The sequence below is a fragment of the Geodermatophilus sp. SYSU D00710 genome, from assembly GCF_054050195.1.
This window is the reverse complement of the sequence record NZ_JBJGYX010000030.1, coordinates 1-56,215: the sequence shown is the minus strand read 5'-3', so window position 1 is coordinate 56,215 and position 56,215 is coordinate 1. Positions and strand designations below refer to the sequence as shown.

The 56,215-nt window shown below is 77.4% G+C and carries 49 protein-coding genes and 1 riboswitch; of the genes, 28 read left to right on the top strand and 21 right to left on the bottom strand.

Translation table 11 applies throughout. From position 1 onward, the window contains the following. Nucleotides 1-138: 138 nt before the first annotated feature. The 3 genes from ACI78U_RS14915 to ACI78U_RS14905 all read right to left on the bottom strand — a co-directional run bounded on the left by ACI78U_RS14915 (nucleotide 139) and on the right by ACI78U_RS14905 (nucleotide 4,680). Nucleotides 139-1,020 carry a deoxyribonuclease IV gene (locus ACI78U_RS14915; RefSeq protein ID WP_456876113.1) on the bottom strand — a complete coding sequence of 294 codons (882 nt, stop codon included), beginning with the start codon at nucleotides 1,018-1,020 and terminating at the stop codon, nucleotides 139-141. Then, nucleotides 1,017-3,017 carry a Stk1 family PASTA domain-containing Ser/Thr kinase gene (gene pknB, locus ACI78U_RS14910; RefSeq protein WP_456876112.1) on the bottom strand — a complete coding sequence of 667 codons (2,001 nt, stop codon included), beginning with the start codon at nucleotides 3,015-3,017 and terminating at the stop codon, nucleotides 1,017-1,019. Before pknB ends, ACI78U_RS14915 begins: the two co-directional genes overlap by 4 nt. A 205-nt stretch (nucleotides 3,018-3,222) precedes the next feature. Further along, nucleotides 3,223-4,680 (bottom strand): glycine hydroxymethyltransferase, encoded by a 1,458-nt coding sequence (locus ACI78U_RS14905; RefSeq protein WP_456876111.1) that lies wholly within the window; start codon nucleotides 4,678-4,680, stop codon nucleotides 3,223-3,225. A 26-nt stretch (nucleotides 4,681-4,706) separates the two neighbouring features. Continuing rightward, nucleotides 4,707-4,791, bottom strand: a riboswitch (ZMP/ZTP riboswitch). Between the two features lie 52 nt (nucleotides 4,792-4,843). Here ACI78U_RS14905 and ACI78U_RS14900 point away from each other — a divergent pair. Beyond that, nucleotides 4,844-5,182 (top strand): Rv2175c family DNA-binding protein, encoded by a 339-nt coding sequence (locus tag ACI78U_RS14900; RefSeq protein ID WP_456876110.1) that lies wholly within the window; start codon nucleotides 4,844-4,846, stop codon nucleotides 5,180-5,182. A 78-nt stretch (nucleotides 5,183-5,260) separates the two neighbouring features. On the opposite strand, the gene ACI78U_RS14895 is transcribed toward ACI78U_RS14900, so the two are convergent. The 3 genes from ACI78U_RS14895 to ACI78U_RS14885 are packed head-to-tail and all read right to left on the bottom strand — an operon-like array spanning nucleotide 5,261 to nucleotide 8,783. Then, nucleotides 5,261-6,190, bottom strand: a complete 930-nt coding sequence (locus ACI78U_RS14895) for a phytoene/squalene synthase family protein (RefSeq protein WP_456876109.1) — start codon at nucleotides 6,188-6,190, stop codon at nucleotides 5,261-5,263. Continuing rightward, a complete protein-coding gene (gene crtI, locus ACI78U_RS14890; protein ID WP_456876108.1) occupies nucleotides 6,187-7,677 on the bottom strand; it encodes a phytoene desaturase family protein in 1,491 nt (496 codons plus the stop codon). Before crtI ends, ACI78U_RS14895 begins: the two co-directional genes overlap by 4 nt. A gap of 2 nt (nucleotides 7,678-7,679) precedes the next feature. Continuing rightward, nucleotides 7,680-8,783, bottom strand: a complete 1,104-nt coding sequence (locus ACI78U_RS14885) for a polyprenyl synthetase family protein (RefSeq protein ID WP_456876107.1) — start codon at nucleotides 8,781-8,783, stop codon at nucleotides 7,680-7,682. A gap of 188 nt (nucleotides 8,784-8,971) precedes the next feature. On the opposite strand from ACI78U_RS14885, the gene metF reads away from it, so the two are divergent. After that, nucleotides 8,972-9,904 carry a methylenetetrahydrofolate reductase [NAD(P)H] gene (gene metF / locus ACI78U_RS14880; RefSeq protein ID WP_456876106.1) on the top strand — a complete coding sequence of 311 codons (933 nt, stop codon included), beginning with the start codon at nucleotides 8,972-8,974 and terminating at the stop codon, nucleotides 9,902-9,904. Between the two features lie 9 nt (nucleotides 9,905-9,913). Here the strand turns inward: metF and ACI78U_RS14875 are convergent, their stop codons facing one another. Further along, a complete protein-coding gene (locus tag ACI78U_RS14875; RefSeq protein WP_456876105.1) occupies nucleotides 9,914-10,555 on the bottom strand; it encodes a hypothetical protein in 642 nt (213 codons plus the stop codon). A gap of 109 nt (nucleotides 10,556-10,664) precedes the next feature. On the opposite strand from ACI78U_RS14875, the gene ACI78U_RS14870 reads away from it, so the two are divergent. The 3 genes from ACI78U_RS14870 to ACI78U_RS14860 are packed head-to-tail and all read left to right on the top strand — an operon-like array spanning nucleotide 10,665 to nucleotide 13,485. Further along, a complete protein-coding gene (locus tag ACI78U_RS14870; protein WP_456876104.1) occupies nucleotides 10,665-11,765 on the top strand; it encodes a transcriptional regulator in 1,101 nt (366 codons plus the stop codon). Beyond that, nucleotides 11,762-12,679: an ABC transporter ATP-binding protein gene (locus tag ACI78U_RS14865; RefSeq protein WP_456876103.1), complete on the top strand. Its 918-nt coding sequence runs from the start codon at nucleotides 11,762-11,764 to the stop codon at nucleotides 12,677-12,679. The genes ACI78U_RS14870 and ACI78U_RS14865 overlap by 4 nt, the downstream gene beginning before the upstream one ends. Beyond that, the gene (locus ACI78U_RS14860) at nucleotides 12,676-13,485 is read left to right on the top strand and encodes an ABC transporter permease (protein ID WP_456876102.1); all 810 of its coding nucleotides are present in this window, start codon (nucleotides 12,676-12,678) and stop codon (nucleotides 13,483-13,485) included. Before ACI78U_RS14865 ends, ACI78U_RS14860 begins: the two co-directional genes overlap by 4 nt. Here the strand turns inward: ACI78U_RS14860 and ACI78U_RS14855 are convergent. Beyond that, a complete protein-coding gene (locus ACI78U_RS14855) occupies nucleotides 13,475-14,311 on the bottom strand; it encodes a 4-hydroxy-tetrahydrodipicolinate synthase family protein (RefSeq protein WP_456876101.1) in 837 nt (278 codons plus the stop codon). The genes ACI78U_RS14860 and ACI78U_RS14855 overlap by 11 nt on opposite strands. Nucleotides 14,312-14,419: 108 nt before the next feature. Then, nucleotides 14,420-15,229 carry a lipase family alpha/beta hydrolase gene (locus ACI78U_RS14850; protein WP_456876100.1) on the bottom strand — a complete coding sequence of 270 codons (810 nt, stop codon included), beginning with the start codon at nucleotides 15,227-15,229 and terminating at the stop codon, nucleotides 14,420-14,422. 56 nt (nucleotides 15,230-15,285) lie between these two features. On the opposite strand from ACI78U_RS14850, the gene ACI78U_RS14845 reads away from it, so the two are divergent. Both ACI78U_RS14845 and ACI78U_RS14840 read left to right on the top strand, forming a co-directional pair. Beyond that, nucleotides 15,286-15,969, top strand: coding sequence for a CDP-alcohol phosphatidyltransferase family protein (locus ACI78U_RS14845; protein WP_456876099.1), 684 nt, complete (start codon nucleotides 15,286-15,288; stop codon nucleotides 15,967-15,969). A gap of 81 nt (nucleotides 15,970-16,050) precedes the next feature. Then, nucleotides 16,051-17,025, top strand: coding sequence for a carbohydrate kinase family protein (locus ACI78U_RS14840; RefSeq protein WP_456876098.1), 975 nt, complete (start codon nucleotides 16,051-16,053; stop codon nucleotides 17,023-17,025). Between the two features lie 138 nt (nucleotides 17,026-17,163). Here ACI78U_RS14840 and ACI78U_RS14835 read toward each other — a convergent pair whose 3' ends face one another. The 6 genes from ACI78U_RS14835 to ACI78U_RS14810 are packed head-to-tail and all read right to left on the bottom strand — an operon-like array spanning nucleotide 17,164 to nucleotide 22,520. After that, nucleotides 17,164-17,823 (bottom strand): flavin reductase family protein, encoded by a 660-nt coding sequence (locus ACI78U_RS14835; protein ID WP_456876097.1) that lies wholly within the window; start codon nucleotides 17,821-17,823, stop codon nucleotides 17,164-17,166. Between the two features lie 19 nt (nucleotides 17,824-17,842). Next, nucleotides 17,843-18,943 (bottom strand): glycosyltransferase, encoded by a 1,101-nt coding sequence (locus ACI78U_RS14830; RefSeq protein ID WP_456876096.1) that lies wholly within the window; start codon nucleotides 18,941-18,943, stop codon nucleotides 17,843-17,845. After that, nucleotides 18,940-19,746, bottom strand: coding sequence for a carotenoid biosynthesis protein (locus tag ACI78U_RS14825; protein ID WP_456876095.1), 807 nt, complete (start codon nucleotides 19,744-19,746; stop codon nucleotides 18,940-18,942). The genes ACI78U_RS14830 and ACI78U_RS14825 overlap by 4 nt, the downstream gene beginning before the upstream one ends. Further along, nucleotides 19,743-21,386 carry a phytoene desaturase family protein gene (locus ACI78U_RS14820; RefSeq protein ID WP_456876094.1) on the bottom strand — a complete coding sequence of 548 codons (1,644 nt, stop codon included), beginning with the start codon at nucleotides 21,384-21,386 and terminating at the stop codon, nucleotides 19,743-19,745. Before ACI78U_RS14820 ends, ACI78U_RS14825 begins: the two co-directional genes overlap by 4 nt. Before the next feature lie 2 nt (nucleotides 21,387-21,388). Next, nucleotides 21,389-21,970 (bottom strand): GNAT family N-acetyltransferase, encoded by a 582-nt coding sequence (locus tag ACI78U_RS14815; RefSeq protein WP_456876093.1) that lies wholly within the window; start codon nucleotides 21,968-21,970, stop codon nucleotides 21,389-21,391. Nucleotides 21,971-21,983: 13 nt separating this feature from the next. Then, nucleotides 21,984-22,520, bottom strand: coding sequence for a YbaK/EbsC family protein (locus tag ACI78U_RS14810; RefSeq protein WP_456876092.1), 537 nt, complete (start codon nucleotides 22,518-22,520; stop codon nucleotides 21,984-21,986). A 216-nt stretch (nucleotides 22,521-22,736) separates the two neighbouring features. Between ACI78U_RS14810 and ACI78U_RS14805 the strand changes: the two genes are divergently transcribed. The 6 genes from ACI78U_RS14805 to ACI78U_RS14780 all read left to right on the top strand — a co-directional run bounded on the left by ACI78U_RS14805 (nucleotide 22,737) and on the right by ACI78U_RS14780 (nucleotide 29,956). After that, nucleotides 22,737-23,063 carry a DUF6504 family protein gene (locus ACI78U_RS14805; RefSeq protein ID WP_456876091.1) on the top strand — a complete coding sequence of 109 codons (327 nt, stop codon included), beginning with the start codon at nucleotides 22,737-22,739 and terminating at the stop codon, nucleotides 23,061-23,063. Continuing rightward, a complete protein-coding gene (locus tag ACI78U_RS14800) occupies nucleotides 23,063-23,554 on the top strand; it encodes an SAV_6107 family HEPN domain-containing protein (protein ID WP_456876090.1) in 492 nt (163 codons plus the stop codon). Before ACI78U_RS14805 ends, ACI78U_RS14800 begins: the two co-directional genes overlap by 1 nt. Continuing rightward, nucleotides 23,551-27,327 (top strand): DNA polymerase III subunit alpha, encoded by a 3,777-nt coding sequence (locus tag ACI78U_RS14795; RefSeq protein WP_456876088.1) that lies wholly within the window; start codon nucleotides 23,551-23,553, stop codon nucleotides 27,325-27,327. Before ACI78U_RS14800 ends, ACI78U_RS14795 begins: the two co-directional genes overlap by 4 nt. Nucleotides 27,328-27,479: 152 nt before the next feature. After that, nucleotides 27,480-27,962 carry a VOC family protein gene (locus ACI78U_RS14790; RefSeq protein ID WP_456876087.1) on the top strand — a complete coding sequence of 161 codons (483 nt, stop codon included), beginning with the start codon at nucleotides 27,480-27,482 and terminating at the stop codon, nucleotides 27,960-27,962. A 69-nt stretch (nucleotides 27,963-28,031) separates the two neighbouring features. Next, a complete protein-coding gene (locus ACI78U_RS14785; protein ID WP_456876086.1) occupies nucleotides 28,032-28,775 on the top strand; it encodes a class I SAM-dependent methyltransferase in 744 nt (247 codons plus the stop codon). Then, nucleotides 28,772-29,956 (top strand): alkaline phosphatase family protein, encoded by a 1,185-nt coding sequence (locus ACI78U_RS14780; protein WP_456876085.1) that lies wholly within the window; start codon nucleotides 28,772-28,774, stop codon nucleotides 29,954-29,956. The genes ACI78U_RS14785 and ACI78U_RS14780 overlap by 4 nt, the downstream gene beginning before the upstream one ends. Here the strand turns inward: ACI78U_RS14780 and ACI78U_RS14775 are convergent. The 3 genes from ACI78U_RS14775 to ACI78U_RS14765 all read right to left on the bottom strand — a co-directional run bounded on the left by ACI78U_RS14775 (nucleotide 29,953) and on the right by ACI78U_RS14765 (nucleotide 32,640). Further along, on the bottom strand, nucleotides 29,953-30,924 hold the full coding sequence (locus ACI78U_RS14775; RefSeq protein ID WP_456876084.1) for a sucrase ferredoxin: 972 nt from the start codon (nucleotides 30,922-30,924) through the stop codon (nucleotides 29,953-29,955). The genes ACI78U_RS14780 and ACI78U_RS14775 overlap by 4 nt on opposite strands. 19 nt (nucleotides 30,925-30,943) lie before the next feature. After that, on the bottom strand, nucleotides 30,944-32,101 hold the full coding sequence (locus ACI78U_RS14770) for a cupin domain-containing protein (RefSeq protein ID WP_456876083.1): 1,158 nt from the start codon (nucleotides 32,099-32,101) through the stop codon (nucleotides 30,944-30,946). Nucleotides 32,102-32,340: 239 nt separating this feature from the next. Continuing rightward, the gene (locus tag ACI78U_RS14765; protein ID WP_456876082.1) at nucleotides 32,341-32,640 is read right to left on the bottom strand and encodes a BatC protein; all 300 of its coding nucleotides are present in this window, start codon (nucleotides 32,638-32,640) and stop codon (nucleotides 32,341-32,343) included. Nucleotides 32,641-32,857: 217 nt separating this feature from the next. Between ACI78U_RS14765 and dinB the strand changes: the two genes are divergently transcribed. Together dinB and ACI78U_RS14755 are read left to right on the top strand one after the other, a co-directional pair. After that, complete coding sequence (gene dinB / locus ACI78U_RS14760) at nucleotides 32,858-34,069, top strand: DNA polymerase IV (protein WP_456876081.1); 1,212 nt, start codon at nucleotides 32,858-32,860, stop codon at nucleotides 34,067-34,069. A 129-nt stretch (nucleotides 34,070-34,198) separates the two neighbouring features. Then, complete coding sequence (locus ACI78U_RS14755; protein WP_456876080.1) at nucleotides 34,199-34,600, top strand: DUF3040 domain-containing protein; 402 nt, start codon at nucleotides 34,199-34,201, stop codon at nucleotides 34,598-34,600. Between the two features lie 145 nt (nucleotides 34,601-34,745). On the opposite strand, the gene ACI78U_RS14750 is transcribed toward ACI78U_RS14755, so the two are convergent. From ACI78U_RS14750 to ACI78U_RS14740, 3 genes are read right to left on the bottom strand one after another with little or no spacing between them, the layout of a single operon-like run. Then, nucleotides 34,746-37,199, bottom strand: a complete 2,454-nt coding sequence (locus tag ACI78U_RS14750) for a transglutaminase TgpA family protein (RefSeq protein WP_456876079.1) — start codon at nucleotides 37,197-37,199, stop codon at nucleotides 34,746-34,748. Beyond that, complete coding sequence (locus ACI78U_RS14745) at nucleotides 37,196-38,587, bottom strand: DUF58 domain-containing protein (protein ID WP_456876078.1); 1,392 nt, start codon at nucleotides 38,585-38,587, stop codon at nucleotides 37,196-37,198. Before ACI78U_RS14745 ends, ACI78U_RS14750 begins: the two co-directional genes overlap by 4 nt. 3 nt (nucleotides 38,588-38,590) lie before the next feature. Further along, nucleotides 38,591-39,574, bottom strand: coding sequence for an AAA family ATPase (locus ACI78U_RS14740; protein WP_456876077.1), 984 nt, complete (start codon nucleotides 39,572-39,574; stop codon nucleotides 38,591-38,593). A 348-nt stretch (nucleotides 39,575-39,922) separates the two neighbouring features. Here ACI78U_RS14740 and mraZ point away from each other — a divergent pair, with 348 nt between their 5' ends. The 13 genes from mraZ (at nucleotide 39,923) to pgeF (ending at nucleotide 56,000) form a co-directional block, all read left to right on the top strand. Beyond that, nucleotides 39,923-40,357 (top strand): division/cell wall cluster transcriptional repressor MraZ, encoded by a 435-nt coding sequence (gene mraZ / locus ACI78U_RS14735; RefSeq protein ID WP_456876076.1) that lies wholly within the window; start codon nucleotides 39,923-39,925, stop codon nucleotides 40,355-40,357. Nucleotides 40,358-40,846: 489 nt separating this feature from the next. Then, nucleotides 40,847-41,824, top strand: a complete 978-nt coding sequence (gene rsmH / locus ACI78U_RS14730) for a 16S rRNA (cytosine(1402)-N(4))-methyltransferase RsmH (RefSeq protein ID WP_456876075.1) — start codon at nucleotides 40,847-40,849, stop codon at nucleotides 41,822-41,824. Continuing rightward, nucleotides 41,821-42,456, top strand: a complete 636-nt coding sequence (locus tag ACI78U_RS14725; protein ID WP_456876074.1) for a hypothetical protein — start codon at nucleotides 41,821-41,823, stop codon at nucleotides 42,454-42,456. Before rsmH ends, ACI78U_RS14725 begins: the two co-directional genes overlap by 4 nt. Nucleotides 42,457-42,458: 2 nt before the next feature. Continuing rightward, a complete protein-coding gene (locus ACI78U_RS14720; RefSeq protein ID WP_456876073.1) occupies nucleotides 42,459-44,444 on the top strand; it encodes a peptidoglycan D,D-transpeptidase FtsI family protein in 1,986 nt (661 codons plus the stop codon). A 105-nt stretch (nucleotides 44,445-44,549) separates the two neighbouring features. Then, entirely contained in the window at nucleotides 44,550-46,115 is a 1,566-nt protein-coding gene (locus tag ACI78U_RS14715; protein ID WP_456876072.1) for a UDP-N-acetylmuramoyl-L-alanyl-D-glutamate--2,6-diaminopimelate ligase, read from the top strand. Beyond that, entirely contained in the window at nucleotides 46,112-47,518 is a 1,407-nt protein-coding gene (locus ACI78U_RS14710; RefSeq protein ID WP_456876071.1) for a UDP-N-acetylmuramoyl-tripeptide--D-alanyl-D-alanine ligase, read from the top strand. Before ACI78U_RS14715 ends, ACI78U_RS14710 begins: the two co-directional genes overlap by 4 nt. Further along, entirely contained in the window at nucleotides 47,515-48,594 is a 1,080-nt protein-coding gene (mraY, locus tag ACI78U_RS14705; protein ID WP_456876070.1) for a phospho-N-acetylmuramoyl-pentapeptide-transferase, read from the top strand. The genes ACI78U_RS14710 and mraY overlap by 4 nt, the downstream gene beginning before the upstream one ends. 95 nt (nucleotides 48,595-48,689) lie before the next feature. Further along, on the top strand, nucleotides 48,690-50,168 hold the full coding sequence (gene ftsW / locus ACI78U_RS14700) for a putative lipid II flippase FtsW (RefSeq protein ID WP_456876069.1): 1,479 nt from the start codon (nucleotides 48,690-48,692) through the stop codon (nucleotides 50,166-50,168). After that, complete coding sequence (murG, locus tag ACI78U_RS14695) at nucleotides 50,165-51,277, top strand: undecaprenyldiphospho-muramoylpentapeptide beta-N-acetylglucosaminyltransferase (protein ID WP_456876068.1); 1,113 nt, start codon at nucleotides 50,165-50,167, stop codon at nucleotides 51,275-51,277. The genes ftsW and murG overlap by 4 nt, the downstream gene beginning before the upstream one ends. Continuing rightward, nucleotides 51,267-52,718 (top strand): UDP-N-acetylmuramate--L-alanine ligase, encoded by a 1,452-nt coding sequence (murC, locus tag ACI78U_RS14690; protein WP_456876066.1) that lies wholly within the window; start codon nucleotides 51,267-51,269, stop codon nucleotides 52,716-52,718. Before murG ends, murC begins: the two co-directional genes overlap by 11 nt. Next, a complete protein-coding gene (locus ACI78U_RS14685; RefSeq protein ID WP_456876065.1) occupies nucleotides 52,715-53,509 on the top strand; it encodes a cell division protein FtsQ/DivIB in 795 nt (264 codons plus the stop codon). The genes murC and ACI78U_RS14685 overlap by 4 nt, the downstream gene beginning before the upstream one ends. A gap of 428 nt (nucleotides 53,510-53,937) precedes the next feature. Then, nucleotides 53,938-55,209: a cell division protein FtsZ gene (ftsZ, locus tag ACI78U_RS14680; protein ID WP_456876064.1), complete on the top strand. Its 1,272-nt coding sequence runs from the start codon at nucleotides 53,938-53,940 to the stop codon at nucleotides 55,207-55,209. 86 nt (nucleotides 55,210-55,295) lie between these two features. Then, nucleotides 55,296-56,000: a peptidoglycan editing factor PgeF gene (gene pgeF, locus ACI78U_RS14675; protein WP_456876063.1), complete on the top strand. Its 705-nt coding sequence runs from the start codon at nucleotides 55,296-55,298 to the stop codon at nucleotides 55,998-56,000. Nucleotides 56,001-56,215 lie beyond the last annotated feature (215 nt).

Below are 56,215 nucleotides of genomic sequence, written 5' to 3'. Positions count from 1 at the left end.
CCCCCCCCCCCCCCCCCCCCCCCCCCCCCCCCCCCCCCCCCCCCCCCCCCCCCCCCCCCCCCCCCCCCCCCCCCCCCCCCCCCCCCCCCCCCCCCCCCCCCCCCCCCCCCCCCCCCCCGGGAGGGGCGGCCCGCGGGCTCAGGCGGCGGTGGCCTCGGGCACGGCGCGGCCGTCGCGCAGGGCGCGCAGCAGGGCGATGTCGCGGGCATGGCCGCGGTCGGCGCTGGGGGTCTCGACCACCACCGGCACGCCGGCCATCGACGGGTGGGTCATGAGCTCGGCGAACGCGGCCACCCCGATCGAGCCCTCGCCGATCGTGGTGTGCCGGTCGCGCTTGGAGCCGCACTCGTCGAGGGAGTCGTTGGCGTGCACCAGGCCCAGCCGGCCGGGGCCCACGGTGGCCTCCAGCGCGTCGAGCACCGCCGTCGTCCCACCGGGGGTTGCCAGGTCGTGGCCGGCGGCCCACGCGTGGCAGGTGTCCAGGCAGACGCCGACCCGCGGGTGCATGTCCAGCGCCGCGAGGTACGGGCCGAGGTCCTCGACGGTGGCCGCCAGCGACCGGCCGCCGCCCGCGGTGGGCTCGACCAGCAGCCGCGGGCCGTCGTCGGGGAGCGCGTCGAGCACCGGCAGCAGCCGCTCCCGCAGCTGCCGCAGCGCCGCCTCGTAGCGGTCCTCGTCGACGGCCGACCCGGCGTGCACGACGACGCCGCGCGCGCCGAGCTGCACGCCGCGGGCGAGGTCGGCGGCGATCACCTCGACGGAGCGGTCGACGGTGGCCGGGGTCGGGGAGCCGACGTTGACCAGGAACGGCGTGTGCACGAACGCCGGCACACCGCGCTCGGCCAGCCCCGCGACGAAGGCCGCGTCCTGCGCGGGGTCACCGGCGCTGCGCCGCCAGCCGCGGGGATTGCCGACGAACACCTGCACCGCCTGCGCACCGACGTCGTCGGTGTAGCGCAGCCCGCCGGTGGCCAGGCCCCCGGCCACCTGGATGTGCGCCCCGACGGGGGTCGCGCTCACCCGAAGCTGAGCAGCAGGCTGACCTCGCTGCCCTGGTCGACGACGGTGCCCCCGGCGGGGCTCTGCCGGTACACCCGGTCGCCGGTGATGAAGGTCGACGTGGTGACCTGCAGGCCCGCCGCCTCGAGCGCGGCGGTGGCGTCGGCCGCCCGCTGCCCGGTCACGTCGGGGACGGTGACCTGCGGGACGCCGATCGACACCTGGATGGTGACCTCGCTGCCGTAGGGGGCCTCCTGCCCCGGCGCCGGGCTCACCGCCATGACCGCGTCGGTGGCGACGTCGGCGCTGCGGCCCTCGGTGCGCACCACGGTGAAGCCGAGGTCCTCCAGGTTGGCCTGCGCGGCGTCCGCGCCCTGGCCGACCACGTTCGGCACGCCGACCGGCGCCCGGCCGAGGCTGACCGAGACCGTGACCGGCTGGTCGCGGCGCAGGTCGGTGCCCGGCTCGGGGTCGAAGCCGGTGACCGCGCCGGCCGGCACCTCCTCGTCGTACACCTCGGTCTCGGTGAGGACGATCGGGACGCCCCGCAGCCGGTCCCGGACGGTCTCGATCGGCTGGCCGACCAGCGCGGGGTCGACGGTGAAGCGCTCGGGACCCTTGGACACGACCAGCTCGACGTCGGTGCCGCGGATGGCCTCGCCGCCCTCGGGGTCGGCGGAGATGACCACGCCCTCGGGCACGTCCTCGCTGAACTGGTCCTCGGCGAACACCGGGTCCAGGTTGGCGCCCTGCAGCAGGTCGACGGCGGCCGCGCGGTCGCTGCCCACGATCTCGGGCACCTGCGTCCAGCGGCCCGAGCCCATCCACCAGCCGACCGCGCCGACGGTGACGGCGAGGAGCAGCACGACGGCCAGCGCCAGCCGCGCCCGGCGGCGGCGCAGGTGCGGCGCCAGACCCGGCCGCAGCGCCGGCGCGGGACGGCGGCCGCCGACGTCGGCGGTGGGGCCGGCGCCCATGCCGGGCAGCATGCTGGTGCGCCCGCCGCGCCCGCCCGCCGTCGATCCGGACCGGCCGCTGCCGAGCACCTCGGTGCCGGGCTCGTCGGACGCCGGCTCGCTCGGGTGCCGCCGGGCAGGCCGGTTGGTCGGGCGGATGGTGGCCGGGCCCGCCGAGCTGCGGCCCGTGGGCACCGGCACGCGGGCCAGGCCCAGATCGGTGCGCACGTCCTCGAGGTCGGCGAGGAACGACCCGGCGTCCAGCGGCCGGACGGCCGGCTCGCGGCGGGTGGTGCGCTTGACCAGCTCGTCGACCTGCCACGGGACCGCCGGCACCTCCGAGGAGGGCAGCGGGACGTCGTGGTGCACGTGCTGGTAGGCCACCGCCAGCGGGGTGTCGCCGCCGTAGGGCGGGTGACCGGTGAGCATCTCGAACAGCACCAGCCCGGCGGCGTAGACGTCGCTGCGGGCGTCGGCGCGGCCGCGCTCGAGCTGCTCGGGGGAGAGGTAGGCGACGGTGCCGATGAGCACCCCGCCGGTGTGGCTGGTCTGGCCGGTGCCGGTGAGCGCGCGGGCCAGGCCGAAGTCGGCCACCTTGACCGTGCCGTCGTGGCCGATGAGCACGTTCTCGGGCTTGACGTCGCGGTGCACGATCCCGGCGCGGTGCGCCGCGGCCAGCCCGGCGAGCACCGGCTCGAGGACGGCGAACGCCTCGGCCACGGTGAGCCGGCCGCGGGCCTGCAGCAGGTCGCGCAGCGTGCGGCCGCGGACCAGCTCCATGACGAGGAACACCAGGCCCTGGTCGCTGCCCTGGTCGCTGACCGAGACGACGTTGGGGTGGCTGAGCATCGCCGCGGCGCGCGCCTCGCGGGTGAACCGGCCGACGAAGGTCGGGTCGTGCGCCAGGTGCTCGGCCATGACCTTGACCGCGACGGTGCGGTGCAGCCGCAGGTCGGTGGCGGCGTAGACGGTGGACATGCCGCCGCGCGCGAGTCGCTCCTCGAGGCGGTAGCGCCCCTCGAGGACGAGGCCGACCACGGGGTCGGTCACGGCGGTGTCCACGCGACGAGTCTAGGAGCGACCGCCGCGGAAGCCGTCCGCACACGCGGACCGCCGTGCCGGTGGGCACCCTCCCGTCACACCGGTCACGGCAGGGCCCGCGGGGATCAGGGTCCCTGATCGTGCGGCGTCCTCCCTCACGGTGGGACGTGAGGGAGGACGCCCGACGATCAGGTCACCTGATCGTCGGGCGGGCGGGGTCGACGCCTCAGTCGAGCGTCAGACCGGGGTAGAGCGGGTGGGCGGCGACCAGCTCGGCGGCGGCCGCGCGGGTCTTGTCGGCCAGGCCCGCGTCGACGGCGTACTTCGCCTTCGAGGGCGAGCCGTCGCGTGTCGCCGTCGGGCTGGTGTGGGACAGCACGTCGACGACGAGCTCGGCGGTGCGGTCGAACTCGGCGGCGCCGAAGCCGCGGGTGGTCAGCGCCGGGGTGCCCAGCCGGACGCCGGAGGTGTACCAGGCGCCGTTGGGGTCGGCCGGGATCGCGTTGCGGTTGGTGACGATGCCGGCGTCGAGCAGCGCGGACTCGGCCTGGCGGCCGGTGAGCCCGAAGGTCGACACGTCGAGCAGCACGATGTGGTTCTCGGTGCCGCCGGTGACCAGCCGGGCGCCGCGGCGGGACAGGCCCTCGGCCAGGGCGACGGCGTTGTCGACGACGGCCTGCGCGTAGCCGGCGAACTGCGGGCGGCGGGCCTCGGCGAAGGCGACCGCCTTGGCGGCCATGACGTGCGGCAGCGGCCCGCCGAGCACCATCGGGCAGCCGCGGTCGACCGAGTCGGAGTACTCGGGCTGGGCCAGCACGAACCCGCCGCGCGGGCCGCGCAGCGACTTGTGGCTGGTGCTGGTGACCACGTGGGCGTGCGGCACCGGGTCGAAGTCGCCGGTGAACACCTTCCCGGCGACCAGGCCGGCGAAGTGCGACATGTCGACGACCAGCGTCGCGCCCACCTCGTCGGCGATCTCGCGCATCCGGGCGAAGTCGACCTTGCGCGGGTAGGCGGAGTAGCCGGCCATGAGGATCAGCGGGCGGAACTCGCGGGCCCGGGCGGCCACGGCGTCGTAGTCGAGCAGTCCGGTCGCGGGGTCGGTGCCGTAGGAGGACTGGGCGAACATCTTGCCGCTGATGTTCGGGCGGAAGCCGTGGGTGAGGTGACCGCCGGCGTCCAGGCTCATGCCGAGCATCCGCTGGTCGCCGAGGGCGTGCCGCAGGGTGGCCCAGTCCTCGTCGGTGAGGTCGTTGACGTGCCGGACGCCGGCCCGCTCGAGCGCCGGGGACTCGATCCGCTGGGCCAGCACCGCCCAGAACGCGACCAGGTTGGCGTCGATGCCCGAGTGCGGCTGGACGTAGGCGTAGGGGGCGCCGAACAGCTCCCGGGCGTGCTCGGCGGCCAGCGCCTCGACGGTGTCGACGTTCTGGCAGCCGGCGTAGAAGCGGTGGCCGACGGTGCCCTCGGCGTACTTGTCCGACAGCCAGTTGCCCATGGTCAGCAGCACCGCGGGCGAGGCGTAGTTCTCGCTGGCGATGAGCTTGAGCGAGGCGCGCTGGTCGGCCAGCTCGGCGCCGATCGCGTCGGCGACCCGCGGCTCGACCTCGGCGATGACCGACAGCGCGCTGCGGTAGGCGGTCGAGGCGGCGGTGGCGTCGAAGGCGGGGGTCACGTCGGTCATGGGAGGGCTCCTGCGCGGTCGGTGGTCGGCTCTGCCCAGGCGCCCGGCGGGGGAGGTGCAGGCCGCTCCCCGGTGGTGCCCCACCTCGATGCGCCAGTCACGGCCCGCCGCCGATCCTAGCCCGCGACGGCCCCGCGGCCGGGCTGCGTCCTAGGCTCGGACCGTGCCGTCCGACCAGATGCAGACGATGACACCGGCCGAGGTGGCCGACGTCCTGGGGGTCTCGCCCAACAAGGTCCGCCAGCTCGTGCGGGAGGGCAAGCTGCTGGCCGTGCCCGGCAGCGGCAACAGCCGCATCCCCGCGGACTTCCTGCAGGACGGCGCGGTGCTGCGGCACCTGCCCGGGCTGATCACCGTCCTGCGCGACGGCGGGTACAGCGACGCCGAGGTGTTCGAGTGGCTCTTCCGCGCCGACGAGTCGCTGCCGGGGACGCCCGTCGAGGCGCTCCGCGGCGACCGGCACACCGAGGTCACCCGGCGCGCGCAGGCCCTGGCCTTCTGAGGGACGAGGCACCTTTTGAAGGACGAGGCATAGGAAGCTCTCCGCACGCATCGGCGACCGATACGTGCGGAGAGCTTCCTATGCCTGGCGGCGCCGCGTCCTGAGCCGCACGGCCTGGGCGCTCGCGAGCCGGCGGGCGAAGACGCCGAGCCGCCGCGGCTTGGACACGGTCACCCGCCGGTCGAGCACCCGGTAGTCGGCGCGCTCGATCTCGGTGAGGATGCCGCCGTAGAGCGCGGTGGCCGCCCGCACGCAGTCGCGGGACTCCGGCGCGAGCATCGGCGTCCCGGGAGCGGCGTCGTCGTAGCGGCGGCGCACGATCGCGACCATCTCCTGCATCAGCGCCCGGAACCGGGCGTCGTACCGCTTGCCCTCGAGCTGCTCGCGGGTCACGCCGTGCGCGGCCATGACGTCGGCGGGCAGGTAGACCCGGCCGCGGTCGGCGTCCTCGGCGACGTCGCGCAGGAAGTTGGTCAGCTGGAAGGCCTCGCCCAGCGCGATGGCGTGCGGGGCGGCCTCCTCGCGGGTCACGCCGGGCGCGGTGCCCAGGACGGGGAGCACCTGCAGGCCGATCACCGCCGCCGAGCCCCACATGTACCGGTCGAGCGCGGCGATGTCGGCGTAACCGGTGACCGTGAGGTCGCTGGTCATCGCGGCGAGGAAGTCGACGAGGTGCTCGACCGGGATGGCGTACCGGCGGTAGGTGTGCACCGTGGCGAGGCGCACCGGGTCGTCGGACCAGCCGGCCTCCAGCTCGGCCAGCAGCGCCCGTGACCAGTCGGCGAGGTCGGCCTCGGGGTCGGCGCCGGGGTGGTCGACCAGGTCGTCGGCGGTCCGCGCGGCGGCGTAGAGCGCGTGGATCGCCGGACGGCGGTCGGCGGTGAGCAGCCGGGTGGCCAGGTGGTAGCTCTTCCCGTGCTCGGCGTTGACCGCCGCGCAGTACCGGTAGGCGGCGTCGAGCCGGGCCTGCCGCTCGGCCTGCGTGAGCGGCCGCTCGGTGGCGGTCATGCCCGCACCGGCCCGGTGATCCGCTCGGCGGCCAGCCGGCCGGAGATGACCACCATCGGGACGCCGACGCCCGGCTGCACCGACGAGCCGGCCAGCACCACGTTCTCCGGCCCGCGGCGGGGCAGCGTGGGCGTCCGGAACGGGCCGGTCTGCCCGAAGGTGTGGGCCAGGGCGAACGGCGTGCCGGCGGCCATGCCCTGCCGGGCCCAGGTCAGCGGGGTGTCCACGTGCTCCACCTCGATCGCGTCGGTCAGTCCGGTCCAGCCGCGGGCCTCGAGCACGCCGAGCAGCTCCTCGCGGTAGCGCGGGGTCAGCGCGTCCCAGTCGATGCCGGGGTTGCCGCCCGAGCGCGGGTCCAGGTTCGGCGCGGGCGCGACCACGCTGAGCACCTGCCCGCCGTCGGGGGCGAGCGAGCGGTCGGTGACCGAGGGCATGCTCACCAGCAGGCTGGGGTCGCTCATCGGCCGGCCGTCGCGGGTCAGCTCGTCGAACACCTCGCGCCAGGCGGCGCCGAAGCTGATGGTGTGGTGCGCCTGGCCGGGCAGCTCGCCGCGCACCCCGAGGTGCAGGGTGACGCAGGAGGGCGAGTACACCGGCCGGCGGCGGGAGAGGCCGGGCACCAGCCGCTCCGGGACGTCGGCGGTGACGACGACGGCGTCGGCGGGCAGCCGCTCACCGCCCGCGAGGCACACCCCGGTGACCCGCCGGCCCCGGACCTCGAGCTGCTCGACGGTCGCGCCGTACCGGAACACCACGCCGGCGTCCGCGGCCGCGGCGGCCATCGCCCGTGGCACCGCGCCGATCCCGCCCACCGGGTGCCAGACGCCGGCGCCGATGTCGAGCTGGGCGATGACCGCGTAGGCGGCGATGGCGCGGAACGGCGAGACCCCGGCGTAGAGGGCCTGGAAGCTGAACAGCCGCCGCAGCCGGTCGTCGTCGAAGAAGCGGGCCACGTGCGCCGACAGCCGGCCGAACCCGCCGCGCCGGACCAGCGCCCACAGCTGCGGGCCGAGCAGGTCCAGCGGGGTGTCGAGGTTGCGGTCGATGAAGGTGGTCAGCTGCAGCCGGTAGAGCTCGGCGAGGTCGGCGAGGTACCGGCGCAGCGCGGCGGCCTCGGCCGGGCCGGCCAGCGCCTCGACCTCCGCGGCGAACGCGTCGACGTCGGCGTGCACGTCCAGGTGCGAGCCGTCGGCGAACTGCGCCCGGTAGGTGGTCTCCAGCGGCACCAGCGTCAGCCGGTCCTCCAGCCGCTCCCCGACGGCGGCCAGCGTGTCGGCCACCAGCTCGGGTGCGGTGAAGACCGACGGGCCGGTGTCGAGGACGTAGCCGTCGCGGGCGACGACGCCGGCCCGGCCGCCGGGCCCGTCGGCGCGCTCGACGACGGTCACCTCGCGGCCGGCGCCGCGCAGCCGCAGCGCCGTGGCCAGGCCCGCCAGGCCCGCGCCGATCACGACGACCCGGTCGGTCGCCCCGGGGACGGTGCGCACGCTCAGGCGGTCCGGGAGGTCGCGGCCACGGCGAGCGCGTCGAGCGCGGCGCGGGCCTCCTCGGCGATGGGCGCGTCGGCGATCGCGGCGCGGGCGGTGGCGGTGCGCTCGGTGATCCGCTCCTCCACCCGGGCCCGCGCGCCGGTGTCCTCGATGAGCCGGCGCAGCGCGTCGAGCTCGTCGGCACCGCAGTCGGGGTCGCCGAGGCACTCGCGCAGCAGTCGGAGCCCGGCCTCGTCGGCCTCCTCCTCGGCCAGCGCGATCAGCAGCGTCTGCTTGCCCTCGCGCAGGTCGTCGTCAGCGGACTTGCCGGTGACGGCGGGGTCGCCGAACACGCCGAGGACGTCGTCGCGGAGCTGGAACGCCTCGCCCAGCGGCAGGCCGACCGCGGTGTAGACGTCGGCGGCGCGCGGGCCGGCGCCGGCGAGGGCCGCGCCCAGCTGCAGCGGGCGCTGCACGGTGTAGCCGGCGCTCTTGTAGCGGGCGACGGTGAGCGCGCCCTGGGCGCCGGGCAGCCCGCCGGCGGCGCGCAGCAGGTCGAGGTACTGCCCGGCGGTGACCTCGGTGCGCATGGTGTCCCACACCGAGCGAGCGCGGGCCAGGGCCGGGCCGGAGATGCCCGAGCGGCGCAGCAGCTCGTCGGACCAGACCAGCGCGAGGTCGCCGACGAGGATCGCCGCTCCCACGCCGAAGGCGTCGCCGTCGCCGGCCAGGCCGCCGTCGCCGTGGCGGGCGGCGAAGCCGACGTGCGTGGCCGGGCGGCCGCGGCGGGTGAGCGCGCCGTCCATGACGTCGTCGTGGACCAGGGCGCTGACGTGCACGAACTCCAGGGCGGCGACCGCGCGCAGCACCGCGGCGTCGTCCTCGGCCGGGCCGGTGACGTCCTCGGCCACCCCGCGCCAGCCCCAGTAGGCGAAGGCCGGGCGCAGCCGCTTGCCGCCGTCGGCCAGCGCGCACACCTCGTCGACGACGGGGGTGAGGGAGGGGTCCATCCCGGCCAGCGTGGCCCGCTGCTCCTCGAGGAAACCGGTGAGCGCGGCCGACACCGCGCCCCGGATGCGGCCCAGGTCGGCGGCTGCCAGGGAGGGCGGCAGCGGTCGGACCACGGATCCTCGTTGCTCCGCCGCGCCGGTGATCACGCGGCCAGTATCGCCCCACCGAGTCGCGCGCGTCCTGTTCGGGTGGTCGCTCACGGGACCTCCTGCCGCTTCCGTACCGGTACCGATCTCCTTCGCCCCGGACCGCGCGGACGGATGCAGGAGGCTGGACGGGGACGCCCGTACCCTCGGACCCCGTGACCGCCAGCGTCCGCGAGCTGCTCGCGACCTCCAGGCCGACCTGGTCGTTCGAGTTCTTCCCCGCGAAGACCCCCGAGGGCGAGGCCCAGCTGTGGACGGCGCTGCGCCGGCTGGAGCCGCTGCGGCCCTCGTTCGTCTCGGTGACCTACGGCGCCGGCGGCTCCACCCGGGAGGGCACCGTCGCGGTCACCGAGCGGATCGCCGCGGAGACCACGATGACCCCGCTGGCGCACCTGACCGCCGTCGGCCACTCCGTCACCGAGCTGCGCCACGTGGTCAGCCGGCTGGCCGCCGCCGGCGTGCACGACCTGCTGGCGCTGCGCGGCGACCCGCCGGGCCGCGACCCGCAGGCCGAGTGGGTCAAGCACCCCGAGGGCCTGCAGTACGCCGCCGAGCTGGTGGAGCTGATCCGGTCGATGGGCGACTTCTCCGTCGGCGTGGCCGCCTTCCCCGAGCGGCACCCGCGCTCCCCGGACTTCGACACCGACGTCGAGATGTTCGTGCGCAAGTGCCGGGCCGGTGCGGACTTCGCCATCACGCAGATGTTCTTCCGCGTCGAGGACTACCTGCGGCTGCGCGACCGGGTGGCCGCCACCGGCTGCGAGGTGCCGATCATCGCCGGGGTGATGCCGGTGACCAACGCCCGGCAGATCACCCGGATCGTGCAGCTGTCGGGCCAGGCGTTCCCCGAGGACCTCGCCGCCCGCTTCGCCGAGCTCGACGGCGACCGGCCCGAGGACCGGGCGGCGGTGCGCGCCTACGGCGTCGAGGTGGCGACGGCGATGTGCCGGCGGCTGCTGGACGAGGGCGTGCCCGGCATCCACTTCATCACCATGAACCGGTCGACGGCGACGCGTGAGGTGTACGCCAACCTCACCGATCCGCGGACCGGCACCGCGGTGCCCTCGCCGCTGGCCGCCACCCCCTGACACCGGTCCCTAGACCGACACCCGGTTGCCGGGCGCGAGCAGCTCCGCGGTCATCCGCGCGGCCCGTCGCAGGGCCACCCGCTCGGCCAGGTACCCCCCGACCACGCCGATGACGGGCAGCTGCGCCAGGGCCCGTGCGCCGATCCGGCCCTTGGGCCGGGCGTCGAGCGCCTCGTCGATGCGGGACAGCAGCCGGGCGGCCCGCCAGACGGTGCGGACCGCCCCGGCGAGCCCCGCCCGCTCCTCGCGGGCACCGAGCGCGGCCTCGGTGTAAGCGCCGCGCACCCGCTCAAGCAGCGGGCGCACCCGGTCGGGGGGCAGGTCGCGGGCCAGCAGCACCCGCGAGAGCAGCGACACCCGCTCGGCGGGGTCGGTCACCCCGTGCTCGCCCGCGACGCCGAGCACCACCAGCGACTGCACCGCCGTGCCGACGGTGTTCTGCAGCGGCAGCAGGTCGGCCAGCCGCCCGGCCAGCCGGGGCAGCCCGCCGGCCGCGGCGGCCACCATCGACGCGCGGTCGGCCCACCACGCGTCGCGCTCGGCCACCGGCGACCCGGGCGGGCGGCCCAGCCGCTGCACGAGGGGCGCGGTCAGCCGGTCGACCCGGCGCAGGACGTCGACGACGACGGCGTCGCTGAGGGGAGGGGCCATGGGGTGGAGGTACCCCTGACCGCGGTCGCTCCATGCGCGCCCGCTCCCTGCGCCGACTGACGCCGACGTCGCACCGGACGGCTTGCCCGGCGCTCGTACCGTGGCGCGCATGTCGGGGTACGGGCGCGCCCGCCGGTGGGGGGTGCTCGCCGCGCTGCTCACGGTCCTGGGCGCGCTGCCCGCCGTCGTCGCCGCACTGCCGGCCGAGGACTCCGACGTCGCCGCGGGCGACCTGCGCGACGCCGTCCTGGCCAGCGCCGACGTGGGGTTCTCCGGCTACGCGGTCTCGGCCGGCGGGCTGACCCTGCCGGTGAGCGACCAGCTGCCGGCGGTGGCCGACCTGCTCAGCGACCGCGTCCAGTTGCGCGTGTGGTGGCGCAGTGAGGACGAGCACCGGGTCGACGTCGTCACCGCCGCGGGGGAGACCGGCGTGCACGTCGGCCCGGCCGGCACCTGGACGTGGGAGTACGAGTCGTCCACCGCCGAGCGCACCGGACCGGCGCCGCTCGCGTTGCCCGCACCGCCGGACCTGGTCCCCGCCGCCCTCGGCCGGCGGCTGCTGTCGGAGGCCGCCGACGACGAGCTGTCGCGCATCGGGGCGCGCCGGGTGGCCGGCCGCGACGCGCTGGGCCTGCGGCTGGTCCCGGCTGCGGCCGCCGCGTCGGTGGCCCGGGTCGACGTCTGGGCCGACGCGGCCACCGGCCTGCCGCTGGCCGTGGAGGTGGTGGCCGACGGCGCCGACGCCCCCGCCCTCCACACCCGCTTCCTCGACCTCGACCTCACCGAGCCCCCGGCCCGGGTCGTCGCCTCCGCCCCGCCGCCGGGCGCCCGCGTCCGCGACGGGCAGGACGCCGGCGGGCTGCTGGCCGAGGCCGGGCGCCGGCTCGCCGAGGTGGCGCTGCCCGCGGAGCTGGCCGGCCTGCCGCGGCGGACGCTCGAGGGCGCGCCGTCGTCGGTCGGGGTGTACGGCCGCGGTGTCACGCTGCTCGCCGTCGCCCCGGTCCCCGCCCGGCTGGCCGGCGGGCTGCAGGCGGCCGTGCGCGCCAGCCCCGACGCCGTCGTGGACCGCTGGGGCGCTCGGGTGGCCGCCGGGCCGCTGGGGCTGATGCTGGTGGAGCGGCCCGGCTCCGGCACGTACGTCCTGACCGGCACGGTGACGCCCGACGCGCTCGCCGAGGCCGCCGGGCAGGTCCCCGGCGGAGCGCCGTGACCGCGGTGATCCGCACCCGCGGGCTGGTGAAGCAGTTCGGCCGGGTGCGCGCCGTCGACGGGATCGACCTCGACGTCCGCGCCGGCGACGTCTACGGCTTCCTCGGCGCCAACGGCTCGGGCAAGACGACGACGGTGCGGATGCTGCTCGGGCTGGTGCTGCCCACCCGCGGCGAGGTCGAGCTGCTCGGCGGCCGCATGCCGCGCGCGGGCCGGCGGGTGCTGCCGCGCGTGGGCGCGCTCGTCGAGGGCCCGGCCCACTACCGGCACCTGTCCGGCGCGGCCAACCTGGCGCTGCTCGACGCCGCCGGCCCGGGCGGCCCGCGCCGCACGCGGAGGCGGCGGATCGCCGAGGTGCTCGAGCAGGTGGGCCTCGGCGGGGTCGGACGGCGCAAGGTCGGCGCGTACTCCCTCGGCATGCGCCAGCGCCTGGGACTGGCCGGGGCGCTGCTGCGGCGGCCGGAGCTGCTGGTCCTCGACGAGCCCACCAACGGGCTCGACCCGCAGGGCATCCACGAGGTCCGGGAGCTGCTGCTCGAGCTGCACCGGGGCGGGACGACCGTGTTCCTCTCCAGCCACCTGCTCGCCGAGGTGGAGCAGCTGTGCAGCCGGGTGGGCGTGCTCGACCGCGGCCGCCTGGTGCTGCAGGAGGAGCTGGCGCGGCTGACCGCACCCACCGGCGCCACCGTCGTCGACACCCCGGCGCCCGAGCGGGTGCGCGCGGTGCTCGACGGCCGGGTGCTGCACGCCGACGGCGGGCGGCTGGTCGTGCGCGGGTCCGACCCGGCCGAGGTCAACGCGCTGCTGGTGGGCGCCGGCGTGCCGGTGACCGGCCTGGCGCTGCAGCGCCCCACGCTCGAGGAGGTCGTGCTCGCCGCCGCGGGCAGCAGCGCCGACCGGGTGGACCGGCCGTGATCGGGGTCGAGCTGGCGAAGACGTTCCGCCGGCCGCGGACCTGGACGACGATCGCCCTGCTCAACGCACTGCCGGTGCTCGTGGCGGTGCTGCTCCGGGTCACCGACCTCGCCCCGCGGCCGGGGGAGGGGCCGCCGTTCCTGTCCGCCGTGCTGACCAACGGGGCGCTGTTCCCGCTCGCGGCGCTGGCCATCGTGCTGCCGTTGTTCCTGCCGATCGCGGTCGCGGTGGTCAGCGGGGACGCCGTCGCCGGCGAGGCGCAGGCAGGCACGCTGCGCTACCTGCTCGTCCGCCCGGCGGGCCGCACCCGGCTGCTGGTGGCCAAGCTCGTCGCGGTGATGGCCTTCGTGGTCGTCACCGTCGTGGTGGTGGCCGCGGTCGGCTACGTCGTCGGCACCCTGCTGTTCGACGCACGGCCCGCGGCCGGGACGTCGGTGTCGGGGACGTCGCTGACCACCCGGGAGCTGGCCGGCCGGACGCTCATGGCCGTCGGCTACGTCGCCGTCTCCATGCTCGGCGTCGCCGCGTTCGGGCTGTTCTTCTCCACGCTGACCGACTCGCCGCTGACCGCCGCGCTCGGGGCGCTGGCGGTGCTGGTCACGTCGTCGCTGCTGTTCACCCTCGACGCCGCCTCGCCGATCGCGCCCTACCTGCCCACGCGCTACTGGCTGGCCTTCGTCGACCTGTTCCGCGACCCGGTGCTGTGGCGCGACGTCGTCCGCGGGCTGGCGCTGCAGGGGGTCTACGTCGGCGTGCTGCTGACCGCCGCGTGGGCCAACTTCACCACCAAGGACGTCACGAGCTGAGGCCCGCCGCGGCCAGCCCCGCCCGGACCTCGGCGACCTCAGCGTCACCGGCCGGCACCTGCGGCAGCCGCACCGCCGCGGACGGCAGCCGCCCGAGCAGCGCCAGCGCCAGCTTCGAGCGCAGCGCCCCGTTGCCCGTGCCGCACACCAGGTCCACCACCGGCAGCACGTCCAGGAACGTCTTCCGGGCGGCGGCGAGGTCGCCGGCCTCGGCCAGCGCGACGACCTCCGCCAGGCGGTCGCCCACCAGGTGGCCGCTCGTGCTGACCAGCCCGACGGCGCCCACGGCGAGGAAGGGGAGCAGCAGGTGGTCGTCCCCGCAGTACCAGGCCAGCCCCGTGTCGGCGACCAGCCGGGTGGCGGCCGCGACGTCGCCGGTGGCGTCCTTGACCGCCACCACCCGCGGGTGGCCGGCCAGCCGGTGGTAGGAGCCGGCGGTCAGCCGCACGCCGCTGCGGGCCGGGACGTCGTAGAGGGTCACCAGCAGGTCGGTGGCGTCGGCGACCGCCGTCAGGTGCGCGACCACGCCGTCCTGCGAGGGGCGGGAGTAGTACGGCGTGACCGCCAGCAGCCCGGTGGCCCCGGCGTGGGCGGCCTGCTGGGCCATCGCGACGGCGTGCCGGGTGTCGTTGGACCCGGCGCCGGCCAGCACGGCGGCGCGGCTCCCGACCGCGTCGGCGACCACGCGCACCAGGTCGACCTTCTCCCGGTCGGACGTCGTGGGCGCCTCACCGGTGGTGCCGTTGACCACCAGGCCGTCGTGCCCGCGGCGCCGGCCTGCCTCACCGGAGCGCGTCCTCCCTCGCCGGAGCGCGTCCTCCCGCACCGGAGCGCGTCCTCCCGCACCGCAGCGCGTCCTCCCGCACGTCCCACCGTGGGGGAGGACGCCGCACGATCAGGTCACCTGATCGTGGACGAGCACGCCGGCCCGCCCTCAACCGCCGAGGCGGGCGCAGTCGGCGGGGCCCAGCGGCACCGGGTCGCCGGGCGCCAGCTCGGCCACGACCATCGCCTGGACGAGCGGGTCGCGCGGCAGGTCGCCGTGCCCGACCTGCGCGCCGGCGCACACCGACTGCACCTCCAGCTCGACGGCGCCCTCGAGCCGGGCGGACTCGGGCGGTGTGACGGTCTCGTCCTGCGCGGTCCAGATCGACACCCAGGTCGCCCCGTCGGGCGTCTCGTCGCCGGCGTTGAGCGCCGCCAGCAGCTCGCTGTCGGTGGCCAGCTGCCGGCACGCCTCGGGGCACTGACCGGGGGCGAGGGTGACGGCGAGGTCGGCGAGCGTGGTGCCGTGGTGCGGCGACCCGAGGGTGACCACCCGCCGGGCGACGTCGGCACCGCCGTCCGCGACCCACAGCCGGGCGACCACCCCGCCGGCGGAGTAGCCGACGACGTCGACGCTGTCCGCGCCGGTGCGGTCGAGCGCCGCGCCGGCGGCCTGGTCCAGCGCGTCGGCCGCGGCGGCCAGATCGCCGGTGCCGTCGCCGGGCAGCGCGACGACGGTGGCGTCGCGGCCCTCCGCGGTCAGCCGGTCGGCCAGCGACGCCAGCGCGCCGGTGCCGCCGCCGTAGCCGGGGACCAGCAGCACCGGACCCGGCTCCTCCTGCGACACGGGGACGGCCGGCGCGGCGTCGCCGGTCCGGCCGGTGAGGACGAGCACCGTCGCGGCCACGGCGGCCGCGACGACGAGCGCGAGCAGGACCAGCAGCAGGCGGCGGCGGGCGGGGGCGAGGCCGGCGAGCACGGGTCCACTGTCCCCGGTCCCGCCGGGCGGCGGAGGGGCTGGGAGACACTGCGCGCGTGCTGAGCCGCGACGAGTACCTCGCCGAGTGGTCGCGCTGGCACGGTGGCACCGACCCCGCGGCCAGCCGGCTGGTGCGCGGCTGGCTGACGCTGGCCTACACGCTGGCCCGGGCGGTGTCGTGGCTGCCGCCGCTCGCGGCGACCGCGCTCGGGCTGCTGGTGGCGCTGGCGGCGGTCGGCCCGGCGCTGGCCGGCGGGGCGTGGCTGGTCGCCGCGGGCCTCCTGGTCGGGCTCTCCGGCCTGCTCGACTCCCTCGACGGGGCGCTCGCGCTGGCCGGCGGCCGGGCCTCGCGCCGCGGCTACGTGCTCGACTCCGCCGTCGACCGGCTCACCGAGGCCGGGTACGCGGGAGCGCTGTGGGCCGCCGGGGCGCCGGGGTGGCTGGCCGCCGGCTTCGGGGCCTTGTGCTGGCTGCCCGACTACCTGCGCGCCCGGGCCGGGCAGGCCGGCGTCGCCGAGACCGGCGCCATCTCGGTGTGGGAGCGGCCGACCCGGGTGGCCATGACCGGCTTCACCGTGGGCGGTGCCGGGATCGTCGCCGCGACCGGCCTGGACCACCTCGCCGGGGTGGCCGACGGCCCAGCGCTCGTGGTCACCGCCGGGACGGCCGTCGGCTGCCTGCTCGGGCTGGTGGGCACCGCCCAGCTGGGCGTCTCGCTGCGCCGGGCGCTGGCGGACTGAGGACGCCGGGGCGCGCGGGCGGCCCCGGTGCCTCTTAGGGTTGCGCTGCCCGCCGTCGGCCCGTCCTCCCCAGGAGCCCCCGTGCCCGTCCTCGTCACCGGCTCCATCGCCACCGACCACCTGATGACGTTCCCCGGCCGGTTCACCGAACAGTTCGTCGAGGGCCAGCTGGAGAACGTCTCGCTGTCGTTCCTCGTCGACGACCTCATCCAGCACCGCGGCGGCGCCGGCGCCAACATGGCCTACGGCCTGGGCCTGCTCGGCCTGCGGCCGGTGCTGATCGGGTCGGTGGGCAGCGACTTCACCGACTACGACGCCTGGCTCACCCGCCACGGCGTGGACACGCGCGACGTGCGGTGGTCCGAGCTCAAGCACACCGCCCGGTTCGTCTGCACCACCGACGCGGTCAACAACCAGATCGCGTCGTTCTACTCGGGGGCGATGAGCGAGGCCGGGGAGATCGAGCTCGGCCCGGTCTGCGCCCGCGTGGGTGCCCCCGACCTCGTCGTCGTCGGGCCGAACGACCCGACGGCGATGGTGCGCCACACCTGCGAGTGCCGCGACCGCGGCTACGCCTTCGCCGCCGACCCCAGCCAGCAGCTGGCCTGGGCCGACGGCGAGATGATCCGCGAGCTGGTCGACGGCGCCGAGCTGTTGTTCACCAACGAGTACGAGTCGGCGCTGCTCATGCAGAAGACCGGGTGGGACGCCGCGGAGGTCCTCGCCCGCGTCGGCACGTGGGTCACCACGCGCGCCGCCCAGGGCGTGCTGGTCCGCCGGCAGGGCGAGGACCCGATCGAGGTCATCGCCGTCCCCGAGACCAAGCCGGTCGAGCCCACCGGCGGCGGCGACGCGCTGCGCGCCGGGTTCATCGCCGGCCGGATGTGGGGGCTGGACCTGGAACGGGCCACCCAGCTCGGCTCGGCGGTGGCCACCGAGGCGGTCGAGGTGGTCGGCACCCAGGAGTACGAGCTGCGCCGCGGGCCCTTCCTCGAGCGGTTCGCGGCCGCCTTCGGCGACGAGGCCGCCGCCGAGATCGACGCCCACCTGCCGTGACACCGCGGTCCTACCGGACCGCACCGCGGCCAGGTGCTGTCCCCGCCTTGCGCTGAGCCCTGCCGCGACGTCCCGACCGGGAGCCTCCGGCCCCGCGGTCGGTCCGCCGTCCTCCGCAGGGCGGCCCACGTCCGGAGGTCAGCTCCCGCGGACGCGCTCGCCGATGGAGGGGTCCTCGGCCCACGTCGTGTAGGGGATCCGCGGGATGGTCCGGACCTCCCCGACGGTGCACCACTCGTTCCCGCCGAGCCGGGCCAGCGGGCGCAGGTGCTCGATCCGCGGCCGGCCGTCACGGACGGCGTCGGAGACGACGCTCACCCACTCGACCCGCCCGAAGACGACGGTGCTGTCGCCCAACCGCAGCGTCGAGTGCAGCGTGCACTCGACGCTCACCGGCGACTGCGCCACCCGCATCGCGCCCACCTTCTCGCTGGGCTCCAGGCGGATGCCGGCGGCCTCGGCCTCGCTCTGGTCGGGCGGGAAGTCGGTGCCGGTGGCGTTGGCCTGCTCGAACAGCTCCTCGGGCACCAGGTTGACGGTGAACTCGCCGGTGGCCTCGACGTTGGTGAGGGAGTCCTTGCGGCCCACCGAGGTGAACTGCACGATCGGCGGCTCGACGCAGGCCACCGTGTAGAAGGAGTGCGGCGCCAGGTTGTGCACCCCCTCGGCCGAGCGGGTCAGCACCCACGCGATCGGCCGCGGCACGACGATCGAGTTCACCACCCGGTAGAAGTCGCGCGGGCGCATCCCCGCCGGGTCGAAGGACGTGCGCGGGCGGCCGGTCTCGGCTGAGGTCACGCCCCATCCTCGCCCGGGCTCAGCCGAGCGCGCGTCCGCGCCAGGTCAGCGTGCCCCGCCGGTGCCCGGCCACCGACCGGGCCAGCAGCACGTCGAGGGCCAGCAGCGACACCGGGTGGGCCAGCGCGTCGGGCCACACCCGCCCGCCGGTGACCGCGGCGCTCACCGCCCGGCCGGCCACCCCGGCCGCCCAGCCGAGCAGCCCCGCCCGCGAGCCGCGCAGGGCGGCCAGCGGCGGGACGACGCCGACCGCCGTGAGCACCGCCGCCGCGGTCAGCGACGCCGCCGGCGAGCCGCCGACCGACGCCCACAGCGACTTGCCGTAGCCCTCGCGCATCGCCGCCCAGCCGTCGTACATGCGGCACTCGGCCAGCGCGGCGCCGGCCGCCGGGACCGCCCGCCCGCCCGACCGCTTGACCGCCCGGGCCAGGGCGACGTCCTCGACCACCTCCTCCCGCACCGCCGCGTGCCCGCGGGCACGCAGGTAGCCGCGCCGGGTGAGGGCGAGGAACTGGCCGTTGGCGGCGGTCAGCGACGGCCGGCGGGAGCGCTCGGCGGCCCGCAGCGGCAGCGTGGTCAGCCACAGCCACGGCGAGAGGGGCTGCACCAGCCGCTCGGCCGCGGTGCCGGTCACCGGCCGCGGCCACGGGGAGACCAGGTCGAGCCCGTGCGCGTCGAGCAGCGCGACGGCGGCGGCGACGGCGTCGGGCGCGAGCCGCACGTCGGCGTCGACGAAGACGAGGTACCCGTCGTCGGCCGCGCTCTGCGCCCCCACCCAGCAGGCGTGCGGCTTGCCCAGCCAGCCCTCCGGCGGAGGCGGCGCCGTGAGCAGCCGCACCCGCGGGTCGGCGACCCCGCGGACGACGTCGGCGGTGCCGTCGGTGGAGCCGTCGTCGACCACCACGACCCGCAGGTCGGCCACGCCGCGCGAGGCCAGCACCGCGGCGAGGCAGCCGCCCACCTCGGCCTCCTCGTCGCGGACCGGGACGACGACGGTGACCGGCCGGGTCACCGTCGGCGGGGACGGCGGCGGGCGGCGCAGCAGGAGGGCGTTGACCCCGGCGTGCACGGCGCCGGCGACGGCCAGGCCGGACAGCACGCGGACGGCCGCGCCGCTCACCGCCGGCGGGCCTGCAGCGCGAGCACCGCCAGCACGAGCACCGACAGCACCGCCCCCCACGCCGCCGAGCCGGGCAGGTCCAGCCACAGCGCGTGCGCCAGCGCCCCGCCGGGGACCATCCAGGCGATGACCAGCAGCGGCGCGGCGACGGCCGGCGTCCCGCCGGGCACCGCGGTGCGGGCGACGGCGAGCTCCAGCAGCGCCATGAGCACCAGCCCGGCGAGGATCCAGCCGGCCAGGTTGGTCAGCGGCACGGTGTCGATGCCGGGCAGCCCGGGGGAGGGGTGCGCCCAGGTCCAGTAGCCGGCCTGCACCAGCTGCGGGTCGAGGACGACGTCCCAGCCGGCGAACACCGCCGCGGCGACGGCGACCCGCGCGGCCGGCCGGCGTGCGTCCCGCACCCGGCGGGTGAGCAGGTCGGCCAGCACCCGGCTCGGCCAGGCCATCATCAGCCAGGCCAGCGGGACGAGGAACGGGACGCCGAGCAGGGTCGGGCCGAGCACGTCGCTGTAGGTGTACTCGCCGTAGGGGTACCCGGTGGCCAGCCCGACCGACTCGAACGCCACCGAGGTGAGCACCACGAGGGCGAGCACCGCGGCGCCGGTGCGGGCGCCGTGGGCGACGGTCGCGGCGGTGACCGAGACCCCCGACCCGAGCAGCACGATGGTCCAGGACACCGCGTCGCGGACCCCGCCGTCGGTGAGCGGGTAGGCGATCGCGGCCAGCACCAGCAGCCCGGCGAGGACCAGCGGCACCCGCGCCGGTGCGGGCGCCCGCCGCAGCGCCGTCGTCGCCGCGCTCACCGGGCCGCCCGCCGCAGCCGCCCGGCCGCGTCCTGGACACGGGTGCGCGCGCGGGCCAGCGGGCGGCGGTCGGCGAGCACCGCGCGCGCCGCCGTCCGCCCGGAGTTGCCCGACACCCCGCCGCCGGGGTGGGTGGAGGCGCCGGCCAGGTACAGCCCGTCGAGGCCGGGCACCCGGTAGCCCGACAGTGCCGGCGTCGGCCGGAAGGCGAACATGCTGGCCAGCCCCATCTCCACGTGCATCACGTTGCCGCGCAGCAGCGACAGTTCCCGCTCGAGCAGGAGCGGCGTCTGGACGTGGACCTGCTGCACCGAGGCGGCGAAGCCGGGCGCGAACCGGTCGACGGCCGCCACCAGCCGCTGTGCCTCGGCGTCGGCGAGGGCGTCCCAGTCGCCGCCGTCGGCGAGGTCGTAGGGGTACCACTGCCCCCACACGGTGACCACGTGCCGCCCGGGCGGGGCGAGGGTGTCGTCGCTCGCGGAGAAGGACATCGCCAGCGGCACCGGCTCGCGCGGCAGCCGGCCGGCCAGCCAGTCGCCGTGTGCGGCGGCCAGCTGCCCCCGGTCGGTGCACAGCAGCTGCAGGCCCTGCGCCGACACCGCGGGGTCGACGCCGGGGTAGACCGGCAGCGCGTCGGTGAGGCAGCGCAGCACCAGCCCGAAGCCGTTGCCCACCGGCGGGGCGGCGCCGGCCAGCGCGGGTGGGGCGTGCTCGCCGGCGAGGTCGCGGGTGGCCAGGACGTGGCAGGCGGCGACGACGACCGGGGCCGCGACCCGCCGTCCCGAGACGGTCTCGACGCCGGTGACCCGGCCGGCGTCGACGAGCAGCCGCGCGGCGCCGTCGCCGAGGACGACCCGCCCGCCGTCGGACTCGAGCCGGCGGCGCAGCGCCTCGGTGAGCCCGCCGGAGCCGCCGACCGGGTGGCCCGGCGGGGTGTCGTGCAGCAGCGCCACCCACGCGACCATCGCCGCGGTGCCCGGCTCGGACATCGGCGGCCCGGACTGCGCGCCGAACCAGGCCAGCGCGGCCTTGAGCCGCTCGCTGGTGAACCAGCGGTCGAGCAGCGCGTCGCCGGAGCCGAGGAAGTCGACGGCGAGGTCGCCGCCGGGGGTGCGCGGGGCGTCGCCGGTGGGGGCGCCCAGCGGCCAGAACGCACGGGCCAGGCCCAGCGGGGTGGGCCGGCGGCCGAAGGAGTCGACGACGGCGCGGCTGCGCGGCCCCCAGACGCCGACGAACCGGCGGTAGGCGGCCGCGTCGGCCTCGCCGCAGGCAGCGGCGATCGAGGCGCAGGTGGCGTCGAGGTCGACGGAGAAGACCAGCGGGCGGCCGTCGGGACCGGGGTCGCCGGGGACCGGGGCGGGCGCGAAGCCCCACGGGTCGCAGTCGAGGTAGCGCAGCCCGTGGGCGGCCAGGTCGAGCTCCTCGACGACGCCGCTGTGCCGGACGATCACGTGCGCGCTCGAGCCGCGGTCGACGCGGACGCCGGGCCAGCGCTCGACGGTGGACACCGCCCCGCCGAGGACCTCGTCGCGCTCGACCACCTCGACGGTCAGCCCCGCACGGGCCAGGTAGCAGGCCGCGACCAGGCCGTTGTGGCCGGCGCCGACGACGACGGCGTCGGCGGTGGAGTCGGCGGGCACGCTCAGGTGCCGCTGCCCGGGACCGGCCGCAGGGGCAGCTGGGCGCCGAGGATGGCGAAGGGCCGGGTGTCGCCGGGGAAGTGGTGACCGCGGGCGAGGTCGACGAAGCCGTCGGCGTGGTACAGCCGGAAGGCCTTCGTGTCGGCGTCGGGCGTGGACAGCAGCGCGACCGGGGCGTCGACGCCCTCGACCAGCGCGTGCAGCAGCCGCCGGCCCAGGCCGCGGCTCTGCGCGTCGGGGTGCACGTGCAGCTCGCACACCTCGAAGGCGCCGGGCAGCCACCGCTTGGCGGTGCGCCGGTCCAGCGCCGCGCGCACCTGGTCGTGCCACCACTGGCCGGGGGCGACGAGGTAGCCGTAGCCGAACCCGGTCAGCCGCTCGCCGTCCGGGCCGGGGGCGAAGGCGCCCACGGCGCGGAAGCCGGGGCGCTCGGTGTGCTGGATCGCGTAGCCGTAGCGGCCGGCCACCACCGAGGCGTCGTAGCCCATGGCCGCGCCGTAGATGGCCAGCGCCTCGTGCATGTGGTCGCGCAGCCAGCCGGGGGGCAGCTCGGTCACCCGCGCCGCGGGCGTCGTGCCGGTCACGGTCTCTCCTCGCTCACTGACCCGCGGTGGCGGGGTCGGGGACGGCGGCTCCGGGGACCGTGCCCGGCGGGCCGTCACCCACCTCGGCGGGGATGCCCTCGGTCAGCCGCAGCAGCTCGTCGTAGGTGGTGGGGAAGACGGCCGACGGGTGGCCGGCGGCGGCCCAGACCTGCTCGTACCGGGCCAGCTCGACGTCGACCAGGGTGCCGATGGGCGCGGGGTGGCCGACCGGGGCGACCCCGCCGATGGGCTGGCCGGTGTGCTCGCGGACGAAGTCGGCCGGGGCGCGCCGCACGCCCGGGACGCCCAGCAGCGCGGCCACCCGGCCGGTGTCGACCCGGTGCGCGCCGCTGGTGAGCACCAGCAGCGGCTGCCCGCCGGCGTCGAAGACGAGGCTGTTGGCGATGGCGCCGACCGGGACGCCGAGCCCGGCCGCGGCCTCGGCGGCCGTACGCGCGCCGGACGGGATGCCCCTGACCTCCCCCCGCACGCCGGCCGCGGCGAGCAGCTCGGCGATGGCGGCCACCCGGGGGTGGTCGGGTCGGCTCATGCGCCGATCCTGCCACCGCTGTCGTACCCCCGCCGTACCGTCCGCCGCGCGGGACGGGGAGTCCCCGGGCGGGTGTGTCCGGCTTGACGTGACCGGCGGGGTCGGGTCTACTCGACTCGTTCGAACAGACGTTCGAAGGGCCGAGCACCGCTCCCGGGACCTTCCCCGCCCGGGCGGGAGGCAGGCCGTCAGGCGGCACGGGGTGGGGAGTCGGTCATGAGCCGGGTGCTGGGTGACGTCGGCGAGCGGGTCGGCGAGGAGGTGCAGGTCGAGCGCGGCCCGCTCGGGCCGGCGCAGTTCTGGCGCGGGCAGTGGCGCTACGTCGTCGGCGAGCTGCTCGACTCGTGGGTCGAGACCACGCCGTGGTGGCAGCGGCCGGCCGACGTCCCCGGCGGCGCCTCGGCCGACCTGGTCGCCCCGCGCGAGGTCTTCCGGGTCGAGGCGGTGCGAGCCGGGCGCTCGCGGATGAGCTTCGCCGGGGTCTACGACCTGTGCTGGGACGCGGCGGACAACCGCTGGTCGCTCGTGCGGGTGCACGACTGATGGGCGCCGCGTACGCCATGACCCACGACCCGGCCGACCAGCTGCCCCTGCCGCCGCCGCTCCCCGCGGCCGCGGCCCAGCTGCTCGACCAGGCCACCCGGGCGCTGGCCGAGGCCCGCCACGCCCCCGACGCGTGCCGGCGCTACGCCACCGCGCACCTGGCGGCGCTGCGCGCGGCCGCGGCGGTGCTGGCCGCCCGCACCCGGCCCGAGAGCGGCCGCCGCCGGCCGCGCAGCGCCTGGGTGTTGCTCGAGCAGGTCGCCCCGGAGCTGGGGGAGTGGGCCACCTTCTTCGCCGCCGGCGCGGCCAAGCGCGCCGCGGCCGAGGCCGGGCTGTCCCGCGCGGTCACCGAGCGGGAGGCCGACGACCTGGTCCGCGACGCCGGCACCTTCCTCGCCGTGACCGAGGAGCTGCTGGCCAGCACGCCCGCGCCCGCGCCCCGGCCCCGCGTGGTCGGCGGCACCGCCCACCGTCCCGCGCGCGGGCGGTGAGCGGCGACCCCTTCGTCCACCTGCACGTCGCCTCCGGCTACTCCCTGCGGTACGGGGCCAACCACCCGGCCGACCTGGTGGCCCGCGCCGCCGAGCACGGCATGGGTGCCCTCGCCCTGACCGACCGCGACGGTCTCTACGGCGCGGTCAAGTTCGCGCTGGCCTGCCGGTCGGCGGGGGTGCGGCCGGTGTTCGGGGTGGACCTGGCGGTCGCCCCCGCGGTGAGCACCACCGTGCCCCCGGCCCGGGCGCACGTGCTGGGGGAGGACGAGCTGTCGCTGCGGCGGGCGGGCGGGCGGAGTCCCCAGAAGACTCCCGCGCGGCGCAGCCCGGTGCGGGGCGGCGCGAGCGTCGACCCGCGGCTGCCGCGGGTCACCTTCCTCGCCCGCGACGGCGCCGGCTGGCGCTCGCTGTGCCGGCTGACCAGCGCCACCCACCTGCGCGGCACCCGCGGCGAGCCGGTGAGCTCGCTGGCGCTGGCCGCCGAGCACGCGCCCGGGCTGGTCGCGGTGCTCGGGCCGGATTCACCGGTGGGCCGCGCGCTGGCCGCCGGCCGGGCCGACGTCGCCTCAGCCCGGCTCGCCGCGTGGCGGTCGGTGTTCGGCCCCGGGTCGCTGGTGGTCGAGCTGGTGCACCACCGCGGCCGGGGCGACCGCCTCCGCGCGCAGCGGCTGATGCGCTTCGCCGCCGAGGAGGGCGTGCCGGTGGTGCTCACCAACGCCGTCCGCTACGTCGACGCCATCGACGCGCCGACCGCCGACGTCCTCGACGCCTCCCGGCGGCTGGTCGCCCTCGACCGCCGGCACGTCGACCGGCGCACCGCCGAGGGCTACCTGAAGTCGGGCAAGGAGATGGCCGAGGTCGCCGCCGAGATCGCCGGCCCCGATCGCGACGCGGCGCTGCGGCTGCTCGAGCGCACCGCCCGGCTGGCCGAGCAGTGCGCCGTCGACGTCCGCGACGACCTCGGCATCGGCACCGTGCGCTACCCCGAGCTCGACGTCGTCACCGCGCCCGCCGAGCGGGGGATGAGCTCCTCGCAGGTGCTGCGGGCCCGCTGCGAGGCGGGGCTGGGCCGGCGCGGCATGCCGCGCAGCGGGGAGGTCCGCGTCCGGCTGGAGGAGGAGCTCGCCGTCATCGACGCCCTCGGCTACCCCTCCTACTTCCTCACCGTCGCCGACGTCGTCGACCTCATCAAGGACCTCGGGGTCCGCGCCGCGGCGCGCGGGTCGGGGGCGGGCAGCCTGGTCACCTACCTGCTGGGCATCTCCGACGTCGACCCGATCCGCTACGGGCTGCTCATGGAGCGGTTCCTCTCCCCGCTGCGCCACCAGCTGCCCGACGTCGACATCGACGTGGAGTCCGCCCGGCGGATGGAGGTCTACGACGCGGTCATCGACCGCTTCGGCGCCCACCGGGTCAGCTGCATCTCGATGATGGACACCTACCGGGTGCGGCACGCCATCCGCGACGTCGGCGCCGCCCTCGGGCTGCCGCCGGCCGAGGTCGACGCCGTCGCGAAGGCATTCCCGCACGTCCGGGCCAACCAGGTGCACGCCGCGCTGCGCGACCTGCCGGAGCTGCGGGCCAGCCGGCTGGGGTCCCGGCGCGGCGGTGGCACCGGCGACCTCGACCTGCTCTTCGACCTCGTCGCCCGGCTCGACGGCCTGCCCCGGCACATCGCGCTGCACCCCTGCGGGGTGCTGCTCTCCGACGCCACGCTGCTCGACCGCACCCCGGTGGAGAACAGCTTCCTGGGCTACCCGATGAGCCAGTTCGACAAGGACGACGTCGAGGAGCTCGGGCTGCTCAAGCTCGACCTGCTCGGCATCCGGATGCAGTCGGCGATCGCGCACGCCCTCGACGAGGTGGCCCGGGTCGACGGCGAGACCGTCGACATCGACGCGATCCCGCGCGACGACCCGACGACCTTCGAGCTCATCCGCAGCACCCGGACCCTCGGCATGTTCCAGATCGAGTCGCCGGGGCAACGCGAGCTGGTCGGCAAGTTCGGGCCCGAGACGTTCGAGGACATCGTCATCGACATCTCGCTGTTCCGGCCCGGGCCGGTCAAGAGCGACATGGTGACGCCGTTCCTGCTGGCCCGGAACGGCTGGCAGGACCCGGTCTACCCGCACCCCGACCTGCGGCCGTTCCTCGAGCAGACCGCCGGCGTCGTCGTCTTCCACGAGCAGGTGCTGCAGATCGTGGCGCAGATGACCGGCTGCGACCTCGCCCAGGCCGACGAGGCCCGCCGGGCGCTGGGCGACCGGGAGCTGCACCCGGAGGTGCGGACCTGGTTCGTGCCCGAGGCGCTGCGGCGCTACCCGGTCGACGTGGTCGAGCGGGTCTGGGAGGTGCTGGTCGCCTTCGGCTCGTTCGGCTTCTGCAAGGCCCACGCCGCGGCGTTCGCGCTGCCCACCTACCAGTCGGCGTGGCTGAAGACCCACCACCCGGCGGCCTTCCTCGCCGGGGTGCTCACCCACGACCCGGGGATGTACCCGAAGCGGCTGATCCTCGACGACGCCCGCAACTTCGGCATCCGGGTGCTGGGCCTCGACGTCAACGCCTCCGCCGGCACCTACCGGGTGGAGCGGCTGGCGCCGGCGGACCGGCGGGCGGACCGGCAGCGGCCGGAGTGGATGCCGGCGTCGATGGCCGACCCGTCGGCCTACGGGATCCGGCTCGCGCTCTCCGACGTCAAGGGCATCGCCGAGGACGAGGTCGAGCGGATCGTGGCCGGGCAGCCCTACCGGTCACTGACCGACTTCTGGTCGCGGGCGTCGGTGTCGCGTCCGGTGGTCGAGCGGCTGGTGCTGGCCGGCGGGTTCGACTCCCTCTACGGCTTCGGGGTGCGCGACCGCGAGGCCGGCCGCCCCACCCGCTCGCGCCGGTCGGTGACCCGCCGCGACCTGCTGCTGCAGATCAGCGAGCTGGACCGGTGGAGCCGCAGCGGGGCGCGGACCGGCTCGGTCGGGCAGCTCAGCCTCGACCTGCTCGGTCTGGAGCTGCCGGAGGAGGAGGCCGGCAGCGAGGAGCCGGGTTCCGAGGAGTCGGGCAGCGGGGAGCCGGGGCCGGAGTGGGCCGGCGGCAGCGGGCTGCCCGAGTTCACCGACGCCGAGCTGGTCCGCGCGGAGCTCGAGGTGCTCGGGCTCGACGCCAGCCGGCACGTCGTCGACTTCTACCGGCCGTTCCTCTCCGCGATCGGCGCGGTGCCGGCCGGGGAGCTGCTCGGCTGCCGCAGCGGCGCCGAGGTGCTGGTGGCCGGGGTCAAGGTGGCCACCCAGACGCCGCCGATCCGGTCGGGACGCCGGGTGGTGTTCGTGACCCTCGACGACGGCACCGGCTGCACCGACTCCACCTTCTTCGAGGACGTGCAGGGGCCCTACGCCGCGACGGTGTTCCACTCCTGGCTGCTGGTCATCCGCGGGGTGCTGCGCCGTACCGGCCCGCGCGGGGTGTCGATCCGGGCCACCGGCGCCTGGGAACTGCCGGCGCTGCACGAGGCGTGGGAGACCGGCGGGCCGGCCGCGGTGGCCGAGCACATGGCCGCGCCGGGGGAGTACACCGAGCAGGCCATCACCGGCGCGGCCGCCTCGCACGGCTCGCGGCCGGTGGTGGTCAAGCCGGTGCTCGTGCACCCGACCGGCTTCCGGATGTCGCCCTACGCCGACATCAAGCCCGCCGGGGACGACGCCGCCACCGCCGCCCGCCGGGCCGCGGCGTCCGCCCCCCGGAAGCTGTGGCACTCCAGCCCCGGCAGCCCCGGCCACTGATGGAGGACCCCGCTGCCCCCCACCGCTCGCACGCTCGCGGCGGGACCCTGCAGCAGGGCCGTTCCAGCAACTCACCACCGATGAGTCCCGGGCGCGGGGGCGGTCGGAACCCGCGAGCGCCGGCGCCCCGCCGGCCTCCAGGGAGGACGACCATGCCGAAGCAGATCCCGTGCCTGTGGTTCGACACCGAGGCGGAGGAGGCCGCGCGCTTCTACACGGCGATCTGGCCGGACTCCGAGATCCTCGGCACGGTCCGCTACGGCTCCGAGAACCCCGAGCGGGAGGGTCAGGCCCTCACCGTCAGCTGGCGGCTCGGCGACACCGAGTACGTCGGCCTCAACGGCGGCCCACAGGACTGGCACTTCAGCGAGGCCGTCTCCTTCCAGGTCCTGTGTGCCGACCAGGCCGAGGTCGACCACTACTGGGACCGGCTCACCGACGGCGGCGAGGAGGCTCCCTGCGGGTGGCTCAAGGACCGCTTCGGCGTCTCCTGGCAGGTCGTGCCCACCCGCCTGCTGGAGCTGCAGGGCGATCCCGACCCCGACCGCCGGCAGCGCGCCGTGCAGGAGATGTTCAGGATGCGCAAGATCGTCATCGCCGACCTCGAGCGGGCCGCCGACTCGGTCTCCGCTTGACGGCGCGGCCGGGCGGCGCGGGGCCCGACCGCCCGGCCACCCCCGACGCCCGCCACTAGGGTCGGACGGGTGCCGCCGACCCCGCCCGACCCGTCCTCCGGCGAGCAGCTGCCCGTCCGGACCGCCGCGGTGTGGGCCGCCCTCGACCCGCTCGTGGGGGCCGGCACCCCGCTGCGGGTGCTCGACGTCGGCGGCGGCAGCGGTGGCTTCGCCGTCCCGCTCGCCCGGCTCGGTCACGAGGTCACCGTCGTCGACCCCAGCGCCGACGCGCTGGCCACCCTCGAGCGGCGGGCCCGCACCGCCGGCGTCGGTGACCGGGTCCGCGGCCTGCAGGGCGACGGCGACCTGCTGCACGAGCTGCCCCTCGACCACGAGGGTTACGACCTCGGCCTCTGCCACGCCGTCCTCGAGGTCGTCGACGACCCGGCGACCACCCTCGGCGAGATCACCCGCACCCTGCACCCCGGCGGCCAGGTCAGTGTCGTGACGGTCAACCGGGCCGGCGCCGTCCTCGCCCGCGCCCTCGGCGGCCACCCGAAGGAGGCCCTCGCGCTGCTCGAGGACCGCGACCCCGCGCCCGGCCGCACCCGCCCCGCCCGCCGCCGGTTCGCCCCGGCCGATCTGCTCGCGCTCGTCGAGAGCGCCGGGCTGCGGCCGGGGGAGTGGCGCGGCGTCGCCGTCGTCGCCGACCTGCTCGACACCGCCTCCGGCGCCGACCCGGCCGCGGTCCGCCGCCTCGAGCTCGCCCTGGCCGGCACCTCGCCCTACCGCGACGTCGCCACCGGCCTCCACGTCCTGGCCACCCGCCCGTGACCGTGCCGCCGCCCGACGGGCTGCCCGCGGACCTGGTCCGCCCCGCCTACGGCCGCGCCACGCTCGCCGACGTCCTGCCCGGCGTGGCCGCCGCCCTCGGCGTCGACGTCGACCGCGCCGGCCTGCCGCCCGACCCGCTCGGGCTCACCGCCGCGCTGGCGGGGGCGCGGCGGGTCGCGGTGCTGCTCGTCGACGGGCTGGGTGCGCAGCTGCTGCGCGCGCACGCCTCCCTCGCGCCCACGCTCGCCGCGCTGGCCACCCCGGTCGGCGACCTCGACGCGCCCTGCCCGAGCACCACCCCGGTCAGCCTCGCCACCCTCGGCACCGGCGTGCCCCCGGGCGGGCACGGCGTCCTCGGCTTCGTCACCGCCGTCCCCGGCCAGGACCGGCTGCTCAACCACGTCGCCTGGAGAGACGACCCCGACCCGCGCGACTGGCAGCCCCGCCCGACCGTCTTCGAGCAGGCCGCGGCCGCCGGCCTGCCGGTCACCGCGGTCGCCCCCTACGCCTACGCGGGCTCGGGCCTGTCCACCGCCGCCTACCGCGGCGCCGGGTACCCGGGCACGGTCGGCGCCGGCGACCTCGCCGCGGTGCTCCTGCAGTCCCTCGCCGCGACCCCCACCGGCCTGGTCTACGGCTACACCCCCGAGCTCGACCTCACCGGCCACGTCCGCGGCGTCGACTCCGACAGCTGGCGCAACCAGCTCGCGCTCGTCGACCGCCTCGTCGAGCAGGTGGTCACCGGCCTGCCCGACGACGCCGCGCTCCTGGTCACCGCCGACCACGGCATGCTCGACGTCCCCGCCGCCACCCGCGTCGACCTCGACGACGAGCCCGCCCTGCTCGACGGCGTCGCGCTGCTGGCCGGGGAGCCCCGCGCCCGCTACGCCCACGCCGTGCCCGGCGCCGCCGGCGACGTCCTCGACGCCTGGCGCGGGGTCCTCGGCGACCGCGCCTGGGTTGTCGGCCGGGACGAGGCGGTCGCGAGCGGCGTCTTCGGCGACGTCGACGCCGCGCTGGCCGACCGCATCGGCGACGTCGTCGCGCTCGCCCGCGGCCCGTGGGCGATCACCGCGTCGGCCACCGAGCCCGGTCCGAGCCGGCTGGCGGCCTACCACGGCTCGCTGACCGGCGCCGAGGTCGCCATCCCGCTGCTGCTGGCCCGCGGGCGCGCCCTCTAGGGGACCGGCAGCGAGACCGACAGCGCGGTCCACTCGCGCGGGTGCGCGGGGTGCACGGCCCGGCAGGTCAACTGCGCCGCCTCGGGCGCCGGCCGGCTCTCCACCCGCACCACGACGTCGCCGTCCGGGCCGCCGAGCACGACGTCGAACCGCTCGACGCCGGCCGCCGCCTCGGCGTCGGTGCCCGGCTGCCGCTGCGCGCGGCGCAGCGGCAGGTCGTCGACGCCGAGCAGGCCCAGCCGCTCGCGGGCGGCCTGCTGGGCGGCCTGCGCGGCCAGCGGCAGCCCCGACCGGCCGCGCAGCCACGGCAGGGCCACCTGCCCGCGGGCGTGCGCGGCGACGAGGTCCGCGCCGTCGCCGGCCACCTGGGCGTAGGCGAAGCCGTGCGGCAGCACCAGCACGTTGGTGGCGAACCGGCAGCCGCCGAGGTGGCTGCACTCCCAGACGTCGGCCGGGCCGGGCGCGGGCAGGGCGCGGGCCAGCGGGCGCCCGCGCAGCGCGCAGCAGGCGTCGTGCTGGCCGTGGGTGCAGACCAGGTAGACCGGGTCGGGCGCGCGCTCGCCGACCGAGCCGTCCCACGGCGCGTCGAGCAGGTCGGCGTCGGCGTCGCGGACCGACCACCACAGCCCCTCGCGGCCCGGCCGGCCGTCGGCGTAGGCCCAGCGCCGCCCGGACGCGGCCGGCCGCTCCCCGGGACGGCGCACCAGCAGCACCCGGACGCCCTCGGCGCGGGCGCGGGCGGCCAGGCGCGGGGCGACGCCGGCGTCGAGGCGGGACTGCAGGAGCGCGTCGCGGCCCCACGGCCCCGGCTGCTCGACCAGCAGCCAGCGCTGTGCGGGCCCCGCCGTGGCGACGGGGGAGTCGCCGCGGACCAGCGCGGTCACCGAGCAGCGGGTCGGGTCCAGCCGGCCGGTGCGGACCGGCCGGGAGGGCGAGGGGGCGGCGGGCTCGGCCGGTGCGGCACTCACCCGGGGGAGGGCTGCGGGCTCACGAGCCGGTCCCGAGGGCGTCGGCACGCTCCCCATCGTCCCCGCCGGCGTCCGGGGCGGGGGCACCCGGTCCGGCCGGGCCGGGCTCGGGCGCGGTGGCCGGCACCCCGTCCATCCCACCGTCGACTTGTGCGTCGGCCACCACCGCGATCGACTCGGTCACCAGCCGCCGGGCCAGGGTCAGCCGGTCGGCGGGGTCCAGGCCGGCCAGGTCGGCGACCTTGAGCTCCCCGGCGGCGAGCAGCCCGGCCAGCGCCTCGCGGGTGGCGGCGGGGAACTCGTGGGACCGCCGGCCGCCGATCAGGGTGACGCGGTCGCCGTCGGCGGCCGGGCGCAGCGCGACCCGCAGCCGGCGGCGCACCCGCAGCACGGTGTCGGGCGTGAGGGCCGCGGCGGCGGTCGCCTGGGCCAGCGGCGCGACCGGCTCCGGGCGCACCTGGGCCCAGGCGCGGCTGCGCACCCGGTCGGCCACCCGGTCGGGGTCGACCCGGCCCAGCCAGTCCTGCAGCGCGCCGACGACGGCGGCGACGTCGTCGCGCAGGGTCGCCGGGTCGGCGAGGTCCACGCCCAGGGGCAGCGCGCGGCGCAGCTCGCGGTCCTCGGCGGCCAGCACCCGCACCAGGTCCAGCGTCGACTCCACGGCCGACCAGCGGGTGACCGAGTGGACGCCGACGGTCAGGTGGGCGCTGGTCTGGCCGAGCGCCACCGCCGAGTGCAGGTAGCCGCGGGGCAGGTAGAGCGCGTCGCCGGGGCGCAGCACCGCGTCGATGACCGGCTCGCGCTCCGCGGCCGCGGCCACGGCGGCCGCGCGGTCGGTCCAGGGCTGGCTGCGCAGCGGCTCGGGGAGCACCGGCTCGTGGATCGTCCAGTGCTTCTCGCCGGCCACCTGCAGCACGAAGACGTCGTGCACGTCGTAGTGCGGGGAGAAGCCGCGCGAGGACGGCGGCGTGACGTACGCGTTGACCTGCGTCGGGTGCCCCAGGTCGGCGGCCAGCTGGTCGGCGAACTCGATCAGCGGCGGCCAGAGCCGGTGCAGGCCCTGCAGGACCACCGTGCTGCCGTCGGCGAACAGCCGCAGGACGGCGTCGGAGGAGACCTGGTCGGCCACCTCGGCGCCGGCGCCGCCGGAGGTGGTGAAGCGCCCGGCGTCGACCACGGCGCCGTCCTTGGCGATGCGCAGGAACGGCGTGCGCAGCCCGCGGCGGGAGAGCAGCTCGTCGACGTCGGCCAGCGTCAGCAGGTCGGCGAAGGACTCCCCGGTGTCCTCGGCGCGGGCCAGCAGCGGGCGGCGCGACCAGTGCCGCTCGGCGAAGACCGCGGGGTCGAGGTGCGTGCACCGGCGCAGGGCCGGGCGGGGGTCAGCCCCGCCCGGCCCCGCGACGGCCGGGTCCTGGCTCAGGCCGAACCGTCCGCGCCGCCGTCGGCACCGCCGTCGGCGCCCCCGTCCGAGCCGCCGCCCACCGCGCCGCCGTCGGCCGGGCCGTGGCCGGCGCCCCCGTCGGCACCGCCGTCGGCACCGCCGTCGGCGCCACCGTCCGAGCCACCGCCCACCGCACCGCCGTCGGCCGGGCCGTGGCCGGCACCGCTGTCCGCGCCGCCGTCGGCGCCGCCGTCGTGCTGGCCGGGCGTGCCCTCGCCGGCTCCGCTGTCGGCCGGACCCTCCGTGCTGGTCATGTCGTCGTCGTCGAGCGCCATCGAGCTCCTCCGGGTGCGGATCGGCGCCGGCCGCCGGACGGCGGTCGGTCGTGTCCCACCTACCTCGCCGGGGTGCCGGTCACACATGCGGGCGACCAGCCACTTCGCGGTGGGACGGGACACGCCGGGACGCACCGCGGACCACGCGCCGCGGACCCGCGGAGGCCGTTAGTCTCCCCGGGTCGGTGCGAACAGGTGTTCGATCCAGGGAGGCGGCATGACGGGGGGACGGGCGATGGGGTGCACCGTCCTGCACGTCGACATGGACGCCTTCTTCGCCAGCGTCGAGGTGCGCCGGCACCCCGAGCTGGCGGGCACCCCGGTGATCGTCGGCGGCTCCGGCAACCGCGGGGTGGTCACCTCGGCCACCTACGAGGCGCGCGCGTACGGCGTGCACGCCGCCATGCCCACGGCCCGCGCGCTGCGGCTGTGCCCGACGGCCACCGTGCTGCCGGGGGACGTGGCCCTCTACGCCGAGGTCTCCCGGTCGGTCATGGCGCTGTTCCGGTCGGTCACCCCGCTGGTCGAGCCGCTCAGCCTCGACGAGGCGTTCCTCGACGTCTCCGGCGCCGGCCGACGGCTGGGTGACGCCGCGCAGATCGGCGAGTACCTGCGCGCCCGCGTCTACGACGAGCAGGGCATCACCTGCTCGGTGGGCGTGGCCGGCACCAAGTTCGTGGCCAAGCTCGCCTCCACCCGCGCCAAGCCCGACGGGATGCTCGTCGTCCGCCCGGCCGAGGTCATCGACTTCCTGCACCCGCTGCCGGTCGGTGCGCTGTGGGGCGTGGGCGCGAAGACCGAGGAGGTGCTGCTGCGGCTGGGGCTGCGCACCGTCGGCGACCTCGCGCACGTGCCGGTCCGCACGCTGCAGCGGGCGGTGGGCCCGGCGGCCGGCGCACACCTGCACGAGCTGTCCTGGGGGCGCGACCCCCGCCGGGTGGTGCCCGACGAGCCGGAGCGGTCCACCGGGCACGAGGAGACCTTCCCCACCGACGTCGACGACCCCGCCGTCGTCCACCGGGAGCTGCTGCGGCTGGCCGAGCGGACGGCGGGCCGGCTGCGCGCGGGCGGCTGGCTGGCGCGCACGGTCACGATCAAGGTCCGCTTCGCCGACTTCACCACGATCACCCGCAGCCGCACCCTCGACGTCCCCACCGACGTCGGGCAGGACCTCTACGAGACCGCCCGCGCCCTCTTCGACGCCCTCGGCCTGGACCGGGCGCGGCTGCGGCTGGTCGGCGTGCGGGCCGAGCGGCTGGTGGCCGCGGGCTCGGCGCCCCGCCAGCTCGAGCTCGGCGAGCGCGAGCACGGCCGCCGGGACGCCGAACTGGCCGCCGACCGGGCCGCCCGCCGGTTCGGCGCCGGGGCGGTCCGGCCGGCCACCCTGCTGCACCGCGACCGCGACCGGCGGGTGCGCGATCGCCCGTGAGAGTGGTCGCCGGTGATCACCGGCGGGTCGCCGCCGACTCGCCTTTCGCACCCCGCGAACGACTCGTATCCTCGTGGGCACCGCCGGGTAGAGACCGGCGGTATTGGCTCCGCCCACCTGGAGGTCTCGGTGCCGCTCTCCGAGCACGAGCAGCGACTGCTGGAGCAGATCGAGCGCGCCCTCGTCGACGACGATCCCAAGTTCGCCTCCTCCGTCCGCACGGGTGACCGCAGGCTCAAGGCCCGGCGGAAGCTGCAACTCGGTGCGCTGCTGGTGGTCGTGGGCCTGGCCGTCCTCGTGGGTGGCGCGGTCGTCCCGTCCGTGCCCTTGGGCGTCCTCGGCTTCCTGGTGATGTTCGGCGGCGCCGCGCTCGGCGTGCTCAACTACCGCAGCGCCACCGGCGCGGTCGAGCCCGGCCCGGCCGGTGCCCGCGGCGGGAGCACCGCCGCCCGCGGCCGCGGTGGGCGGGCCCGCCGCCAGCCGCTGAAGAACCGCCTCGAGGAGCGCTTCCGCCGCCGCTACGACCAGTAGCCCTCACCGCGCCGCCGACGGCCGCCGTCCCACCCGGGACGGCGGCCGTCGGCGTTCCCGGGCCCGTTCGACGGTGTGCGCCGGCGCTGCACCCCCGGCGCCGGCGTGCCGCGTCAGCGCACACGCTCGGTCGACGGGTCCTCCGTCAGGAGGCGGCGCGGCGGGGGAGCCGGCCGAGCAGCGTCCGCGCGGTGCTCCCGAGGCTCTCGGCCAGCGAGGCCGGCCACAGCAGCGCCCGCAGCCGCGTGCTCGCCGGGACCGCCGCCAGCAGCCCGCGCCGGGCCACCCGCAGCGCCGCCACCGCGTCGGGGTCGCCGGCGGCGCTGCCGGGACGGCCGTAGCAGGCGGTCTCCTCCGCGCGGGCCAGCCGCTCCACCGCGTCCGCCGCCCCCGGCGTCCCCATCCGGTGGGCGCCGCTCCCACCGGTCCCGAGGGTGCGGGCCAGGGTGGCGGCCTGCTGGCGCGGGGTCTGCGCCGGGTCCCACACCAGGCCGAGGTCGCGGGCGGTGGCGGCCAGCTCGTCCCACAGCGCCGCCGGCCCGCCGTCGGCCACCCGGCGGCGGCGCTGCAGCGCCCGCGCGCCGGCCGGTGCGGCCACCAGCGCGGCCACCCCGAGCAGCACCCCCGCGCCGACCAGCACCGGCCGCGACGACGACGCCTGCGTGGCGGCCGAGGTGCCCGGCTGCGGGGCGCCGTCGACCCGGTCCTCCCGCGGTACCGGGACGCCCTGCGGGGCGGTCGGGACGGTCGGGACGTCGGTCGGCCGCTCCAGCACCTCCTGGTCGGTCGGCCGCGGCGCCCACGGCAGGTCGACGGCGCGCTCGCGGTCGATCGGGGTCGGGTCGAACGGGATCCAGCCGAGGTCGTCGAAGTAGACCTCCACCCAGGCGTGCGCGTCGTCGCTGGTGACCAGCCGGCCACCGCCGGGCTGCAGCCGGCCGGGGGTGTACCCGAGCGCCACCCGGGCGGGGATGCCGGCGGCGCGGACCATCGCCGCCATCGCCCCGGCGTACTGCTCGCAGTACCCCTGCTTGAGCCGGAGGAAGTCGGTGAGGTCGTCCCCGCTGGTGCCCGGCGCGGTCGACAGGCTGTAGACGAAGCCGTTCTCCCGGGAGAAGTGCCCGTGGATGGCGCGCACCGCCTCGTACGGGGTCGCCGCGCCCGCGGTCAGCCCGGCCACCAGGTCGGTGACCTCCGGGGACAGCGGCGGCAGCGCGGTGCCGCGCTCCAGCACCGGGTTCCCGCCCCGCAGCGGGCCGGCGGCCAGCAGCTCCTCCTCGGTGGGCCGGGGCTCCACCGCGCCCACCCGGTAGCTCACCGTGGTGGTCCGGACGTCGCGGCCGAAGACGGTGCCCGTGGCGGGGTCGAACCGCCAGGCGTCGGGATCGTCGATCTGCACCCGCAGGGGAGAGGTGAGCACCGGCAGGAACCGGTCGTCGTGCCCGACGGCGGTGACCGTCGCCTCGACCCGGCGCCCCTCGCGCCGGCCGGGCAGCGGCGCGAGGTCCTCCGACTGCGCCACCGACGCCTCGCCGTCGAGGTTGCCGATCGTCCAGCCCTCCTCGACGTCGTAGACGTCGAGGGTCACCACCCGCAGGTAGCCGGGGTCGGGGACCGAGGCGTCGACGCGCAGCAGGGCGATCGGTTCGGGCAGGGTGAGCTGGCCCTGCAGGGCCGCCGCGGCGTCGAGGGCGGTGCCGGTCGACCCGTCGCCGGTACCGCCGGGCCCGAACCCGGCCGCCAGCCGGCCCTCGGGGAGGGTCGGCACCAGGCTGCCGACGACGAGCGCCGCCACCAGGGCGGCCAGCCCGGTGCCGGCCGCCGCCGCCGCGCCGGGGCCGGAACGGCTCCCGGCCCGGCGCGCGCGGGTGGTCAGCTGCCGCGACTGGTCGGACCACAGCAGCAGCGCCAGCCCGGCCGCCGGGGCGGCCAGCGCGACCAGCCCGACGTCCCCGGTGACGGTGCTGACCGGCACGCAGAAGAGGACCAGCAGGCCCAGCCCCGCCAGCGCCGGCTGCCGCCCGCCGACGGCGATGAGGTCGACGGTGACCGCGACCATCCCGACCAGCAGGACGGTCAGCGCGAGCAGCCCGGTCAGCGGCAGCGCCGGCGTCGACTGCTCCCGCAGCTCGGCCGACCCCACCGTGAGGACGTCGCCCAGCCCGCGGAGGCTGGCCGGCGTGGGGAACCACCCCCCGATGGCGTCGTCGGGGGCGAACAGCGCCGTCATCAGGCAGGTCAGCACCGCGAGCTGGGCCAGCGGGACAAGCGGCACGCCGGCGGCCGCGGCGCGGGCGGGCAGCGGCCGCCCGCCCGACGCCCACGCCCACAGCGCCGGCCCGGCCGTGCGCAGCGCCAGCCCGGTGAGCGCCACGACGGTGACGGCCGCCAGCGCCGGGGGAAGCCACGCCGGGCGGGTGAAGACCGGTGCCAGCGCGCAGGTGCCCAGGGCGGTCGCCACCGCGGTGGCCAGGGTGGTGCCGCCCTCGTGCCGGCCCGCCGGAGCCGGCTGCACGCGGGCCCGGCGGCCGGCCGCGATCGGGGGACCGGGTGGCGGCAGCGGGGCCGAGGGGGCCGGCGGCGGGGCGAGCGTCGTCATGCCGGCACCGCCAGCGGCCCACCGGGGCGCGGTCCGGTGCCGCGCTGCGCGGCCAGCTCGGCCCACACCGCCTCGACCGGGCTGGTGGCGCCGGCGACGGCGACCTGCCAGCCGGCGCCGCGCAGCAGCGCCGCGGACTCCTCGACCTGTGCCGCCAGGTGCGCCCGCGAGGTGGCCGACAGCGCCCGGCGGGCGCGCGTGCCGGCGTCGGCCCAGCTCGCCACGTCGAGCAGGACCGCGGCGTCGCGGTGCGGCCCGGAGCGGGCGGCGACCAGGTCGGCGACGTCGTCGGGGGCGACGGCGCCGAGCACCGCCACGACGGGGCCGTCCCCGGCCACCCGGTGCAGCTGCTCCACGGCCGGCCGCAGGGACGAGCCGCGCGCCGGGGCCAGCACGGCCAGCCGGTCGAGCAGCTCGCTGGGGCCCAGCCCGCCCGAGCCCTCGGCCGGGCGCAGCTCGCCCTCGGCGGTGAGCACGCGGAGGACCGCACCCCGCCGGGACAGCGTGGTGCCGACGCTCGCGGCGGCCTCCACCAGCCACTCGAGGCTGTCCGGGGGCGGAGCCGGGTCACCCGGCGGCCCGGGGACGGCGCCCGTCGCGGCCGCCCCCGGAGCGGTGGCCCGGGCGAGCAGGTGGGCGTGCACCCGCGTGTCGAGCAGCAGGGCGGCCTGCGCGCGCCACGGCCGCTCCTCCATCCGCACCATCAGCTCGCCGGTGCGGGCGGTCGCCCGCCAGTGCACCTTGCGCAGGTCGTCGCCGTGCCGGTACGCGCGGGTGCTGACGTCGTCCTCGCCGTGCACCGCGATCGACCGGCGGGCGCCCTCCCCGCCGCCGCCGTGCCCGCCGGCCGGGCCGCCGGGGCCCAGCGGCCGCACCCGGGGGACGACGACCAGCGGCGCGCCGTCGCTGCCGCTGGTGGTGCGTTGCACCAGCCCGAAGGGGTCGACCAGCCGCAGCTGCAGCGGGCCGAGGCGGTACCGGCCCCGGCGTCCGCCGTGCACCCGGTAGGGCAGCGCGACCGACCGGCCGCCGGGCAGCCGCTCGACGACGTATCCGGGCGACCGGCCGAGCTCGGCCGGCAGCTGCTCGGACAGCAGCCACAGCCGGCCGGTGCGGCGGTCGGCGTTGGTGACCTCGAGCAGCACGTCGGCGCCCTCCCCGCGGGGGACCCGCGCCGGGGTCACCGTGCGGCGCACGCCCACCCGGAAGCGCTGGCGGGCCACCGCGAACGCCGACAGCAGGGGCAGTACCAGCAGGAAGACGGCGATCTGCACCAGCGGCCGCTCACCGAGCAGCGCGCCCAGCGCGAGCAGGGTCAGGCCCGCCGCGACCAGGCAGCGGCCGCGCAGGGTGAGCGACGTCAGCGCCGTGCGGAGCGGGCCGCCCACGGCTCAGCGCCCGCGGGGGACGGGCACGGTGCCCAGCAGCCCGCGCACGATCTGCTCCGGGCTGCGCCGGGCGGCCGCGGCGTCGGCGGTCAGCAGCAGGCGGTGGGCCAGCACCGGCAGCGCCATCGCCTGGACGTCGTCGGGCAGCACGTGGTCGCGGCCGGCCAGCGCCGCGGCTGCCCGGGCGGTGCGCAGCAGCTGCAGCCCGGCCCGGGGCGAGGCGCCCAGGCGCAGGTCGGGGGAGCGGCGGGTGGCCTCCACCAGCGCGACGACGTAGCGGCGGAGGGCGTCGGAGACGTGCAGCGTGCCGACGGCGGCGACGAGGGCGCGGACCGTGGCGGCGTCGGCCACCGGCCCGAGGGTGGTCAGCGGGTCGCCGGTGCCGCGGTCGTCGAGCATGGCGACCTCGGACTCGCGGTCGGGGTAGCCCATCGACACCCGCGCGGTGAACCGGTCGCGCTGCGCCTCGGGGAGGGGATAGGTGCCCTCCATCTCCACCGGGTTCTGCGTGGCCATCACCAGGAAGGGCCGGGCCAGCTCGTAGCTGACGCCGTCGACGGTGACCTGCCGCTCCTCCATGCACTCCAGCAGCGCCGACTGCGTCTTGGGCGAGGCCCGGTTGATCTCGTCGGCGACCACGACGTTGGCGAACACCGCGCCCGGCCGGAACTCGAAGGCCCGGGTCTCCTGGTCGTAGATCGACACCCCGGTGACGTCGCTGGGCAGCAGGTCGGGCGTGAACTGGATGCGGCGCACGCTGGCGTCGATCGAGGCGGCGAGGGCCTTGGCCAGGGTCGTCTTGCCGGTCCCGGGCACGTCCTCGACGAGCAGGTGGCCCTCGGCGAGGAGCACGACCAGCGCCAGGCGGACGACGTCGGGCTTGCCCTGCACGACGCGCGAGACGTTGGCCGAGATCCGTGCGCCCTCCGCCGCGACGTCGACCGGCAGCCCGGCCGTCCCGTCCGCCGCACGCATGGTGTCGGTCACCCGGCCCACGGTACGTGCCCGTCGCCGTTCCGCAGGCGGGTCCGTGCGCCCCACCGGGTCGGTTCTCGCCCTCCTCCGCGCCCCCCACCGGAGCGGCCGTGCCGGGGTCCCCGGCGCCCCCCGTGGTGGTCGTGCGCCCCACCGCGCCCCACCCCGGCTCCCTCCCGGCCGGGCACCGCGCCGACCCGGCGCTGACCTGCACGGGGAGCGGTGGGGAGAACCGGTCACGACATGGTGTCGAGTGGTGTTCGGTGGGGCGTAGTGGGTTAGTGTGTGGCGCGGTGGGGAGCCAGGGCCCGTCCCGGGTCCGCGGTGGACGCGAGGAGGGCGCATGGGGGAGGTGATCCGGTGTTCGTCGGCAGCTACTCGTTGCGGCTCGACGAGAAGGGCCGGCTCGCTCTCCCGGTGCGCTTCCGTGACCAGGTGGCCGACGGCATGGTGATCAAGAAGGGCCAGGAGCGCTGCATCTACGGCCTGACCATGGCCCGGGTCGCCGAGCAGAGCCGCGCCGCCGCCGCCATGGCGCCCGCCGACACCGCCGAGGCCCGCATGCGGGCCCGCCTGAGCTTCGGCTCGATGGTCGAGGTCGAGCCGGACAAGGCCGGCCGCATCACCATCCCGGCGGGCCTGCGCCAGTACGCCGGCCTGGACCGCGACGTCGTCGTGGTCGGGGTCGACACCCGCTTCGAGATCTGGGACCAGGCCACGTGGGACGCCTACGAGGCCGAGCAGGAGGCGGCGTTCGCCGCCATGGAGAGCGAGGGGATGCCCACGCTGTCCTGACCCCGTCCAGCCGGTCGCCCCGGCCGCCGCGCGCCCGACCGCGAGCCGACTTCCCCGCGGCTCGACCGGGTCCGGCCCGAACCGCCTTCCCCGCGGCTCGGTCCCCGCGCGGATCCCGGCGTCCCCACGCCACCGGCCCCGCCGGTGACCGGCATCGGCGGCCCCCGCCCCCCGCGGGCGCCTCCTGACGCACTTCCCCGGCGCCAGGCGGCCCCGCGGGGGGTGGGGGTCCCCACCCCCTCCCCATCCCGTCCCACGATCCCCATACCGCCCCACCCGGCGCGTCCCCCGCCCGGGTGGCCTCCGGCCTGCCCGCACCCCGCCGCGCGGCGTCACTCCCGTCCCGTCCGTCCCACGGCACGCCGCCGAGCTCCCCCAGCCGACCGGCTGCCCGCGCCACCATGGGCGCACCGGACCGGCGCCCGCCGGCGAGGTGCACGCCGACGGGGACGCCGTCCCGCGCGGGAGCCCGACCCGAGGAGACCGACGATGAGCACGCCCGAGCCCACCCGGCCCGCGGTGCACGTGCCCGTCCTCCTCGACCGCGTCACCGACCTGCTGGGCCCCGCGTGCAGCCGCGAGGGCGCCGTCCTCGTCGACGCCACCCTCGGCCTGGCCGGGCACTCCACCGCCCTGCTGCGCGCCCACCCCGGGCTGCGCCTGGTCGGTCTCGACCGCGACCCCGACGCCCGCGCCGAGGCGACCCGCCGGCTCACCGACGCCGGGGTGGCCGACCGGGCCACCGTGGTGCCCGCGGTCTTCGACGAGCTGCCCGACGTCCTCGACCGGCTCGGCCTGCCCGAGGTGCAGGCGGTCCTGTTCGACCTCGGCGTCTCCTCGCTGCAGCTCGACCGGGCCGACCGCGGTTTCAGCTACGCCGCCGACGGCCCGCTGGACATGCGCATGGACCCCGCCGCCCCGCGGTCGGCCGCCGACGTCGTCAACACCTACTCGGCCGCCGAGCTCACCCGGGTGCTGCGGGTCTACGGCGAGGAGCGCTTCGCCTCCCGCATCGCCGGGGCGATCGTCCGCGAGCGCGCCCGCGAGCCGTTCACCGGCACCGAGCGGCTGGCGCACCTGGTGCGCGACGCTATCCCCGCCGCCACCCGGCGCACCGGCGGCCACCCCGCCAAGCGGACCTTCCAGGCGCTGCGGATCGAGGTCAACGACGAGCTCGGCGTCCTCGAGCGGGCGCTGCCGGCCGCGCTCGACGCGCTGGCGGTCGGCGGCCGGCTGGCCGTCATCACGTTCCACTCGCTGGAGGACCGCATCGTCAAGCAGGTCCTCGCCGCCGGGGCGACCGACCGGACGCCGCCCGACCTGCCGATGCGGCTGCCCGAGTACGGCCCCGTGCTGCGGCTGCTCACCCGCGGCGGGGAGACTGCCTCCGAGGAGGAGCTCGCGGCCAACCCGCGGGCGGCCTCGGCCCGCGTCCGCGCCGCCGAGCGCATCCGGAGGGCCGCATGAGCGCCGCCGCCCGCGCGCCCCGCGACGGCGCCGCCCGGACCCCCGCCGCGCCGGGGAAGCCCTCGACGGCGACGACCGGGTCCGCGGCGATCCCCGCACCGCACGCCGTCCCGTCCCGGCCGCTGCGCGCCCTGCCCTCGCGGCCGGTCCGCACGCTGCCCCCGCGGCCGGCGCGCGGCGTGCCGGCCCGGCCCGCGCGCGCCCGGGCCACCGGCCCGGCACCCCGTGTGGCGCCGGTGCCGGAGCTGCGGCTGGTCCCCGGCGGGACCGGCCGGGCCCGCGCTCCCGGCGCCGGCACCCGCCGGGCGCCGTTCGTGCTGCTCGTCCTGCTGCTCCTGGTGGCCACCACGATCGGCCTGCTGGTCCTCAACACCGCCATCGCGGTCAACTCGCTCAAGGCCACCGAGCTGCGCGCCGCCAACGCCGAGAAGGCCGAGGAGGTCCAGGACCTGGAGAAGCAGGTGATCGCCGGCGGCGCGCCCGCGCAGCTCGCCGCGGCCGCCGCGGCGGCCGGGCTGGTCCCCGCCGGCGCCGCGGCCTACCTGGTGGTCGGTCCCGACGGCACCGCCACGCTGCGCGGTACCCCCGAACCCGCACCGGGCGCCGCCCCGCCGGCCGGGGACGGGGGCTGACCGTGGGCCCCCGGGACACCCCGCGCGAGCGGCCCCGCGGCCTCCCCGGCGACGCCCGCCGCGAGCGCGTGCCTCCGGGCCGGGGCGCCGTGCCGCGCACCGGCGCCGACCGCGCCGCGACCGCCCGCTCGGGTGCCGGTGCCTGGCGCGGCGGTCCCCGCGGCGGGGGAGCGACCCGCGCGGGCGCCTTCGTCCCGCGCCGTCCGCAGGGCCGCCGGCACAGCGGCCGCACCCTGACCCCGCGCCCGGCCCGGCTGCGGTGGGGGCTGGTGCTCGTCGTCGTCCCGCTGCTGCTGGTCACCGGCCGGCTGGTGCTGCTCCAGGGCGTCGACAGCGCCGACCTCGCCTACCGCGCCGAGCAGGACCGGCTCGCCGACGTCCCGATCTCGGCGCTGCGCGGCGCGATCGTCGACCGCGACGGCCACCCGTTCGCCTACACCGTCGACGCCTCCCGCGTCACCGCCGACCCCACCGTCGTCGAGGACCCCGAGCGCACCGCGCTGGCGCTGACCGCGCTCCTCGACGTCCCGGTCGACGAGCTGACCGAGCGGCTCTCCGCCGAGGGCCGCTACGTCAGCCTCGCCCGGCAGGTGCCGCCGGAGACCGTGGAGGCGATCGAGGAGCTCGACCTGCCCGGGGTCTTCTTCGAGGACGACCCGGTGCGGCTCTACCCGGCCGGTGCCGTCGGCGGGCAGGTGGTCGGCTTCATCGGCCGCGACGGCACCGGCCTCGGCGGCGTCGAGCTGCGCTTCGAGGACGCCCTCGCCGGCACCGACGGCCGCCGCCGCGTCGAGGTCGGCAGCGGCGGCAACCCCATCCCCGCCGGCATCGACGAGTCGACGCCGGCCACCGACGGCAGCACCGTCGAGCTCACCGTCGACCAGGACGTGCAGTACGTCGTGGAGCAGCGGCTCGGCCAGGCCTGCGCCGACGGCGCCACCACCCGCGCCTCGGCCGTCGTGCTCGACGTGCAGACCGGCGAGGTGGTGGCGATGGGCTCCTGCCCCGGCTACGACCCCGCGCAGGCCGGCCGCACCGACCCCGAGCTGCTCGGCAACCCGATCGTCAGCGGCGTGTTCGAGCCCGGCTCGGTCATGAAGGCGGTGACCCTGGCCGCCGCGCTCGAGGAGGGGGTGGCCACCCCGGACGAGGTGCTGACCGTCGACGGGCACATCCAGGCCGGCGACGCCGTGGTCACCGACGCCCACGACCACGAGCCGATCGACTGGACGGTGACCGGGATCCTCGCCAAGTCCAGCAACGTCGGCACGATCATGCTGGCCCGCGAGGTGGGCGACGAGACGCTCGAGCGGTACCTGCGCGCCTTCGGCGTGGGGGAGCAGACCGGGGTGGAGCTGCCCGGCGAGAGCTCCGGGATCCTGCAGGACGCCGCCGAGTGGGAGGAGAGCCGCGCGGCCAACATCGCCATCGGCCAGGGCGTGTCGGTCACCACCCTGCAGATGGCGTCGATCTACCAGGCCATCGCCAACGACGGCGTCCGCGTGGCCCCGCGGGTGGTCTCCTCGGTCACCGCCCCGGACGGGACGACGGGCACGCCGGACGCGCCCGAGCCCACCCGGGTGGTCAGTGAGGCCACCTCGGACGACCTCGCGCACATGCTCGAGGCGGTCGTCGGTCCCGGCGGCACCGCGCCGCTCGCGCAGGTCGAGGGCTACCGGGTGGCCGGCAAGACCGGCACCGCGCAGCGCCCCAACCCCGAGTGCAACTGCTACGACGGCGGCGGCTACGTGACGACCTTCGTCGGGTTCGCCCCGGCCGACGACCCGCAGTACGTCGTCGCCGTCGACCTCGAGCGGCCCACCAGCTCGGCCGAGGGCGGCCAGGTCGCCGCGCCGGTGTTCGCCGACGTCATGCGGCACGTCCTCACCTCCGCCGGGGTGGTGCCCTCCGACACGCCCCGCCCGGACTTCGCGCTGACCCGCGAGGACCTCCCCGAGGCGGCAACGGGCGGTCCCGCCGGGGATTGAGCGGCTCCGTCCGTGCACTTCCGCGAAAGTGCACGGGGAGGGCCGCACCGCCGAGGGGCCGCGGGTGCGCGGGGGAGGAACGGGGCGCCGGTAGATTGGCCCGACGTGAGCCCGACCGGACCCGGGTCGGTGCCCCGGCCCGCGGGGACCCGCCCGCTCGCCCTCAGCGCCCTCGCCGACCTCGTCGGTGACCCCGTGCAGGGCGACCCCGCCACCCCGGTCCGCGGCGTCACCCTCGCCTCGACCGAGGTGCTCCCCGGCGACCTGTACGCCGCCCTCCCCGGGGCGCGCACCCACGGCGCGCGCTACGCCGCCGACGCCGCGGCGCGGGGCGCGGTCGCCGTCCTCACCGACCCCGCCGGCGGCGAGCAGGCGGCCGCCACCGGCCTGCCGGTGTGCGTGGTCGAGGACCCCCGCGGCCGGCTCGGCGCGGTCGCCGCCCGTGTCTACGGCGAGCCCGCCCGCCGGCTGCCGGTCATCGGCATCACCGGCACCAACGGCAAGACGACGACGAGCTACCTGGTCGAGGCGGGCCTGGCCGCCGCGGGCCGCGGCACCGGGCTGATCGGCACCGTGCAGTCGCGCACCCGCGGCCGCGACGGCGCCGAGACCACCTTCCCCAGCGTCCGCACCACGCCCGAGGCCCCGGTGCTGCACGCGCTGCTGGCGACCATGGCCGAGTCCGGCGTCGACGCCGTCGTCATGGAGGTCTCCAGCCACGCGCTGGTGCAGGGCCGGGTCGGCGGGGTGCCCTTCGCCGCCGCCGGGTTCACCAACCTCAGCCAGGACCACCTCGACTTCCACCGCGACCTCGAGGACTACTTCCAGGCCAAGGCGCTGCTCTTCGACGGCCGCGCGGCCACCGAGGTGGTCGTCGTCGACGACGAGCACGGCCGCCGGCTGGCCGGGATGCTCGGCGAGCGCGCGGTCACCGTCTCCGCCGACGGCGCGGCCGCGCACTGGACCGCCACCGACGTCGCGCCCGCCCCCGACGGCGGCTCCACCTTCACCGTGACCGGCCCCGGCGGCAGCTGGCCCGCCAGCGTGCGGCTGCCCGGCCGGTTCAACGTCACCAACGCCGTCCTCGCGGTCGCGCTGCTCGACGCGGTCGGCGTGCCGGTGGCGCAGGCGCTCGAGGGCATCGCCGCCACCGTCGTCCCCGGCCGCATGGAGCCCGTCGACGCCGGCCAGCCGTTCACCGCCGTCGTCGACTACGCGCACACCCCCGACGCCGTGACCACCGCGCTCGCCGCGCTGCGGGCCTCGACGCGGGGCAGGCTGGTCACCGTGATCGGCTGTGGCGGCGACCGCGACCAGGGCAAGCGCCCGGCGATGGGCGCGGCGGCGGCGCTGGGCAGCGACCTCGTCGTCGTCACCGACGACAACCCGCGCTCGGAGGACCCGGCCGCCATCCGCGCCGCGGTGCTGGCCGGGGTGCCGGCCGACCGCCGCGCCGCCGTCGAGGAGGTCGGCGACCGCCGGGCGGCCATCGCCCGCGCCGTCGCGCTGGCCCGCCCCGGCGACACGGTGCTGGTGGCCGGCAAGGGGCACGAGCCGGGACAGGAGGTCGCGGGCACCGTGACGCCCTTCGACGACCGGGCCGTGCTGCGCGAGGCGATCGCCGCCCTGCACCCGCAGGCGTCGGCCCCCGCCGGGGCGGCCTCCCGGTGATCACCCTCTCCCTCGCCGAGGTCGCGCAGGCCGTCGGCGCGTCCGTGCCGCCCGGCGCCGGGGACGTCGCGGTCACCGGCGTCACGCTGGACTCCCGCGCCGTCTCGGCCGGTGACCTGTTCGTCGCGGTGGCCGGCGAGCGCGTCGACGGGCACGACTTCCTCGACGCCGCCGCGGCCGCCGGCGCCGTCGCGGCGCTGACCACCCGTCCCGGCGGCCCGCTGCCGGCCCTGGTCGTCGACGACACCGTGGCCGCGCTCGGCCGGCTCGCCGCACTGGTGCACACCCGGCTCGCCGCGGCCGGCCTGCTGACCGTCGGCATCACCGGGTCCTCGGGCAAGACCTCCACCAAGGACCTGCTCGGCCAGGTGCTCGCCGCCGCCGGGCCCACCGTCAGCCCGCCCGGCTCCTACAACAACGACATCGGCCTGCCGCTCACCGTGCTGTCGGCCGACGCGACCACCCGCTTCCTGGTGCTCGAGATGGGCGCCCGCGGCGTGGGCCACATCGCCCGCCTCTGCGCGGTGGCCCGCCCCGACGTCGGCGTCGTGCTCAACGTCGGCTCGGCGCACCTGGGCGAGTTCGGCTCCGCTGACGCGATCGCGGTGGCCAAGGGCGAGCTGGTCGAGGCGCTGCCGGCCACCGGCACCGCCGTCCTCAACGCCGACGACCCCCGCGTGCTCGGGATGGCGCCGCGCACCCGCGCCCGGGTGGTCACCACCGGGCGGTCCGCGGACGCCGACGTCCGCGCCACCGGTGTCACCCTCGACGACGCCGCCCGCGCCCGCTTCACCCTCGTCGCCGGCGGCGAGCAGCACCCGGTGGCGCTGCAGGTCGTCGGCGAGCACCAGGTCGCCAACGCGCTGTCGGCGGCCGCCGCCGCGCTGGCCGCCGGGATGACCCCGGCCGCCGTCGCCGCCGCCCTGTCCGACGCGCAGCCTCGCAGCCGGTGGCGGATGGAGGTCACCCGCCGGGACGACGGCGTGACCGTGGTCAACGACGCCTACAACGCCAACCCCGAGTCGATGCGCGCGGCGCTGGCCGCCCTCGCCGGGCTCCCGGCCACCCGGCGGGTCGCCGTCCTCGGCGGGATGGCCGAGCTGGGCCCGGACGCCACGGCCGAGCACGAGCGCCTGGGCCGCGACGCGGTCGCCGCGGGGGTCGACCTGCTCGTCGCCGTCGGACCCGATGCGGTAGGGATGGTGGCGGGTGCCACGGCCGCCGGTGCCCGCCACGGGGAGGGCTCCGGGACGAACGTGGTCTCCGTGCCCGACCGGGCGGCCGCACTCGACCTGCTCTCGGAGGTACTCGTGCCCGGTGACGTCGTGCTGGTGAAGGCCAGCCGGTCGAACGGGCTGGAGGTCCTGGCCGAGGGCCTGCTCACCGCCGGGGCAGGCGCGTGAAGTCCGTCCTCATCGCCGCGGCGTTCGGGCTGTTCATCTCCATCCTCGCCACGCCGCTGGCCGTCCGGGCCTTCCGGCGCCGCGGCTTCGGTCAGGAGATCCGCGACGACGGCCCCGAGTCGCACCTGTCGAAGAAGGGCACGCCCACCATGGGCGGCACCGTCATCGTCGGGGCCACCGTCGCGGGCTACCTCATCGCCCACCTCTTCCTCATCGGCCAGCCCGGCCGCGGCGTCACCGCCACCGGCCTGCTGCTGCTGTTCCTCATGGTGGGGCTGGGCACCGTCGGGTTCCTCGACGACTACCTCAAGATCCGGTACCGCCGCAGCCTGGGCCTGAACAAGACGGCGAAGCTGGTCGGGCAGCTGGTCGTCGGGCTGACCTTCGCCATCCTGGCGCTCAACTTCCCCGACGAGGCCGGGGTGACGCCGGCCTCGGAGTTCGTCTCCTACGTCCGCGACATCGAGCCGCTGTTCGTCAGCGCCATCGGCTTCGTCGTGCTGGCCTACCTGTTCATCGCCGGGTTCTCCAACGCCGTCAACCTCACCGACGGCCTCGACGGGCTGGCCGCCGGCTGCTCGGCGATGGTGTTCGGCGCCTACGTGGTGATGAGCTTCTGGCAGTTCACCCACGACTGCGCCACGGCCGCGGTCGACGGCTGCTACCAGGTGCGCGACCCGCTCGACGTCACGCTGGTGGCGGCCGCCGCGCTGGGCGCGTGCCTGGGCTTCCTGTGGTGGAACACCAGCCCGGCGCGGATCTTCATGGGCGACACCGGCTCGCTGGCCCTCGGCGGGCTGATGTCCGGCATCGCCATCGTCACCCGCACCGAGCTGCTGCTCATCGTCCTCGGCGGCCTGTTCGTGGCGGTGACGCTGTCGGTGGTCATCCAGGTGGCCTTCTTCCGCGCCACCCGCCGGCGGGTGTTCCGGATGGCCCCGCTGCACCACCACTTCGAGCTCGCCGGGTGGGCGGAGAACACCGTCATCGTGCGGTTCTGGCTGGTGACCGGGATGGCCGTGGCCTTCGGGCTGGGCCTGTTCTACGCCGACTGGCTCGCCCTGACCGGGCTGTGAGCGCGCCCTCACGCACCCGGCGGCCGGCCGCCCGCCCGTCGCGACACGCGGCGTCCCTGCCGGGACCGCACGCGCGACTCGGCGACGATGTCCGGATGGACGGCCGCAGCGAGTCCACCCGCGCCCGCCGCACGGCCCGCCGGACCTCCCCGGCGGCGCCTCCCCGGCGCCGGCTGCGCGGCCCGGCCTGGCTCGACGGGCCGATGACCAGCTGCCACCTGGTCATCGGCGCGGCCGGTCTGCTGCTGGCCATCGGGCTGGTCATGGTGTTCTCCGCCTCCGCGATCGAGGCGGCCCTCGACGACCAGCCGGCCTGGCGCCCCGGCGTCGACCAGCTCGTGTTCGCGGCGCTCGGCCTGGTCGCGCTGGGCATCGCGGTGCGGCTGCCCGCGGGCCTGGTCCGCCGCTGGTCGCCGGTCGCGCTGGTCGTGGTCGTCGTGCTGCTGGTCGCCGTGCTCGTGCCGGGGATCGGAGTCGAGTACAACGGCTCGCGGGCCTGGATCAGCCTCGGGTTCACCGACTTCCAGCCCTCGGAGCTGTCCAAGCTCGTCGTCGCGCTGTGGGGCGCGCACGTGCTGGCCCTGCGCGGCCGCCACCTGACGGTCCGGACCCTGCTGGTGCCGCTGCTGCCGGTCTTCGTGCTCATGGCCGGCCTGCTCATGCTCGAGCCGGACTTCGGCGCGGTGGTCAGCCTGCTGCTGGTCGTCGCCGGGCTGCTGTGGGCCGGCGGCCTGCCGGGACGGCTGTGGGGGATCGGCATCGCCAGCGCCGCCACGCTGGCCTGGCTCATGGTCAGCACCTCGCCGTACCGCATGGAGCGGGTCACCTCGTTCCTGCACCCCTTCGACGACCCCACCGACTCCGGCTTCCAGGCCATCCGCGGCTTCTACGCGCTGGCCAACGGCGGACTGTGGGGCGTGGGCCTGGGCAACAGCGCCATGAAGTGGAACCTGCTGCCCGAGGCCGAGTCGGACTACATCTTCGCGATCATCGGCGAGGAGCTCGGCTTCCTCGGCTGCCTGGTCGTGGTCACCCTCTACGCCGTGCTGGCCTACGCCGGCTTCCGCATCGCCCGCCGCACCACCGACCGCTTCGTGTCGCTGGCCAGCGTGGCGATCACCGTCTGGCTGGTCGGCCAGGCGGCCATGAACATGGGCTACGTGGTGGGCGTCCTCCCGGTCACCGGGGTCACCCTGCCGCTGGTCTCCGCCGGTGGCACCTCGCTGGTGCTCACCCTCTTCATCGTGGGGATCCTCATCCGCTTCGCCCGATCCGAGCCCGACGCCATCGAGTACGCCCGCAGCCGCGACCGCGGCCGGCTGGCCCGCTGGCTGCTGCCGGTGCCGGCGCTCGCCGTCGACCCGGTCCGCCCGCGGCGGTCCCGACCCGAGCCGGCCGCCGCCCGTCCGGCGGCCCGCCGGCCGGTGGAGGCCCACCCCGTCCGGCGGCCCGTCACCGACCGCGGTGCCGACCGCCGGGCCGAGCGCCGGGTGCCCCCGCCGGCAGCCCGGCGCCCGGACCGCGACCGCGTGCCCGCCCGGCCCGCCGACGACCGCCCGGGACGGTCCCGGTGACCGGCCCGACCGGCCCCGGCAGCGTCGTCCTGGCCGGCGGCGGCACCGGCGGCCACATCGAGCCGATGCTCGCCCTCGCCGACGCGCTGCGGCGGCGCGACCCCGCCCTGCGGATCACCTGCCTGGGCACCGCCCGCGGCATGGAGACCCGGCTGGTGCCCGCCCGCGGCTACGACCTGCGGCTCATCCCGCCGGTGCCGCTGCCGCGCAAGCCCACGCCGGACCTGCTGCGCGTGCCCGGCCGGGTCCGCCGCGCGGTCGCCGACACCCGCGCGCTGCTCGGCGAGCTCGCCGCCGACGTCGTCGTCGGGTTCGGCGGGTACGTGGCGCTGCCGGCCTACCTGGCCGCGAAACGCGCCGGCGTGCCGGTCGTCGTGCACGAGCAGAACGCGCTGCCGGGCCTGGCCAACCGGATCGGCGCCCGGGTCGCCGCCCGGGTGGCGGTCACCGTGCCGGGCACCCCGCTGCACCGCGGCGAGCACGTCGGCATGCCGCTGCGCTCGGCCATCACCACGCTCGACCGCGCCGCCACCCGGCCCGCGGCCCGCGCCGAGTTCGGTCTCGACGCCGACCGCCCGACGCTGCTGGTCTTCGGCGGGTCGCAGGGCGCGGCCTCGCTCAACCGGGCCGCGGTCGCTGCGGCCGACGCGCTCACCGCCGCCGGGGTCCAGGTGCTGCACGCCCGCGGCCCGAAGAACACCGACGTCACGGTGCCGCCGCGCCCGGCCGGGTCGGCGCCCTACGTCGTCGTCGACTACCTCGAGCGGATGGACCTCGCCTACGCCGCCGCCGACCTCGCGCTGTGCCGCTCGGGCGCGGTCACCGTCGCCGAGCTGTCGGCGGTCGGGCTGCCGGCGGCGTTCGTGCCGCTGCCCATCGGCAACGGCGAGCAGCGCCGCAACGCCCTGCCCGTGGTCGAGGCCGGCGGCGGCCTGCTCGTCGACGACGCCGACCTCTCGCCGGCGTGGATCGAGGCGACGCTGGTGCCGCTGCTCACCGACCCGGCCGCGCTCGCCGGGTACGCCGCCCACGCCGCCGCGGCCGGGGTGCCCGACGCCGACGACCGGCTGGCCGACATCGTGCTGGAGGTGGCGGCCGGTGACCGCTGACGCGACCGCGGCCTGGACCGGGCCCGTCCCCACGCTCGAGCAGCTCGGCGCGGTGCACTTCGTCGGCATCGGCGGCGCCGGGATGAGCGGCATCGCGCGGATCCTGCTCGCCCGCGGGGTGCCGGTCTCCGGCAGCGACCGCAGGGACAGCCCGACGGTGATGGCGCTGCGGGCCCTGGGTGCGCGGGTGGAGACCGGCCACGACGCCGCCCACCTCGGGGACGCCGACTCGGTCGTCGTCTCCTCCGCCATCCGCGAGGACAACCCCGAGCTGGCCGCCGCCCGGGCCCGCGGGCTGACCGTGCTGCCCCGTGCCGTCGCGCTCGCCGCGGTGATGGCCGGGCGGCGCAGCGTCGCCGTCGCCGGCACGCACGGCAAGACCTCGACCACCTCGATGCTCACCGTGGCCGTGCAGGCCTGCGGCGTGGACGCCTCCTTCGCCATCGGCGGCACGCTCAACGAGTCGGGCAGCAACGCGCACGCCGGCGCGGGCGACGTGTTCGTCGCCGAGGCCGACGAGAGCGACCGCTCGTTCCTGCTGCTCGCGCCGTACGGGGCGGTCGTCACCAACGTCGAGGCCGACCACCTGGACAACTACGGCGACCTGGCCGCGGTCGAGGCCGCGTTCGACCGGTTCCTCGCCACCGTGGCCCCCGGCGGCTTCGTCGTCGTGTGCGCCGACGACCCCGGCTCGGCCCGGCTGCGCGGCGTCCCCACCCCCGCCCGGATGCGCACCTACGGGACCGCCGCGGACGCCGACCTGCGCCTGGTCGACCTCGACGTCGGCCCGGACACCACCGCCTGGACCGCGGTCCTCGACGGCGCCGTGCTCGGCCGCGTGCGCATCCGGGTCCCCGGCGATCACATGGCCCGCAACAGCGCCGCCGCCCTGCTGGCCGGCCTGGAGCTGGGCCTGCCCGCCGAGGGGCTGATCGCCGGGCTGGAGCGCTTCGGCGGGGTGCACCGCCGCTTCGAGCTCAAGGGCGTCGCCGCCGGGGTGCGGGTCTACGACGACTACGCCCACCACCCGACCGAGGTCACCGCGCAGCTGCGCGCCGCCCGGGCGGTGGCGGGGGAGGGCCGGGTGGTCGTGGCGTTCCAGCCGCACCTCTACAGCCGTACCCGCGAGTTCGCGACGGCGTTCGGCGAGGCGCTCGGGCTGGCCGACGAGGTCGTGGTCATGGACGTCTACGGCGCCCGCGAGGACCCCGTGCCCGGTGTCACCGGCGCGATGGTCGCCGACGCCGTCCCGCTGCCGCCCGAGCGGGTGCACTTCGAGCCCTCGTGGTCGGCGGCCGCCCCGGCGCTGGCCGCGCGGGCCCGGCCCGGCGACCTGGTCATCACGATGGGCGCCGGCAACGTCTCGATGGTCGGACCGGAGGTGCTCGCCGCGTTGTCCGGCCCGGGTGGCGCCGAGCCCGGTGGGGACGCCGTCCGGTGAGCCGCGCGGGCCTGACCACGGCCGACCGCGAGCGCGGGGCGCCGGTCGAGGTCGCCCGGCCCGCCCGCCGGCACCGGCGGGACACCCCCCGCGACCGGCGCCGGCGGCGCCTGGTCGGCGGCGCCGTGGCGCTGCTCGTGCTGGCGGGCGCCTGGTGGGCGGTGTGGGCCAGCCCGCTGCTGGCGGTGCGCGACGTCCGCGTGGACGGGGCCACCACGCTGACCGCCGAGCAGGTCCGCACCGCCGCCGGCGTGGCCGAGGGGACGCCGCTGCTGCGGGTCGACGTCGACGCCGCCGAGGCCCGGGTCGCCCGCCTGCCGCAGGTCGCCTCGGTCCAGGTCGCCCGCGGCTGGCCGGGCAGCGTCGTCGTGACCGTGGCCGAGCGGCGGCCGGTCGCCGTCGTCGAGCAGGCCGGCACGCGGTCGCTGGTCGACGCCTCCGGGGTGCTGTTCGACACGGTCACCGGCGAGGCCCCGGCCGGCGTGGTGCCCCTCGACGTCGCCGCTCCCGGTCCCGACGACGTCGCCACCCGGGCCGCGCTCGACGCGCTCGTCTCGCTGCCCGCCGAGGTGCGCGACCGGGTCGCCGCCGCGGCGGCCGGTTCCGGCGAGGACGTCACGCTCACGCTCACCGACGGCACCACCGTCGTGTGGGGCGGTGCGGGCGACGGCGCCGACGACGACCGGCGGGCCGCCACGCTGGTGGCGCTGCTGGACCAGATCGCCGCCGGCGCACTCGAGCCGGCCACGACCATCGACGTCAGCGCGCCGGACGCCGTCGTCCTCCGCTGAGCAAGGGCCCTCCTGCCCCCACCCCTCGCTCCGCTCGGGGCGGGACCCTGCAGGAGGGCCGTTCCAGCACCTCACCTTCGCGCTGCGTGCGTGCCCGGGTGCGGACCGCTGATCGACCGGCGCGCCGCCGACACGCCCGCCTCCGCGACACGCCCGACACGACGTCCGGCCCCGATCCGTCCGCGTGTGTCGCTCGCCGCTGGTCTCGACCCCCACCTGAGGGATCGGCGCCGCGGGTCGTCACCGACGGTGGTGCAGATGTGACCACTGGGTCGCCGGAGATCCGTGGGATCGGAGTATCGCGACACGCCGGTCCGAGGAGGGTGCTTGTAGCGCCGGATGGAGCCCACCTAACTTCGTCGCGTCGACCCAGTTGACATAACACTAAGTCTGTACTTGAGGATGAGGGTCGAGGTCGGGAGCCCCACATGACACCTCCGCACAACTACCTCGCGGTCATCAAGGTCGTCGGCATCGGCGGCGGCGGTGTGAACGCGGTCAACCGGATGATCGAGGTCGGTCTGAAGGGGGTGGAGTTCATCGCCATCAACACCGACGCCCAGGCGCTGTTGATGAGCGACGCCGACGTCAAGCTCGACGTCGGCCGGGAGCTCACCCGCGGCCTCGGCGCCGGCGCCCAGCCCGACGTCGGCCGACAGGCAGCCGAGGACCACCGCGAGGAGATCGAGGAGGTGCTCAAGGGCGCCGACATGGTCTTCGTGACCGCCGGCGAGGGCGGTGGCACCGGTACCGGCGGCGCGCCGGTCGTGGCCTCGATCGCCCGCAAGCTCGGCGCGCTGACCATCGGCGTGGTCACCCGCCCGTTCTCCTTCGAGGGCAAGCGGCGCGCCGTGCAGGCCGAGTCGGGCATCGAGGAGCTGCGCAACGAGTGCGACACGCTCATCGTGATCCCCAACGACCGGCTGCTGCAGCTCGGTGACCGCAACGTCAGCGTCATGGACGCCTTCCGCACCGCCGACCAGGTGCTGCTCTCCGGTGTCCAGGGCATCACCGACCTGATCACCACCCCGGGCCTGATCAACCTCGACTTCGCCGACGTCAAGTCGGTCATGTCCGGTGCGGGCTCCGCGCTCATGGGCATCGGCAGCGCCCGCGGCGACAACCGCGCGCTGCTCGCCGCCGAGCAGGCGATCGCCAGCCCGCTGCTGGAGGCCTCGATGGAGGGCGCCCACGGCGTGCTGCTGTCGATCTCCGGCGGGTCGGACCTGGGCCTGTTCGAGATCAACGAGGCCGCCTCGCTGGTGTCCGACGCGGCCCACGCCGACGCCAACATCATCTTCGGTGCGGTCATCGACGACGCCCTCGGCGACGAGGTGCGCGTGACCGTCATCGCCGCGGGCTTCGACGGCGGCCGCCCGTCGTCGCGCAAGGACGCCGCGGTCGCCGCCGTGCCCGCCGCCGGGCCCACGACCGCCCCGGGCCGCCTGCCCTCGCCGCCGGTGGCCCCGGCGCCGTCCGCGGGCCTGCCGCGGGCGACGGGGGAGCGGCTGGTGGGCGCCGTGCCGCCCGCTCCGGTCGCGCCCGCCCCGGCGGCCCGCCCGACGCCGCCCGGCGGGGGGATCACCGTCCCGCCGCTGCCGCCGGTGACCAACGGCGCCGCCGGTGCCGCCGGCCGCCGCCCCCTCGGCAACGAGGACTTCGAGGAGGAGCTCGACATCCCGGAGTTCCTCCGCCAGTGACGGAGGACCCCCCTGCCCCCCACGGCTCGCAGGCTCGCCGCGGGCCCCTGCAGGGGGGCCGTTCCAGCAGGTCGGCCGCCTCTCCGGTGGTGCGCCCCCGACGGGTGGTCACCGACCGGAGGGGCGGCCGCTCGCGTCCGCCCTACGACACGTTCGACCTGGGGGCCCACGTCGGCGACGACCCCGCCGACGTCGCCGCCAACCGCGAGCGCCTCGCGCGCGAGCTCGGGGTGGCCGGTGACCGGCTGGTCTGGATGGACCAGGTGCACGGCACCGGCGTCGCCGTCGTCGAGGGCCCGGCCGAGGCACCGCTGCCGGCCACCGACGCCCTGGTCACCCGCACCCCCGGCCTCGTGCTGTGCGTGCTCGTCGCCGACTGCGTGCCCGTGCTGCTCGCCGACCCCGTCGCCGGCGTGGTCGCCGCCGTCCACGCCGGCCGCGAGGGCGTGCGGCAGGGCGTGGTCCCCGCGACGCTGGCCGCCATGGCCCGGCTGGGCAGCCGCCCCGCCGACACCACCGCGCTCCTCGGCCCGGCGGTCTGCGGCTCCTGCTACGAGGTGCCGCGCGCGATGCAGGCCGAGGTGGCCCGCGTCGCCCCGGCGGCCGCCGTGCGCACGCGGAAGGGCACGCCCGGCCTGGACCTGCGGGCCGGGCTGGCCGAGCTGATGACCCGGGCGGGCCTGGCGCAGGTGGTCCACGACCCGCGGTGCACCGTCGAGGACCGGCGGCTCTACAGCCACCGCCGCGACGGCGTCACCGGCCGCCAGGCCGGCGTGACCTGGCTCGGGTGAGCCGACCCACCGCCTGCGTGCACATCCGCGGGAGTGCACGGTCGCCATCGGGGACGATCGGAGCATGACGTCCCCGGCCGACCGCCTGCGGGCCGTCCGCGACCGCATCGCCGCGGGGGGGGGGGGGGGGGGGGGGGGGGCGGGGGGGGGGGGGGGGGGGCGCGCGCGGGGGCCCCCCCCCGCGGCGATGCTGGAGCTCGACGCGGCCCTGGCCG

Coding starts and splice junctions, on each gene's coding strand:
- ACI78U_RS14750 (WP_456876079.1), bottom strand. CDS start 37,199: ATGACGACGCTCGCCCCGCCGCCGGCCCCCTCGGCCCCGCTGCCGCCA.
- ACI78U_RS14810 (WP_456876092.1), bottom strand. CDS start 22,520: ATGAGCCGACCCGACCACCCCCGGGTGGCCGCCATCGCCGAGCTGCTC.
- ACI78U_RS14790 (WP_456876087.1), top strand. CDS start 27,480: ATGCCGAAGCAGATCCCGTGCCTGTGGTTCGACACCGAGGCGGAGGAG.
- ACI78U_RS14765 (WP_456876082.1), bottom strand. CDS start 32,640: ATGGCGCTCGACGACGACGACATGACCAGCACGGAGGGTCCGGCCGAC.
- ACI78U_RS14725 (WP_456876074.1), top strand. CDS start 41,821: ATGAGCGCCGCCGCCCGCGCGCCCCGCGACGGCGCCGCCCGGACCCCC.
- ftsZ (WP_456876064.1), top strand. CDS start 53,938: ATGACACCTCCGCACAACTACCTCGCGGTCATCAAGGTCGTCGGCATC.
- ACI78U_RS14870 (WP_456876104.1), top strand. CDS start 10,665: ATGTCGGGGTACGGGCGCGCCCGCCGGTGGGGGGTGCTCGCCGCGCTG.
- ACI78U_RS14905 (WP_456876111.1), bottom strand. CDS start 4,680: ATGACCGACGTGACCCCCGCCTTCGACGCCACCGCCGCCTCGACCGCC.
- ACI78U_RS14895 (WP_456876109.1), bottom strand. CDS start 6,190: ATGACCGCCACCGAGCGGCCGCTCACGCAGGCCGAGCGGCAGGCCCGG.
- dinB (WP_456876081.1), top strand. CDS start 32,858: ATGACGGGGGGACGGGCGATGGGGTGCACCGTCCTGCACGTCGACATG.
- ACI78U_RS14875 (WP_456876105.1), bottom strand. CDS start 10,555: ATGGCCCCTCCCCTCAGCGACGCCGTCGTCGTCGACGTCCTGCGCCGG.
- ftsW (WP_456876069.1), top strand. CDS start 48,690: ATGGACGGCCGCAGCGAGTCCACCCGCGCCCGCCGCACGGCCCGCCGG.
- ACI78U_RS14800 (WP_456876090.1), top strand. CDS start 23,063: ATGGGCGCCGCGTACGCCATGACCCACGACCCGGCCGACCAGCTGCCC.
- rsmH (WP_456876075.1), top strand. CDS start 40,847: ATGAGCACGCCCGAGCCCACCCGGCCCGCGGTGCACGTGCCCGTCCTC.
- ACI78U_RS14805 (WP_456876091.1), top strand. CDS start 22,737: ATGAGCCGGGTGCTGGGTGACGTCGGCGAGCGGGTCGGCGAGGAGGTG.